Genomic DNA, 57671 nt, shown 5'->3' on the forward strand with positions numbered 1-57671 from the left:
CCCGCCGGGGTTCAGGGGGCGCAGCCCCCGCCGGGGTTCAGGGGGCGCAGCCCCCGCCGGGGTTCAGGGGGCGCAGCCCCCGCCGGGGTTCAGGGGGCGCAGCCCCCGCCGGGGTTCAGGGGCAGGGCCCCTGGCGGGGTCTGGGGCGGAGCCCCAGGTATGGGACGGGTAGGGGCGGAGGGGGCGAAACAACCCGCCCCAGGCCCCCCGGGCTCAGGGTGACGCCGGGGCCGAGTTCTTGGTGTCCGGTGGGGTCGCGCCCGCGTCGTCGCTCGATGTGGCGAGCCATGTGCCGATGCCGACGGCGGCGACAAGGGCGACGGCAGCCGCGCCGAGGGTGATGCGCCGGCGCCGGGCGGAGGCGCGATGGCGGGCCGAGCCCGGGCGGGGAGCACCCGCGGCGCGCGGCGCGCGGGCGGTACCGCGCGCGCCCCCCGCCAGCTCATCCGGCCCCGGCACCCGCATCGACGTATGCGTATCCCGGTTCGAGTCGGGCGCAGCCCCCGGCACCAGCGGCACAGCCCCCCGCCGCACCCGGGACACGGGCGCGGCGGACGGCTCCGCCACCTCCTCGTACCCCGACTCCGCGTCGTCCCCCTCCGCGTCCGGCGAGTCCACGTCCAACGGCGGCATCCCCGCCAGCAACGGCAACTGCTCCCGCAGCCGCGCCCCGAGCTCCGAAGCCCGCAGCCGCGACGCCGGCGCCTTCGCCAGGCACTGCACGATCAGCTGCCACAGTTCGTCCGGGATACCGGGAAGCGGTACGACGGTCTCCGTGACGTGGCGGCGCAGGACCGCCCCAGGGTGCCCGCCCCCGAAGGGCGTGAACCCGGCAAGGAGCTCGTACAGGACAGTCGCCAAGGCATAGATGTCGACGGCGGCCCGCGGCGGCAGCCCCTCGATGATCTCGGGCGCGAGATAGTCCGGCGTACCGATGATCTTCGTGGCCCGGGTCCGCCGCGGCGAGTCGATGAGTTTGGCCACACCGAAGTCGGTCAGCAGCGCGGGGTGGGATCCGCCGGGGCCGAGCGGGCCCTGCATGTCGAGCAGGACGTTCTCGGGCTTCACGTCCCGGTGGACGACCCCGGCCGCGTGCGCCGCCGCCAGCCCGTCCGCGACGTCCGCGACGATCGCGACCGCGGCCTCGGGGGCGAGCCGCCGCTCCCGGTCGAGCCGGGTACGCAGGTCCGTCCCCCGGACGAGGTCCATGACGAGCGCGAGGTCGTTGCCGTCCACCACCAGGTCGCGCACCGCGACCACGTGCGGATGGTCGAGGCCGAGCAGCGCCGTGCGCTCCTGCACGAAGCGCCCCACGAGTTCCTGGTCGGACGCGAGGTCCTCGCGCAGCAGCTTGATGGCGACGGGCCCCTCGGGCCCCTCACCCAGCCACACCGTGCCGGCGCTGCCCCGCCCCAGAATCTGGTTCGCGGTGTACCGGCTCCCGATCTTGCGTGCCAAGACTGCTCCTACCGAGACGCGTGTTGTCGCTGCTGCGCCACCCCGGGGGGCCAACCCCCGGACCCTCAGCCGACAAAACTACGCGCCCGACGAACCAATCTTCACCGCGGAGACAGAAATCACCCGCCAGATGTCGACAAATCCCCAGAGTTACTGACCGGATCCGCCACCCAGGTCCTCGATCCACCCGCTGACCGTGTCGAACCAGTCGCCCAGCTGCTGCCAGTACCCCTTCGTCGTCCCGATCCAGCCCTGAAGGGGACTGAACTCCCAGATCAGCCAACCGGCGACGAACAGGATGACGAGGGTGAACAGGCACCCCTTGAGGCAGCCGAGCCCCGGGATCTTCATCGGGTTGGCGCTGCGCTGCCGCGGCTCGCGAGGCTGGCGCGGCGCGGGCTGCTGGGGCTGCTGCGGCGCGGGCGCGTACCGCTGCGGCTGCTGGTGCTGCGGCTGCTGAGGCTGCTGAGGCGCGTACTGCTGCGGCTGTTGCTGCTGCGGATACCCGTACCCGGGCGGCTGCTGCCCCCGCTGCGGCCGCTGCTGCGGGCGCTGCTGGGGCCGTGCGACCTGCCGCTGGGGGCGGCGGCGCAGCGGGTCCTCGTTCGGGTCGAGGTACTGGACCTGCGTCTGTTCGTTGCGGTCGCGGGCCGCGCGCAGCTGGTTCTGCCAGGGGTGCGGGTCCTCGGACTGGCCGCCCTGCCCCTGCTGCCCGCCTGGCTGGTTCTGCGGCACCGGCGGCATGACGGCGGTCGGATCGGCCGCGCCGCGGTTCGGCAGGACGGACGTGGGGTCGGCGTCGCCGGTGTGCGACATCACGCTGGTCGCCGCGTTCGGGTCGTACGCGCCCGCCGACGCGCCGTGCGGCAGCACCTGCGTGGGGTCGGCCGCGCCGGGCACGCCCGGAACGGTCGCCGGGGCCGGGTCGGGGGCGAGCAGCGCGCCCACGCCCTCCGCGGCGGCGATCTGCGCGGCGTTCGCGTGCACACCGACGCCCGCGGCGACGGCGCGCAGCCCGCGCGCGAGGTTCTCGGCGCTGGGCCGTTCGTCCGGGTTCTTGCGCAGGCAGCGCTCTATGACGGTCCACAGCGGGTCCGGGACGGTCGAGGGGCGGCGCGGCTCGGCGCTCAGGTGCTGGTGCAGCACCTCCAGCGCGGACCCGCCGCCGAACGGCGGACGCCCGGTGACCAGCTCGTACAGCAGAATGCCCGCCCCGTAGATGTCGACGGCGGACGTCTGCGGACGCCCCTCGGCCGACTCGGGCGCGACGTACGCGGGCGTGCCCACGAACTCGTGGGTGCGGGTGAGGCCCGGGGAGTCCGCGAGCCGGGCGATGCCGAAGTCCGTCAGCATCGGGTGCATCTGGCCGCCGTCCTGCTTGAGCAGGACGTTCGCGGGCTTCAGGTCGCGGTGGACGACGCCGTCGGCGTGGCTGGCGGCGAGCGCGTCGGCGACCTGGGCGGTGAGGAGGGAGGCGGCGACGGGGGTGAAGGGCCCGTTCTCGCGCAGGTAGCGGTGCAGGTCGGGGCCATCGACCAGATCCATGACGAGCGCGAGCAGATCGCCTTCGACGACGAGGTCGCGTACGCGCACGATGTTCGGGTGGGTCAGCCGGAGCAGCACGGAGCGCTCCCGCAGGAACCGCATCACGATGTCGGGGTCGCTGGCGAGCTCTTCCTTCAGGACCTTGATGGCCACGGTCTCGCCGGGCTGCCCGGCCACGGCCGCCTCGGCGCCCGCGGTCTCCCTCTGGCGGGCTCGCCAGACGGTGCCTGTGGCGCCGCGCCCCAGCGGCTCCTCAAGGAGGTACTTGCTCCCTACCGGCCGCACGTCATGCGCTCCCTGTTGCTTGCTTGCCTGGTCCGTCCACCGTGATCACCGTGGTACAGGTGTTCCGACCCACTCTAGTGCCGCCGTACATGACACTGGGCTGTCGTCTTCCTGTGCTTCCCATGCTTTCTCCAGGCGCTTACGTACGCCTTCCCGGACATGTTCGATGGAAAGACGCTCGCTCCGGTCACTTGGTTGCCGAATGGTGGGCGTGACCGATCTCAAGCGGGCACCGGTCGGGCACTGGTCAGGCACTTTTGCGGGCAGAGCCGACCAATCAAGATCACTTGCCGGTAGGCGGCGGGCGTGTTGTCAGTGGCAGGTGCGAGGATGCCTTCAGTACTGGCCGACGTGCCCGTGTGCGGTGGGGGAATCTGCGGAGGGGGACCGCAGCGCAGCCTCGTCCTCGTCGCGGACACCTGCGCGGAAGGGATCGCTGACGGCGATGCAGATCCGGCTGACCGTCGTAGACCCGCTGGGCCCGCCCTCGGAGCCGCGGGGGCGAGCCGCGGCCTGCGATGTGCTGGTCACCGCGCCCGCCGGGACGGCGCTGGCCGCGGTCGCGTCGGGGCTTGCCTCGGCAGTCGGCGGGGAGGGGGGTTCGTCCCCCGTCGAGCGCAGCCGAGAGCCCGGCGGAAGCCAGGTCGTGCTGTACGCGGGCGCGGAGCGGCTCGACGCGCAGCGCTGCACGCTGGGCGAGCCGCCCCTGACGGACGGCGCCGTGCTGTCCCTGGGCGCGCCCGCGGAGCCCGGTCCCGACGTGGCCGACGGCGCGGCCCAGCTCCATGTGGTCGCGGGCCCCGACGCGGGCGGCGTCCACCTCCTGCACGGCGGCCAGATCCGCATCGGCCGCTCCGCCGACGCGGACGTGCCCCTGGACGACCCCGACGTCTCCCGCCTGCACTGCGCGGTCACGGTCACCCCCGAGGGCCGCGTCACGGTCGCCGACCTCGGCTCCACGAACGGCACGGCGCTCGACGGCCATCGCGTCGGCACCCGCCCCGTCCGCCTCGCCCCGGGGGCACTCCTCCGCGTCGGCGAGTCCGCCCTGCGGCTGGCTCCGGCCGGGGGTACGGGGGCCTTGGGGACCACGCCGGACGGGGAAGGGCATGTACGGGTGACCGCCGGCGCCGGGCCGGACACCGGTGCCCCGGGAGGCGGCGGCCCCGGACGCCCGGGGCCGGCATCACCGGCCGCGACCGTGCCCCCCGCGCGCGTGGAGGGCACCACCCGGATCCCCGCGGCCGGGAAACCCGACGGCACCCCGGTCCCGCCGCCCACCGGCGACGCACATCACGCCTACGGATCGGCGGAGTGGGGGGCCTCCGAAGGAGTCCCGGGCGCGCTGGATCACGGTCCGGCCGTGCCGCACACGGGGGCGCACGCCGCGCCGTCCGGCGGGCCGTCTCCCGCACCGTCTCCCTCGCCGTCCGTCGTGCCGGAACAGGGCGGGGCGCCCCGCATCGAGAACCCGCCGCGCGGCGCCGCCGAACGTGGTGGCGCCCCCGCGCCAGGCGGCCACGGCCAGCCCCCGGCCGGGACCGCGGACGCTTCCCCCGCCGGAACCGCGGGCAACCGGAAAGGCACTCCCCTGCGCGGCACGGACGTCCCGCCGGGCGTTCGCAAGCGCGGCGGCATCGGCGCCTGGGCTCGGCGGCTGACCGGTGGGCGCGGCGGACCGACGGGAGCCGGACAGGACCCGTACGACGGCACGGAAGCCGCGACGGAGGAGCCCCTCCCCGCCGTGGCGCAGTCGCCCGAGGCCTGGCCCGACCCCGCGACGCTGCTGCTCACCGCGCTGGGGCCCGGCCCCCGGCTGTGGGAGCGCGGCCCCGGGCATCCGGAGGCGCTCACCGTGCGGCTGGGCACGGCCGACCGGGCGGCGCCCGACGGCTCGGGCCTGCTGCCCGCGGTGCCGGTGACCGCCGGCCTGCGGCAGGTCGGCGCGCTGGGCCTGGCCGGGCCGCGCCCGCGCCTCGCGGGCCTGGCCCGCGCGGTCGTGGCGCAGCTCGCCGCGCTGCACTCCCCCGACGCTCTCGAAATCGTCCTGATCAGCACAGACCGTTCCCGCACGGTGGAGGAGCGCACCGCCGAGTGGTCCTGGCTCGGCTGGCTCCCCCACCTCCGCCCCACCCACGGCCAGGACTGCCGCCTCCTCCTCGCCTACGACCGCGAACAGGCGACGGCCCGCACCGACGAACTCCTCCGCCGCCTGGAGGACCACCTGGCGGAAGCGGGCCGAGGGTCCGTCACCCGGCCGAGGCCGTACGACGACGCCGACCGCATCCCCCAGGAGGCCGGCGGCAGCGTCCGGGGCGCGGCCCGGCGGCCCTCCTGGGCGCGGGACGACGACCCGGCGGACGGCTGCTTCGAAGGGCCGTACACCGTGGTGGTCGTGGACGGCGACCCCGGCGGCGCCGACGTACGCGAGGCCGTGGTGCGGCTGACGCACGAGGGGGCACGCGCCGGAATACATGTCGTATGCCTCGCCGAGACCGCGGCGGCGTCGCCCGCGTCGCCGGTGACGGAGACGTACGAGGCGGCGTGCGAGGCATCACCGGCGTTCCGCGAGTGCGGAGCGGTCGCGCTGCTCAGCGGCGATGTGGCGACGGCGCTGCGGCTGATGCGGGTCGCGGTGGGCGGGCCTGGCAGCTCCGCACCGAGCGCAGCCACGCAGCATGTGCGGGGCGATGCGGTGGGGGCCGAGCGGGGCGACGCCGCGGGCACTGGGCGGGGCGGGCGCACGGGGTCTGTGCGAGACGGGCGCGGGGAGTCTGCGCAAGACGGTCGCTGGGGATCTGCGCAAACGGGGCGCGGAGGGTCCTTGCGAGGCGACGCCGCGGAACGCGCACGCGGCAGCGGCGTCGAGTCCACCGGCCTTGAGCCCTCGGGCGGACGGGCACACGGTGGGCCCACCCACGACGGGCCGACGCGCACCGGTGCCACCCACGGCGGGCCGACGCACTCCGACGCCACCCACGGAGGCTCCCCGCGGGGTGGCCCCGCGCGCGGAGGCTCCCCGCACGCCGGGTCGTCGACGGACGCCGGTGCGACGCACGGCGGCCGGGCGTACCCCCGCGCCACCGCCGCCGGGCACCTGCCGCGCGGCCCCGTGGGCCACGGCACGGTCGCCGCGCTCGACGCCGTGTCGGTCGCGTGGGCCGAGCGCTTCGCGCGGGCGCTCGCACCGTTGCGGACGGACGGCACGCACGGCGACCGGCACGCGCGCGTGTCCGCGCCGCTGCCTCAAGCAGCACGCCTGCTCGACGAGTTGGGACTCGCACGGGCCACTCCGGCCTCGCTGATGGCACGCTGGGCGGACGCGGCGGACGACACGGAGGCGCTCGGTGGGCGTGGCCGGGTCGTGCTCGGCGCCGGACCGCGCGGGCCCGTCGCCGTGGATCTCCCCGCCGAGGGCCCGCATCTGCTGATCGAGGGCCCGTCGGGCAGCGGTCGTACGGAACTGCTGCGCTCCGTCGCCGCGTCCCTCGCCGCCGCGGAGCGGCCCGACCGGCTCGGGATCGTCCTGATAGACGGGCGGGACGGTACCGGGGGCAATGGCTCGGGACGGGGCGAGGGGCTCCAGGTCTGTACGGACCTCCCGCATGTCACGACCCATCTCGCCGCCAACGACCCCGTACGGATGCGGGAGTTCGCCCAGGCCCTCAGTGCCGAGCTGAAGCGGCGGGCCGAGCTGCTCGGGCGGCTCGACTTCGTGGAGTGGCACACCCGGCGGGAGGTGTCGGGGCGGATCGTGGCGCAGCGTTCGGCCACGTCGTCGCCCGGAATAGTGTCCGGTGCGGCGTCCGGCGCCGCGGATCTGGATGCGCCGCCCAGTTCGACGCTGCGGCTGCGGCCGGCCGCGGCACGGGAGCGGTCGGAGCCGGGGCCGCCGCTGGCCCGTCTGGTCGTGGTGGTCGATGACCTGGACGCGTTGCTCTCCCCGGCGTTGGGATCGCCGGGGCGGCCTGCGGCCGGGTCGGTCATACGGGCTCTGGAGGCCGTTGCCCGTGAGGGGGAGCGGCTTGGGGTGCATCTGGTGGTGGCGGCCGGTGTCGACGGGCGTGCGGCGGGGTCCGAGGTGGCTCGTTCCGCGGCGTTGCGCGTCACTCTCGATGCGGTGTCGCCGGGGCCGGACGAACCCGCTCCCGGGCGAGGGCGACTCCTCCGCCCGGACGGCCGGGAGACGCCCTTCCAGGGCGGTCGTGTCACGGGGCGCATTCCGCGTACGGCCACGCTCCGCCCCACGGTCGTTCCCTTGGAGTGGCGTCGCATGGGCGATCCGCCGGCGCGTCGGCCCGTCCGCGAGCTCGGCAACGGCCCCACGGACCTGGCCCTCCTGGCCAGTGCCCTGGAGCGGGCGGCTCGCTCGGTCTCGGCGACCGAGATGCCGTCGCTCCTTTAGCCTTCGGCACCGGGGGGCGGGGGTGCGGGTGAGTGGGTTTTTCGCCCCCTCCGCCCCTACCCTCCCCCAAGCTCTCGGCTTCGCTCGAGCAGGGGGGACCCCCATCGTCCCTGGGGGCTTCGCCCCCAGACCCCCGGGTGGTCTTTTGGCTGCGGGTGGGTGGGGGCTGGTCGCGCAGTTCCCCGCGCCCCCTGCAGGGGCTACACCACGTCACGACCCAGTCACGATCACTCATTTGACAGCGTTGGCGCTCTTGCCGCTCTCAAGGCACCAGGCGTAGACCAGACGCACGGGACAGCGCTCGGACGTTCGACGAGGAACGAAGAACGGGGCAGTGATGCGCAGCAATCTTCGTGTACGCAGGTCGCCCAATCACTCCACCAACTCCACGCACAGGTCACGCAGGGCCGCACAAGCCGCCGCAGCCGCCGTCATCGCCGGCGCGCTCACCCTCACCGCCTGCGGCAGCGACAACAAGGACAAGGGGAACGACAGCACCGGCAAGGAAAGCAGCAGCGGCGGCACCGTCAGCCTTCCCAAGCTCGACGGCGCCAGTCTGGAGGTCGCCGCCGTCTGGACCGGCCCCGAGCAGGCCAACTTCAAGAAGGTGCTGGCGGAGTTCGAGAAGCGCACCGGCGCGAAGGTCACCTTCGTACCCGCGCAGGACCCGATCATCAACTTCCTCGGCTCGAAGATCGCAGGTGGCCAGCCGCCGGACATCGCGATGCTGCCGCAGCCCGGGGCCATCAAGCAGGCCGTCGACAAGAAATGGGCCAAGCCCATCGGCCCCGAGGCGCAGGCGGAGCTCAGCAAGAACTACTCGCAGGGCTGGCAGGACATCGGCAAGGTCGACGGCAAGCAGTACGGCGTCTACTACAAGGCCGCCAACAAGTCGCTGATCTGGTACAACGCCAAGGTCTTCGAGAACGCGGGCGCGAAGGAGCCCAAGACCTGGCAGGACCTCCTGAGCACCGCGCAGACGATCTACGACTCCGGTGTCACCCCATTCTCCGTCGCCGGCGCCGACGGCTGGCCCCTCACCGACTGGTTCGAGAACGTCTATCTCTCCCAGGCGGGCCCGGAGAAGTACGACCAGCTCGCCCAGCACAAGATCAAGTGGACGGACCCGTCCGTCAAGCAGGCCCTCACCACCCTCGCCCAGATCTGGGGCAAGAAGGACTTCGTGGCGGGCGGCGCGGCCGGCGCGCTGCAGACCGAGTTCCCCGCCTCCGTGACGCAGACCTTCACCGGCGGCGACCAGCCGAAGTCCGCCATGGTCTACGAGGGCGACTTCGTGCAGGTCAACATCGCGGAGACGAAGGCCAAGGTGGGCACGGACGCGAAGGTGTTCCCGTTCCCGACCGTGGGCAGCACCGCGCCGGTGGTCTCCGGCGGTGACGCGGCGGTCATCCTGAAGGACTCGAAGGCGGCCCAGGCACTCGCCACCTTCCTGGCCTCGCCGGACGCGGCGACGATCCAGGCGAAGCTCGGCGGCTATCTCTCCCCCAACAAGAACGTGCCGAACTCGGCGTACCCGAACGCCGTGCAGCAGAAGATCGCCAAGGCGCTCATCGCGGCCGGCGACGACTTCCGCTTCGACATGTCCGACCAGACCCCGCAGGCCTTCGGCGGCACGCCCGGCAAGGGCGAGTGGAAGGATCTCCAGGACTTCCTGAAGAACCCGACCGACGTCGCGGGCGCCCAGGCGCAGCTGGAGAAGGACGCGGCGGCGGCGTACGGCAGCGGGAGCTGATCCAGCGATGACGTCGGCAGCGGCGGCGGGGGTCCCTCCGACCCCCGCCGCACCCCGCCCGCGCAAGAGCGTGACCGGCACCCGCAAGACCATGGCAGCCCTCTTCCTGCTGCCCGCCCTGGTGCTGCTCGGCGCGCTCGTGGTCTACCCGATCGGGTACTCGATCGTCCGCAGCTTCTACGACCAGTCCGGCGACGGGTTCGCGGGCATCGACAACTACAAGTCCCTGTTCACCGACGACGGGATCCGCACCGCGCTCAAGAACAACATCATCTGGGTGGTGTTCGCGCCGACGGTCGCGACCGCGCTCGGTCTGATTTTCGCGGTGCTCACCGAACGGGTGCGCTGGGGCACGGCGTTCAAGCTGGTCGTCTTCATGCCGATGGCGATCTCGATGCTCGCCGCGGGCATCATCTTCCGGCTGGTGTACGACCAGGACCCGGACAAGGGCGTCGCCAACGCGGTCTGGGTCGGCATCCACGACACGTTCGCCGAGTCGTCCGCGTTCCCGAAGGCCCACCCCGGACGGCAGTCACCGCTCGAACCCCAAAGCGGCGGCTTCATCACCAAGAGCCCTGTCCAGGCAGGTCAGTTCATCGCCCTTCCGCTCGTCGGGGTCGCCCCCGACCAGATGCCCGACAGCGCGAAGAAGGCCGTACAGGCCAAGACCGAGCCCGGCAAGGTCACCGGCACGGCCTGGCAGGACTTCACGCGCGGCAAGGGCGTCGGCAAGCTCGGCCAGGTCGACCCGAGTGAGCTCGGCTACGCGGGCATGAAGATCGAGGCCGTCAAGGGCGGCAAGGTGGTCGACTCCACGAAGGTCCGCGACGACGGCACCTTCACCCTCTCGGACAAGGCCGACGGGGCCCAACTCCGGCTTCCGGCAAGCAACTTCAAGGAGCCGTACAACGGTCTCGACTGGCTCGGCCCGTCCCTGGTCACGCCGGCCATCATCGGCTCGTACATCTGGATGTGGGCGGGCTTCGCGATGGTACTGATCGCGGCGGGGCTCGCGGGGGTGCCCCGCGAGCTCCTGGAAGCCGCCCGGGTCGACGGCGCCAATGAGTGGCAGGTGTTCCGGCGGATCACGGTGCCGCTGCTCGCGCCCGTGCTCGCGGTCGTCACGGTCACCCTGATGATCAACGTGCTGAAAGTCTTCGACCTGGTCTTCATCATCGCGCCGGGCTCGTCGCAGGACGACGCCAATGTGCTGGCCCTGGAGCTGTACCGCAAGGGCTTCTCCGAGGACCAGCCGGGCATCGCGAGCGCCATCGCGGTGTTCCTGCTGCTGCTCGTGATCCCGGTGATGCTGTTCAACATCCGGCGGCTGCGACGGGAGGTACGGCGATGACCGCCCATGCCGGCAGGCTGACGGAGTCCGCGCCCGTCACGGTCGTGAAGGACAAGCAGTCCCTCGGCGCACGGCTCGCCGGCGGCGTGAGCGGCGGGCTGCTGCGTGTCTTCCTGCTCCTTGTCGGGCTGTTCTGGCTGGTGCCGACCATCGGGCTGCTGCTGTCCTCGCTGCGCAAGCCGGAGGACATGAGCGCGAGCGGCTGGTGGAAGGTGCTCAGCGAGCCCTCGCAGCTCACCGTGGACAGCTACCAGAAGCTCCTGGAGAACAGCGACATCACCAACTCGCTGGTGAACACGGTGCTGATCACGGTCCCGGCGACGCTCCTCGTCGTGGTCATCGGTTCGCTCGCGGGGTACGCCTTCGCCTGGATGGAGTTCCCGGGCCGCGACTGGTGGTTCCTGGGCGTGGTCGGCCTGCTGGTCGTTCCCGTGCAGGTGGCGCTGATCCCGATCGCCGAACTCTTCGGCAAGATCGGCATCTTCGGGTCGATCATCGGCGTGGTCCTCTTCCACGTGGGCTTCGGTCTGCCCTTCGCGGTGTTCCTGCTGCGGAACTTCTTCGCGGAGATCCCGCGGGAGCTCCTGGAGGCGGCCCGGCTGGACGGCGCGGGTGAACTGCGCCTGTTCGTACGCGTCGTGATGCCGCTCGGCGGTCCCGCGATCGCCTCGCTCGGCATCTTCCAGTTCCTGTGGGTGTGGAACGACATGCTGGTCGCGCTGGTCTTCTCCGACTCGGGCAGCCAGCCGATCACGGTCGCACTGCAGACGCAGGTACGCCAGTTCGGCAACAACATCGACGTACTGGCGCCGGGCGCCTTCATCTCGATGGTGATCCCGCTGGCCGTGTTCTTCGCGTTCCAGCGGCAGTTCGTGTCCGGGGTGATGGCGGGCGCGGTGAAGTAACCGCTGTTCAGCAGCGATTGAGGGGCGGGCCGACCACGGCCCGCCCCTCCGTGCTGTCACCGGCCCGTCCCTCTGGCCGGGGTCCGAGGGTTGCCCCCCGGGTGGACACAGCGCCAAAGTTCCCCCGTATGCCACATCTGGCGTAACCAAGTCACCCCATCGGCCGTTCCCGGGCAGGTATGCCCGCGCCGACCCATGGATGTGCCGTGCCCAGGTTCAGTGTCATCGTCCCCGCGTACAAGGTTCAGGCGTACCTGCACGAGTGCCTGGAATCCGTTCTCGAGCAGTCCTACCCGGACCTCGAACTGATCGCGGTGGACGACTGCTCGCCCGACGCCAGTGGCGCGATCATCGACGAGTTCGCGGCCCGCGACGCTCGCGTACGCGCCGTACACCTCCCGGAGAACGTGGGTCTGGGCCGCGCCCGCAACGCCGGCCTCGAACACGCCACCGGCGACTACCTGATCTTCCTCGACAGCGACGACAGCCTCACCCCGGATGCGCTGCGCGCCATCGCCGACCGGCTGAAGGAGACCTCCGAACCGGACGTCCTGGTCTACGACTACGCGCGCACGTATTGGTCGGGCGAGGCCGTACGCAACCAGTTCGCGGCCCAGCTGACGGAGCAGGGCCCGGCGCCGTTCCGGCTCGACGACCGGCCGGGGCTGCTGAGGGTCCTGATGGTCGTGTGGAACAAGGCCTATCGCCGGGAGTTCGTCGAGCGCGAGGGCTTCACCTTCCCGCCCGGCTACTACGAGGACACGCCCTGGACCTATCCGGTGCTGATGTCCGCGGAGACGATCGCCACCCTCGACCGGGTCTGCGTCCACTACCGCCAGCGGCGCCACGGCAGCATCCTCGGCACCAGCAGCCGGCGGCACTTCGACATCTTCGAGCAGTACGACCGTGTCTTCGCGCACATCGACGCGCACCCGGAGCTGGCCCACTGGCGCCCGGTCCTGTTCCGCCGCATGATCGACCACTTCTCGACGGTGTTCGTCAAGCGCGGCCGGCTGCCGCGCGGCTCGCGGGCCGAGTTCCTGCGCAAGTCCCGTGCTCACTACCGCCTTTACCGCACCCCGGGCGCCCCCGTCCGGCTCCGCACCCGCATGCGGCACGCGCTGGTCAAGCTGGGCGCCCACCGCGCCTACCGTCTGCTGTCCCTGACCTCCCGCGCCTGCCGACGGACCCTGCGGCTGACCTCCGCCCTGCTGCGCACGGCCCGCGGCGCCGCGCTGCAACTCCACTACCGCGTCCAGCTCCGCCTGCCGCTGCGCGCCGACCGCGCCGTCTTCTCCAGCTACTGGGGCCGCGGCTACGGCTGCAACCCGGGCGCCCTGGAGTCCGCGTTCCGTAATTTCGCGCCGCACATCCGTACCGCGTGGATCGCGCACCCCGAGCACCACCACACGATCCCGCCGTCGACGCGCAGGCTGCGGCCCGGCACGGCCGGGTACTGGACGGCCCTCGCCCGCTCCAAGTACCTCGTGAACAACGTCAACTTCGACCGGCGGCTGGTCAAGCGCCCCGGCCAGATCATGATCCAGACGCAGCACGGGACGCCGCTCAAATACATGGGCCTCGACCTGCAGGACCGCCCGGCGGCCGCGCGCGGCACCGACTTCGCCGAGCTGCTGCGCAGCGTCGACAAGTGGGACTACTGCCTGTCCGCCAACCGGCACTCCACCCTGGTGTGGGAGCGCGTCTTCCCCTCCTCGTACACGACGCTGGAGTACGGCCTCCCCCGCAACGACGTGTTCCAGCAGGCGACGTCGACGGACGTGTCCCGGCTGCGCGCGTCGCTCGGCATCCCCGAGGGCGCGGTCGCCCTCCTGTACGCGCCGACGTACCGCGACTACCGCCGCGCTCAGCGCCGCGCCCTCGACCTGGAGCGCGTGCTGCGTCAACTCGGCCCGCGTTTCGTCGTGTTGACCCGCGCCCACCACTCGTACGCGGGCCCGCTCGCGAGCACCTCGGGCGGGCGGCTGATCGACGTGTCCGACCACCCGAGCATCGAGTCGCTGTGCCTCGCCTCGGACGCGCTGATCACCGACTACTCGTCCCTGATGTTCGACTACGCGGGCCTGGACCGGCCGATCGTGATCCACGCGGACGACTGGGAGGCGTACGAGGCGGCCCGTGGCACCTACTTCGACCTGCGCGCCTTCCCGCCGGGCGCGGTCGCGCGCAGCGAGGACGAGCTGATCGACATCTTCGCGACCGGGCACTGGCACGGCTCGCGCTCCACGCAGCTGCGGGCCGCGTTCCGCGAGCGCTTCTGCCCGTACGACGACGGGCGCGCCGCCGAGCGTGTCGTACGGCGTGTGGTCCTCGGCGAGACGGCCTGGCGGCCGGCGTTCACCCCGCTCGCCAAGCGGCACCCCGTCCCGTCGGCCGCGGCCGCCCGACCGACCGCTCCCCTGACGACCGTGCCGCCCCCCGGTGGTGCCGCCCCCGTCCCCGTCACCGAGAACCTCTGAACCGGAGTCCGCGTGCCCTCCAGCCTTTCGCGGCCCACCCCCACCCGGCCCGCCACCTGGCGGCCCTCCGGGCGACCGGGGCGATGAAAGCCGGCCATGCGTCCCGTGAGAGAACGCTCCTCGAGAGAAAGAGCAGAATGCCCCGCTTCAGCGTCATCGTGCCCACCCATGGAGTCACCGGGCGACTGGCCCAAGCGCTGGACTCGGTCCTCACCCAGTCCTTCGGCGGCCTCGAGCTGATCCCGGTCTGCGACGCGCCCGATTCGCCGGCCGGGACGATCGCCGCCGCGTACGCCGCACGGGACTCCCGGGTCACTCCGGTCCACTCGCCTCCTTCAGGCGGACTGAGCGCGGCGCGCAATGCCGGGATGGCGGCGGCGCACGGTACGTATCTGATCTTCCTCGACGGCGACGACGTCCTGGTGCCGGGCGCGCTGGGAGCCCTGGACGCCAAGCTGCGGACCGAGGTGGACGTCCTCTACTTCGGGCACGAGCGGGTGCAGTGGTGGGAGGGCGAGTCGAGCACGCCCCCGCTCGACAAGGACCCGGAGGTCCTCGGCCTGCACGTGCCCGCGTGGAGCGCCGCCTACCGTCGCGCCTTCCTCACCGAACGCCACCTCACCTTTCCCGCCGGGCACTTCACGGATGCCGGCTGGGGCGGCCTGGTGACCCTCGCGGCCGGACGCGCGGCGGTGCTGCACTCGGTCTGCGTACGTCATCACCTGCGCCGCCAGGGCAGCCGGCTCAACACGCCGGGTGAGCACCAATTCGAGCTCCTCGACCAAGTCGAGTTGGTGCTCACCCGTGCTTCCGAACAGTCCCTGTCCAAGGCCACGTCGCAGGCGCTGTTCGGGCAGCTCTTCGCCCTCGTCCTGAAGACGGCGGCCCATCCGACGCGGGTGCCCGCGCGCCACCGCCGGGCCTTCTTCCGCCGCGCGGGCAGGCTCTACCGGCGTCACCGCCCGGCCGGGTTCCGGCCGCCGCCGGGCAGTCTCGGGGTGCAACACCGCCTGCTCGCGACCGGCGCCCACAGCGCGTTCCGGGCGCTGCGCGGCGCCAACCAGGCGGCGGTGAAGGCGGTCCAGCGCGTGCCACGCCCGAGGGGGCTGCGCACCCGCGCGCTGTATGCGGCTCAGCTGCGCCGCGCCCTCGACGAGAACCTCGCCGTGTACTGCGCGTACTGGGGCCGCGGCTACACCTGCAACCCGGCCGCCATCCACGCCAAGGCCCGCGAACTCGCCCCGCACATCCGCTCGGTGTTCCTGGTCGAGCCCGACGCGGTGGACGCGCTGCCGAACGGCATCGACTACGCGGTGATCGGCAGCCGCCGCTACTGGGAGGTACTGGCCCGCGCCAAGTACCTGATCAACAACGCCAACTTCGCGGACGGCGTCGTCAAACGCCCCGGCAGCGTCCACGTCCAGACGCAGCACGGGACCCCGCTGAAGAAGATGGGCGTCGACCAGTCCACGTACCCGGTGGTGGCCGCCGCGACAGGCAGCTTCACCAAGCTGCTGTCCCGCGTGGACCGCTGGGACTACAACCTCTCCTCCAACCGGCACTCCACCCAGATGTGGGAGCGGGCCTTCCCGGGCTCGTACGAGGCCCTGGAGTACGGCTATCCGCGCAACGACGTCTACTACACGGCGACCGCCGACGACGTGGCGCGGATGCGCGAGCGGCTGGGTGTCCCGGAGGGCCGGACCGCCCTCCTGTACGCGCCCACGCACCGTGACTACAGCACCGGCTTCGAGGCGCGGCTCGACCTGGAGGCGTTCTGCGAGGAGATCGGCGAGGACTTCGTCGTCCTGCTGCGCGCCCACTACTTCTACGACGAGGGCGCCGCGCGCAGGAGCAGCGGCCGGATCATCGACGTCACCGGGCACCGCTCCTCGGAGGACGTCTGCCTGGCGGCCGACGCGCTGATCACGGACTACTCGTCGATCATGTTCGACTACGCCAACCTCGACCGGCCGATCGTCGTATACGCGGACGACTGGGAGGTCTACCGGGAGACGCGGGGCGTCTACTTCGACGTGATGGAGGCGCCGCCGGGTCCGGTGGCGCGCACCCCGCACGAGCTGGCCCGGGTCTTCACCGAGGGCTCCTACGCGGACCCGGCCTCGCGGGCCCTGCGTGCCCAATTCCGCGAGCGGTTCTGTCAGTTCGACGACGGAAGGGCCGCCGAACGGGTCGTCCGAAGAGTGCTCCTGGGCGAGCCGCCCGAGGCCGTCCCGCCCGTGGTGCCGCTCGCCGAGCGTCTTCCGGCCCCCGCCGCGTCCACCCTCGTGAGGAGCTGACGTGCCCCGCTTCAGCATCATCGTCCCCGTCTTCAAGGTGCAGGGCTTTCTGGCCGAGTGCCTCGACTCGGTCCTGGAGCAGTCGTACACGGACCTCGAAGTCATCGCCGTCGACGACTGCTCACCGGACGGCTGCGGCGCGATCCTCGACGACTACGCGGCCCGCGACCCGCGCGTACGGGTGCTGCACCTGCCCGAGAACGTCGGACTCGGCCGGGCCCGCAACGCCGGAATGCCCCACGCCACCGGGGACTTCCTCTTCTTCCTCGACAGCGACGACACGCTCACGCCGGGCGCCCTGCGCGCCGTCGCCGACCGCCTGGACGAGACCGCCGACCCGGATGTGCTGGTCTTCGACTACGCGCGCACCTATTGGTGGGGCGGGACGCGCAGGAACGTCCTCGCCCGGGTGCTGGCGGGTGGGGGTCCCCCCTGTTCGAGCGAAGCCGAGAACTCGGGGGAGGGCGACGACACGTTCACGGCCGCCGAACACCCGGAGATCCTCGATCTGTTGATGGTGGTGTGGAACAAGGTCTACCGCCGCGACTTCGTCGAGCGCGAGGGCTTCACCTTCCCGCCCGGCTACTACGAGGACACGCCCTGGACATTCCCGGTGATGCTCAGCGCGGAGCGGATCGCCACGCTGGACCGGATCTGTCTGGCCTACCGCCAGCGCCGCCAGGGCAACATCCTGTCCACCACCAGCCGCAAGCACTTCGACATCCACGACCAGTACGAGCGGGTCTTCGCCTTCGTCGACTCCCGCCCCCGGCTGGCGAGTTGGCGCCCGTATCTGCACCGCAAGATGGGCGAGCACTGTCTGGACATCCTCTCCAAGCCGGACCGGCTGCCCGAGTCCGACAAGGGCGAGTTCTTCCGGCTGACGGCCGCGCTCTTCCGCAAGCACAAGACCGCCGAGCCGGTGCCGCGCGAACTGCGTGTCCTGGAAGGCGGGTTCACGCGCTACCGGGCCCGGCGGCAGGCGGGCCGCCTCGGCAGGGAGCTCGGCCGACGCGGGCAGCAGGCGCGCAGGGCGGCCGCCACCCGGGTCCTGCGCGGCTGGTCCGCGGTGCACGGACTCAGGCCGCTGGACCCGGACCTGGCGGTGTACTCGGCGTTCTCGCACCGGGGGGTGCTGGGCGACCCGGCGGCCGTTTACCACAAGGCGCGGGAGATCGCCCCGCACATCCGCGGGGTGTGGGTGGTGCGCGACGAGGAGCAGGCGGCGCTGCTGCCGGAGGGAGTCGAGCACGTGCTCCTCGACTCCCCGCGCTACCGCCAGGTCACCGCGCGGGCCACGTACTTCGTCAACAACGTCAACTGGCCCGGCACGCTGGTCAAGCGCCCCGGCAGCGTCCACGTCCACACCCATCAGGGCACCCCGCTGAAGTACATGGCGGCCGACCTGCTGGACAAGCCGGGCGCCCGGCACGGCTTCGACGTGCCGCAGATGCTGCGCCGCGCCGACCGCTGGGACTACAGCCTGGTCGCCAACCGTCACTCCGAGCTGGTCTGGGACCGCGCCTACCCCTGCCACTTCACCTCGCTGCGCACCGGCAGCCCGCGCAACGACGTCCTCGTCCGCGCACGCCCCGAGGACGGGGCGGCCGTCCGCGCCCGCCTCGGCATCCCGGCCGACCACCGGGTGGTGCTGTACGCGCCGACGCGCCGCGACTACATCCGGGGCGGCCACATCGACCGCATCGACCTCGCCCGCTTCGCCGACGATCTCGGCGCGGGCCACACCCTCGTCGTACGGCTGCATCCGTCGCTCGCGGACGGTCCGGCGCGCGGGATGGGCCTGTCCGAGCTGCACCGCCGCAAGGTCGTGGTCGACGCGACCGACGAACCGCACGTCGAGGACCTGATGCTCGCCTCCGACGTCCTGGTCACGGACTACTCGGCCCTCATGTTCGACTACGCCAACCTCAACCGGCCGATCGTGCTCCACACCGACGACTGGGGCGCGTACGCGGCGAGCCGGGGCGCCTACTTCGACATCACGGCGGACGCCCCCGGCCATGTGGTGGGCTCCTACCGGGAGTTGGCGTGGCTGTTCGCGTCCGGGGCGTGGCAGGACGCGGACGCGGCACGGCTGCGGGCGGGATTCCGGGCGCGGTTCTGCGAGTTCGACGACGGGCGGGCGGCCGAGCGGGTGGTGCGGACGCTGATGCTCGGCGAGAAGGTCGAGGAGCCCTTCCCGGTCGTCCCGGTGCCGACGCAGGCGGGGCACGACGTCCTCGCGTCGTCGTGAGCGTGCTCGTCAGCATGCTCGTGCGCTATCTCGTCGGGCCCCGGTCGCCGCGCTCCCCGTGGTCCTGGGTGATCGTCCTGTCCGCCGTGTTCGCCGTCCTCCAGCTCGCGAACGTCACCGGCCGGGACACTCCCGACACCAAGAACTACCTGTCGTACGCGCTGAGCCTGCGCGGCGAGAGCAAGCACGACGCCGCCGCGCTCACGATCGACTACGCCTGCGCGGGCAAGGCATCCATCGCGCGCCGCAACCAGAGCGTCCACGTGGTGCGCTTCCACGCGCCGAGCCCCACCGGGCGGGTCATGGAGGAGTGCCGCCGCGACCAGTGGCGGGGGGTGTCGAAGCGGCTGGCGGCCGGGGAGACGGCGGGGCACACCGTGCCGTTCATGCCGCCCCGCTTCATGCGGATCTTCGAGGTACGGCCGGGATATCCGGCGCTGCTGGTCCCCTTCATCACGGCCTTCGGCGTGACGTGGGGCCTGTGGGCGTCGAGCGTCGTCATCACGGTCACCGGAGGCGTCCTCGCCTTCCTCGTGCTGCGCACCCTGCGCGCCTCCACCGGCGTGGCCCTGACCGGGCAGGCCCTCTTCTACGTGCTGCCGTGCGGCACGACGGCCATGCGCCCGATGACCGAGGGCCTGCTGCTGACGCTGACCCTGGCGGCGCTGTGGGGCTGCGCGCTGGTACTGGAGGGCCGCGCGCGGGCCGGGACCTGGCTGGTCGTCGGGTCCCTGGCGGCGCTCTTCACGGTGAAGCACTCGCAGGCGCTGTTCCTCGGGCTGTGCCTGGCGGGGGCGTGCGCGGTGACGGGCGTACGGCGCAGGCAGTGGGAGGGGCCCCTTCGCGTGCTCGCGGCGGTGGCGGGCGGCGGGGCCGTGGCCACGGTCCTCCTCGCGAAGGCGCTGCACTACCCGTCCGAGTCCGAGAGTCTGCAGGACCTGCTCACGGCCCACTTCTCGCGTCCCGACCGCACCCGCCTGTGGCCGGAGTTCCTCCACCTGGAGTTCAACTTCTGGGTGGAGTGGCTGCGCCGACAGCTCTGGGAGCCACTGTTCCTGACGGCCCTGGTCGCCGCCGCCTGGGGTGCGCTCCGCCGCCGCCCGGCCTTCGCCGGCTTCCTGCTCGCGGCCGCGCTCACCGGCGTCCTCAACCAGGCCGGGCACCCCGACATCAACATCTGGGGCGACCGGCTGATCGTGCTGGCGTGGCTGCTGCCGGTGGTGGGACTTCCGCTGCTGCTGGAGGAGGCCGTACGGCCACGGGTGCGGGCCTCGGGCGCTATGGTGCCGGGTCCGCTGCGGAGGGACACCGAGGTCGCCCGATGAGGTGACGCCCGGCTACTCCGTTGACCCTGGCGGGCATATACGGCAAATGCCGCGAACTGCCGCCCCGTCCTCCCCTTCCGCCCGGTGAGCGCCGACGTCCTCGTCCGGCGGGCCGTGCGCGGCGCCACCGCGCTGCGCGGCGGTGCCACCTGGCGTCCGACCCCGTACCAGTGCTTCGGCGCCCTGTTCTGGCTGGTGATGTCGCTCGCCTACTGGCGTGTCCCGCTGTGCTGCGACGCCGGCCAGCACGCGGCGGTCGTCGAACGCCTCAAGGCGCATCTTCTCCACCCGCTCCACCCGATGGCGGATCTGCCCGGCGCGGGCAGCCCGTACTACTCGCCGTACACGGTGGCCCAGGGAGCCTTCGCCCGGCTGACGGGGCTGGGCGGCTGGGAGGTCGTACGGCTCTCCGGCCCCTTCAACCTGCTGGTCCTGCTGACCGGCATCGGCCGCTTCGTCCGCGTACTGACGCCTCGTCAGTGGGCGCCGGTCCTCGGCCTGTTCGCCATGGTGCTGCTGTGGGGCACCGAGCGGGCCTGGTGGAGCGGCTATCTCGGGCTGATGTCGATGACGGGCAACCTCGGCTATCCGTCGACGTGCGCCATCGGACTGGCCTTCTGGGCCTGGGCGTTGACGGGCACGCGCGCGGGAGCCATCGCCGGCCCCGTCCGGTACGTCGGCCCGAGCGGCCTCAGGAGCTTCTCCGGGTACGTGGGGCTCGGCGCGCTGTACGGGCTGATCCTGCTCATGCATCCGATCACGTCGATCGCGGCGGCGCTCGGGGCGGTGGCCTTCGTGGCCGGGTGGCAGCGGGGGTGGCGAGCGGCCATCGTGGGCCGCTGGACGCTGGCGGGCGCGGCGGCGCTGCTGGTCGCGTACGACTGGCCGTACTTCGACGTCTTCGCGCTCAGCGGGGACCGCAGCGTGGACGCGATGCACGAGCGGCTGTACGAGGGGATGCCCGGGCACTTCTGGCTGGCGCTGATCGGGCTGCCCGCGCTGTGGCTGCGGGCGCGGCGGGCCCAACGGAGCGAAGGGCACTGGTGGCGGGATCCGCTGGTGCTGATGTTCGCGCTGGAGTGCCTGACGGTGGCGTACGGCCGGGTCAGCGGGCACTACACGTACGGCAGGATCCTGGGGCTCACGCTCGTACCGCTGCAGTTCGCGCTCGGGGTGGAGCTGGCGGCGTCGCGGCCGTGGCCGCGGTGGCGGTACGGGCTCGGGCTGGCGGCGGCCGTCGGGGCCTGCGTCGGGTTCCTCACCGTGCAGGCCGGGGCGGTGGTGCCGCGCGCGCTCGACCCGGTCGGCTTCGACCAGCCGCCGCGCTGGCCGACGTACGCGTGGGCGGCGCGGCACATCGAGCCCGGCGAGGCGGTCATCACGGACGGGTACTACTCCGTCCACCTGATCGCGGGCTACGGGCCGGACCTCGCCGCGCCCGCCTGGCCCGACCTCGCCCTCGACGAGGGGGAACGGCTACGGCGGCTGGCCGCGGTCCGGGCGTACCTCGACCCGGCGTCGACCCGCGCCGAACGCACCGCCGTCGCCCGCCGGTACCACGTCCGCTGGCTGCTGCTGACGCGCTGGCGCAAGGTGCCGGAGGAGGCGACGGTGGTGGCGTGGAGCCGGGAGACGGGGGAGGTGCTGGCGCGGGTCGGGTCGTGAGCCGCCGTCCGGAGACCGCGGGCCGGTAGCGCAGTGCCCCGTACCCCTGAAGGGGCACGGGGCACCTGCTGACGACATCCGGGATTACTCGACCACGAGCTCGACGGGGATGTTGCCGCGGGTGGCGTTGGAGTAGGGGCAGACCTGGTGGGCCTGCTCGACCAGCTTGCGGCCGGTGGCCTCGTCGACGGAGTCGGGCAGCTCGATGCGGAGGGTCACCTTGAGGCCGAAGCCCTCGCCCTGCTTGCCGATGCCGACCTCGCCGGTCACGGCGGCCTCGGAGACGTCGACCTTCGCCGCGCGGCCGACAAGACCGAGGGCGCTGGCGAAACAGGCGGCGTAACCGGCGGCGAACAGCTGCTCGGGGTTGGTGCCCTGACCGTTGCCGCCCAGCTCCACCGGCACGGCCAGCTGCAGGTCGAGCTTGCCGTCGGAGCTGACGGCGCGGCCCTCGCGGCCGTGGGTGGCGGTGGCGACAGCGGTGTAGATCGCGTCCATGGAGACCGTCCCTCTCAAGTCAAAGTCTTGCCGGGGCGGCCGTTCCGACCGCCTCACGGGCTCCATTAGAGCACGCAATTTAATTGCGCACAACTTAATGGCGAGAAAGAGCTACCCTGGTCCCATGACCGCCACGCCGACCACCCCGCGCCCCGAGGCCCCGTCCGACGAGGACTACCTCCGTCTCGACCAGCAGATCTGCTTCTCGCTGAACGCCGCCTCGCGCGCCTTCGGCAGCGTCTACCGCGTGATCCTCAAGGATCTCGGGCTCACCTACCCCCAGTACCTGGTGATGCTGGTGCTGTGGGAGCACGGCGAGCTGCCCGTGAAGAAGGTCGGCGAACATCTGCGACTCGACTCCGGGACGCTGTCACCGCTGCTCAAGCGCCTGGAGGCGGCCGGTCTCGTACGACGGGAGCGCAGCGCCCGCGACGAGCGCTCCGTGCACGTCCATCTCACCGAGGAGGGCATCGCCCTGCGCGAGCGCGCGCGGCAGGTACCGCGCCGGATCGGCGCGGCGACGGGCGCCGACCTCGAGGAGATCCGCGAGCTCCGTGCGCGGCTGGACCGCCTGACGGCGGCGCTGGACGCTGCGGCGCTGGAGGAGACGCCGGGCTGCGTCTAGCTCCGCGTGTGCGCTCCGCCGGCTGGAAGGGCGGTTCGTCGGCTGCGGGCCGGCGGGGGCTGGTCGCGCCCGCGAGGCGGAGCCCCTTATTCAGCAGAGCCCCGCGCCCCTAAAGGGGCGCCGCCCTGCGGACGTACAGCGTGAGCGTCACTCCCCTCCGTACCACCTCCTGCCGGGGTACGAACTCCTCGTCGACCACGGTGAGTTTGACCCGTTCGGTCGGGCTGGCCGGGTACCAGGCCGGCCGCAGGGCGAAGGGCTCGGCGACCACCCACACGCGGTCGAGCCGGGCCAGGCGGCGGCGCAACTCCCCCGGGTCCGCCTCCAGCCCGTAGAGCGTCCCGGACGCCGGGCCCGGCACCCTCAGCGCGACATCCCGGACGCCCCGGAAGCCCTTCGGATACGCCAGCGCCGACCGCCGCACGATCGACGGCAGGAACAACACCGGGTCGCCGGGGCGCAGTTCGCGGCGGGCAGCGGCGGAGACGGCAGCGAGGTTGTCGGCACCGTGGTCGGGGGTGCGGTCCTGGCGGAGGAGCGGGAGCTGGACGGCGAAGGCGAGGCTGACGGCCAAGATGCCGATGAGGGCAGCGCGGGGAAACCGTGGCCGGGGGCCAGTTGCCATCGAGCCGCCGCTCTGCAGGCAGCCGCTCCGCAGGCGGGAACTGACGACCACACCGCCATCGCGTGGGCAATCGCTCCGCAGAGCGGAACGGACAGCCACTCCGTCGTCGTGTGGGCGGTCGTTCCGCAGAGCGATGGGGGTCCCCCCTGCTCGAGCGAAGCCGAGAGCTTGGGGGAGGGTGGGCACACGACGACCACCGGCCCGCAGACGAACCACAACGCCGGCCAGCCACTCACCTCCGGCCGCAGCAAGCAACGGCGCCCCCGCCAACGCGTACAGCACATACCGCTCGTCGTACAGCGGCCAGAACCGCGAGACAGACATCAGCACCGCCGGCGGGACCACCATCAGAGGCAGGGCAACCGCCGGGAGCGACAGCTCGCCCCGCCGCGCGAGCGGCGGCCGCAGCGCAAGGGCGATGAGGGCCACGTAGGGCACGACCATCAGCGGCGCCGGACCCGTGAACGCCCCCAGCAGCCGCCCCACGCTCCAGAAGCCGGGCGGTGACAGCCAAGCGACCTGCGCGGACTGCCCCCGCGAGACGAGGATGAGCGGCACCAGCACCAGCACCGCGGCCCCCGCCGCGCACCCCCACCCCCGCCACACCCGCGCCGGCACCCGCGCGAGTGCCAGCGTCCCGGCGTGCGCGAGCAGCAGGAGCACCGCCAGCTCGTGCAGCAGACACGTGACGGCGACCGTCCCTCCGTACGCCCACCAGCCACCCGCCCTCCCCCAAGTTCTCGGCTTCGCTCGAACAGGGGGGACCCCCGTGGCCCGCACCAGCAGCACGGTCGCCCCCGCCGCCCCGGCGGCGACGAGCGCGTACGACCGGCCCTCCTGCGCGAAGTGCCCGGCCATGGGCGTGACGGCGTACAGCAGCCCCGCCCACAGGCCCACCCGCGGGCGGCTCAGCCGGACGCCGAGGGCCGCGACGAGGCCCGCGGTCGCGGCGGCGGCGCAGACCGAGGGGAGCCGGAGGGCGACCTCGCCGGGGTGCGCGGCGAGGGCGACGTGCGTCAGGACGTAGTAGCCGTGCATCAGGAGGTAGTACAGGCCGTGCACCGCGTCGACGCTGTGCAGCAGCTGCCAGATCTGCGGAAACGAGCGCCGCGCGACCTGGAACGTCACCCCCTCGTCGCGCCACATGCCGCCGCGGTCGAGCCCCCAGAGCCCGATCGCCAGCATGGCGAACACGGGCAGCAGAACGGCCACCGCCGCCTCCGGACGCCCGGCCCCGGACCGCCTCACCCAAGCCCTCACCATAGGACCGATTTTTTGCTATTAACCAATGTTTGAAAGGTATTGACGGCGTATCAACCCTCGTGAGGCATCCATGCGGCTTACGATCCGGGCTTGATGAGCGCCTCGAAGAAACCCCTCTACCTGCTCGCCGTCGCCTGGTTGGCCACCCGTTCCCTGATGCTGTGGCTGCTCGCCCACGACGAGCTCGCCCCGCTCGGCCGGGGCGCCGTCTCGCGCGAGGTGGGCCACCTATACTTCCGCTGGTACGGCGTCCTGTCGCAGGGCGCGTTTCCGGCGGGCGACCGCCTGTGGCAGTACCCGCCGGGCGCGGGCCCGGTGCTGCTCGCGCCCGCGCTGCTGCCGACGCTGACGTACTTCACGGCCTTCGTGACGCTCACGCTCGCCGCGGACGCCGTGATCGCACTCGTCCTCACGCGCGCGGGCCGACGCCCGGGCCGCAGCCTGCGCGGCGCCGCCCTGTGGACGATGGCTCTCCCCCTCCTCCTGCACATCCCGCTCGCCCGGTACGACGTGCAGGTCACCGCCTTCGCCGTCATCTCCCTGTTGACGTTTTCGCGCTCCACGCGCGCGTGCGGCGCGTTCGCCGCACTGGGGGCCCTGGTGAAGGTCTGGCCCGCGCTGACGCTGATCGGCACCCCCCGGGGCCGTACAACCCGGGAGGCCTGGACCTCGGCGGCGGTCACGGCCGCGGCTCTGCTCGCCCTTGTGGCGGCCGTCTTCAGCAACCCCTTCGATTTCCTGCGCCAGCAGGGCGGCCGGGGCGTGCAGATCGAGTCGCTCGGTGGCACGGTGCTGGGCCTCGCGCGCCGGGCCGGATGGCCGGGCCAGGTGCGCTATCAGTACGGCGCGATGGAGTTCGTCGGCCCGTACGTCTCCGCGATCGCCGTGGTCTCGCTCGCCCTCACGGTCGCCGCGTTCGGGCTTCTGCTGCTGTGGCGGGTGCGGGCGCGGCGCTGGACGGCGGCGACCCCGTACGACGCGGCGCTCACCGCCGTGCTGCTGTTCACGGTGACGAGCCGGGTGATCAGCCCCCAGTACATGGTGTGGCTGATCGGCCTGTCCGCCGTGTGCCTGACCTCGCGGCACACCACGCAGCGCCCGGTGGCCGCGCTGATCGTGGCGGCGTCGGCGGTCAGCTCGGCCGCGTACCCCGGCCTGTACGGGGAAGTCGTCCACAGCACGTGGACGGGCTGTCTGCTGATGCTCGTGCGCAACGGTCTGCTGGCGACGGCCGCGGGGCTGTCGTTCGCGCGGCTGTGGCAGTCCGGCGGCTCCACGAACAGCCCCACGAACAGCTCCATGAGCAGCACCATGATCGCGACAGACCAGGTGAAATCCGACGAGCTCGCACGGAACCCGCATCCGATTACTGCCGTCTTCCGCACGAGACACTAAGTGGCTCTTAACGGAAAATTACTCGCAAGACCTACCGTTCCGGCCCGTGGATCCCATGAACCCTCAGCACTCGCAGGTCAGTGTCATCGTCATCGGGTATGACGACGCCACCCATGTGGCCGACGCGGTGCGCTCGGCGCTCGCGCAGGGCCCGGCCGTAGGCGAGGTGATCGCCGTGGACGACTGCTCGGCGGACGGCAGCGCGGCCCTCCTCGACGGCCTCGCCGCCGACGAGCCGCGCCTGAGAGTGATCCACCGCGCGGTCAACAGCGGCGGCTGCGGCAGCCCCCGCAACGACGGCATCGACGCCGCGACGGCCCCGTACGTGATGTTCCTGGACAGCGACGACGTGCTGCCGCCCGGCGCGGTGGACGCGCTGCTCGCCGCGGCGGACGGGCAGCGCACGCAGGTCGCGGCCGGTCTGTGCGTGCGCCGCGAGCTGCCCTCGGGCCGTGAGGTCCCCTGGGAGCGGGCGCTCTACGCGGAGCCCGCCCTGATCCCGCACCCCTCCAGCCGCCCGCGCCTGGTGCACGACACGCTCTGCGTCAACAAGCTGTACCGCACCGACTTCCTGCGCGAGCGCGGGATCCGCTTCCCCGAGGGCCGCTTCCGCTACGAGGACTTCGTGTTCACCGCGCGCGTGCTGGCGGCGGGGCCGCGCATCGCGCTCATCCCCCACACGGTGTACGTCTGGCACGTACGGCGTACCGCCGCCCACCTCTCCCTCTCGCTCGACCGCGCGGACGTCGACACCTGGCGGGCCAGGACCGAGGCGAACCGGGCCGCGTACGAGATCCTGCTCGGCGCCGGTGAGAAGCGGCTCGCGCGGGCGGTGCACGCCAAGTTCCTCGACCACGAGCTGCGGATGTACACGCGCGAACTGGAGCTGCGCGACCCCGCGTACCGGCGCGCGTGGTGGGACCACACGCGCGCGTACCTCTCGTCCTTCGACGCGACCGACTTCACCGTCAACCCGACCGCCCCCGGCCGCCTCGTCGCCCGCGTCGTGCTGGCCTCCCCCGCACCCCTCGACCTGCCCCGCCTCAAGGAGCTCGCGGCCCGCCCGGCCCGGCTGCTCCCGCCGTACGCCCGCGCCTCCGACGCCACGCCCATCTGGTCGGACGACCTTCCCCAGGTCACGCTGGACCACTTCCTGGTGCGCCCCGCGCATCTGCTGCCGGCCGCCGTCGACGCCGAACTGCGGCCACGCGCGCGTGGCACCCGACTACGGCTGCGCCTGCACGAGCTGTACGGGCGGATGGCGGAGGCGGGTCCAACGTCGGTGGACGTGGAGTTCGTGCACCGCGAGGAGGGCCGCGTGGGCCTGCGCCGCAAGGCGGCTCTGCTCCCCGACCGGTACGGCGACGTCTGGACGGCCGAGACGCCGGTGGACCTGTCGGCGCTGGGCGCGGGCACGTGGGACCTCCGGCTGACGCTGCGTTTCCGCGACGGCACGAGCCGGGAGGCCACGGCGCACGCGCTCGCGGGCCCCGGCCTGCTGCGCCGCCGCGCGGTCCCCGACGCCCGCCACGGCGTCCTGCTGGCGCAGCCGTACCGCACGCACGCGGGGGCGCTGGCGCTGCGTACGGCGTCCGGATGGCGAGGTATGACCGATGTGGTACTCCGCCGCCTCAAACGCCTGGTTCACTGATACGCGACCGCACGACACACGCACCACCACAGGCTCACTGACGAGGGGACGGTCGCACATGACCTGGCTGATCACCGGCGGGGCCGGCTACATCGGGGCGCACGTCGTCCGCGCGATGCTCGACGCGGGCGAACAGGCTGTGGTCTACGACGACTTGTCCACGGGGATCAGGGAGCGGGTGCCCGCCGATGTCCCGCTGGTGGTCGGCTCGATCCTGGACGGCGAGCTGGTGTCCCGGACGCTCGCCGAGCACTCCGTCACCGGTGTCGTCCATCTGGCGGCGAAGAAGCAGGTCGGCGAGTCGGTGGACCTCCCGCTGCTCTACTACCGGGAGAACGTCGAGGGCCTGCGGGTCCTGCTGGAAGCGGTGACGGCGGCGCAGGTCCGCTCCTTCGTCTTCTCGTCCTCCGCCGCGGTGTACGGCATGCCGGACGTGGACCTGGTGACGGAGGAGACGCCGTGCGTGCCGATGAGCCCGTACGGCGAGACGAAGCTGGTGGGCGAGTGGCTGGTCCGCGCGACGGGCCGCGCCACGGGCCTGTCCACCGCCTCCCTCCGCTACTTCAACGTGGCCGGAGCGGCGTCCCCGGAACTGGCCGACGTGGGCGTCTTCAACCTCATCCCCATGGTCTTCGAAAAACTCACCGAGAACGCACCCCCACGCATCTTCGGCGACGACTACCCCACCCCCGACGGAACCTGCGTCCGCGACTACATCCACGTCGTCGACCTGGCCGAGGCCCACGTCGTCGCCGCCCGCGCTCTGGAAGCCTCCCCCGGCAGCGACTTCACCCTCAACATCGGCCGCGGCGAAGGCGTTTCCGTCCGCGAGATGATCGACCGCATCAACGCCCTCACCGGCTACGACCGACCCCCGGTGACCACCCCCCGCCGCCCCGGCGACCCGGCCCGCGTCGTCGCCTCCGCCGACCGCATCGCCACCGAACTCGACTGGAAAGCCAAGTACGACGTCCAGGACATGATCACCTCAGCCTGGTCAGGCTGGACCCGCCTGCACCCGGGAGCAAGCCGCACCTAGCCCCCGAACCCCCCGGGCCGGCCAACGTCCCCGAACCCCCGGGCCGGCCAACACCCCCGTACGCTCGCTCAATGACCGCCATCGGCACCATCCTCGGCTCCGCGGTGGGCGATGCCCTCGGCGCCCCCTTCGAGTTCGGTCCCGAAGGGGCGTTCACCGCCCGCTTTCCCGCGCCCGGGTACGGCGGCGAGATGTGCGGGGGCGGTGGCTGGGACCCGGGGGAGGCCACCGACGACACGCAGATGGCTGTGCTGGTCGGTGAGTCGCTGCTGGAGCACGGCGGTCTCGAACTGCCCGACATCTTCCGCAGATTCCAGCAGTGGGCGGCGTCCGAGCCCAAGGACATGGGCCTGCAGACCGAGGCCGTCCTCACCAGCGGAGATCCCTGGGACCTGGCCGCGGCCATCCACTACCAGGAGAGCCAACGAGCCGCCGGGAACGGCTCGTTGATGCGCGCGGCGACCTCCGCCGTGTGCTTCGCCCCGCACGGCCGGGATGCCACCGTGGCCGCCGCCCGCCGCATCGCCGCACTCACCCACGGCGACCGGGCGGCCTGGGAGGGCACGGCGCTCTTCCACGAACTGGTCCGGGTCGCACTGCAGGGCGGGGATCCCCTCACCGCGATCCCGGAAGCGCTCGACGCCGTCCACCCGGACCATCGCGCCCGCTACACCACCGTCCTCGCCCCGGACTGGCACCCCGACCAGGCCACAGAGTTCAATGGCGCCGTATGGCCCTGCCTCGGCTCCGCCGCATGGGCCCTGCGGACCACCGACTCGTACGAGGACGCCGTGCGCGCCGCGATCGACCTCGGCGGCGACACGGACACCGTCGCGGCCGTGACGGGCGGCCTGGCAGGCGCCGTATACGGGGCGAGCGCCATCCCGGGACGGTGGACCGAGCTCCTGCACGTCCCCCTGCCGGGCTCCGGCGGACGGGTCCTGCGGACGGCGGAGCTCACGGACCTCGCCCGCCGGTTGGCCAACCAACCGCAGGACACCATGCCCTGAGCGAACAGTCCCCCATGGCTTCGAAGGCCATTCGTAAGCTCGGTGGCATGAGCGCCGGGCGGACGACAGCGACGTACGACGAACACGCCGACTGGTACAACGACTTCATGTCGCCCACCACGGGCGGCGAGTACATCCAACGGGTGCACGCCACGCTTCAGGATCTTCTGGGCCCCGGCGAAGGCACCTGCCTGGACGTCTGTTGCGGTACGGGAGCCCATGCGCCCGCCTTGGCCGGGACGGGGTGGACGCCCGTCGGGGTGGATCTGTCAGGTGGTCAACTGCTGCATGCGATACGGCGGTTGCCCGTGGTCGTCGGCGATGCGACGGCGCTTCCGTTCGGGGACGGTTCCGTGCCGGCCGTCGTGTGTGTGCTGGCCCATACCGATGTGCCCGATTACGCGGCTGTGTTGAGGGAGGTCGCCCGGGTGCTGCGGCCCGGTGGGCGGTTCGTGCACCTGGGGGTGCATCCGTGCTTCATCGGGGCGTTCGCGGACTGGAGCGAGGGGCCGAGGGTGCTGCTCGACGAGCGGTACGCCGACCGGTCGCGCAGTTTCGACGCGTGGAACCCGGCGGGTGTGCGGGCCCGCGTCGGCGCCTGGCACCTCCCGCTCGCCGACCTCCTGAACGCCACCGTCGCGGCAGGACTGCAGTTGGTGCGCACCGCCGAGGCGGGGCCGGGCGGCGTCCCCGACCTGTTCGGCTTCCTCGCCGTGAAGAGCCCGGCCGACCGCTGATCTCACAAGTCCCTGTTGAGGTACGCCAGTACGGCCAGCACTCTCTGGTCTCCGCTGTCCGTCGACGGCAGGCCCAGTTTCAGGAACACATTGCCGATGTGTTTGCTGACCGCGCTGTCGGAGAGGACCAGCGTCTTGCCGATGGTCGTGTTGTCGAGGCCCTCGGCCTTCAGCTTGAGGACCTCGCGTTCGTCTCCCTGGGAGCGGGCGTCAGCCTGCTCAAGGGCCGCCGGGCAGCCGCGTGAACGGCCTCCTCGAAAGCCGCCGCGTGATCACAACGCCTTGAGCGCCGCCGCCGTGGCCCGGGCCAGACTCGCCAGGTACCCCTTGGCCAGCTTGGGCCCGCGGACCACCACCGCCCGCCAGTACAGGGGGCCCGACATCAAGTCGAGCGCGAGCTCGAGATCGATGCCTTCGCGTACCTCACCCCGCGCGGCCGCCGCCGCGACGATCCCGCTCGCGACCCCCTGCTGACCCTCGCGCAGCGCCTTCTGCATGGCGTCCGCGATGTCGGGGTTGCGGGCCGCCTCGGCCTGCAGGTCGGGGATGATCTGCCCGGCGACGGGGTGGCGCAGGGCACGCGAGGTGACCTCGTACAGCAGCCGCAGATCGCCCTCCAGGGAGCCCGTGTCAGGGGCGGGCAGCCCCTGGACCGCGACCGCCGAGACCAAGTCGAGCACCAGGTGCAGCTTGGACCGCCAGCGCCGGTACACCGCGGTCTTGCCGACGCCCGCGCGGCGCGCGATGCCCTCGATGGACATCCGGGCGTAGCCCACGGCCGCGAGTTCCTCGAAGACGGCGGCGCGGATGGCCTCGGTCACGTCCTCTCGGAGGACGGCCGCCCCGGCGGGGGCCCGTCGGCGCGGCGCCTTCCCATCGGCAGGCGCGGGGGCATCGGCGTTCGTCGTCATACGGACCAGCATAGGCCGTTACGACGAAACGGTTGCGTTCCGACGTCGGAAAGCCCTACGCTCGCGTTGCGACGATACGGTCCCGTCCCGACGTAAGAAGACGGCAAGGACGACGTAGGAAACGGTAAGGACGGACCCCGCGCACTCCACCCCCCGAGCGAAAGCAGCGGATGTGAGCCAGGTCCTCCACACACCGCCCCCGACAGCGACACCGGGTCCCCCCGCCGACGACGCCGCGGCGCTCGCCGCCCGGTACGGCCTCACCGTCAGCGGCGCCCGCCCGTCCCTGCCCGCGTACGTCCGCCAGCTGTGGGCGCGGCGCCACTTCATCACCGCCTTCGCCACCGCCAAGCTCACCGCCCAGTACAGCCAGGCGAAGCTCGGCCAGGTCTGGCAGGTGATGACCCCGCTGCTGAACGCGGCGGTCTACTACTTCATCTTCGGCATCCTGATGGGCACCAAGCACGGCGTGCCCGACTACGTGCCATTCCTGGTCACCGGCGTTTTCGTGTGGACCTTCACGCAGAGCTCGATCATGGCGGGGACGCGCGCCATCTCCGGCAGCCTCGGGCTGGTACGCGCCCTGCACTTTCCGCGCGCCTCGCTCCCGGTCTCGTACTGTCTGCAACAGCTCCAGCAGCTGCTGTTCTCGATGTGCGCGCTGGTCGTGATCCTGCTCTGCTTCGGCGTCCCGGTCTCCGCGTCCTGGCTGCTCGTGATCCCCGCGCTGACGCTCCAGTTCGTCTTCAACGCGGGCGTGGCGATGGTCATGGCGCGCATGGGCGCCAAGACGCCGGACATCGCGCAGCTCATGCCGTTCCTGCTGCGCACCTGGATGTACGTCTCCGGTGTCATGTGGAGCATCGACCGACTGCTCAGCAACCGGGACATGCCCCACTGGGTCCTGATCGCGCTCCAGAGCAACCCGGCCGCCGTGTACATCGACCTCATGCGGTTCGCCCTCATCGACAGCTTCCACGCACACCAGCTGCCGCCGCATGTGTGGGCGCTGGCCACCGGCTGGGCGCTCGTCGCCGGGGTCGGCGGCTTCATCTACTTCTGGAAGGCCGAGGAGACGTACGGACGTGGCTGACACCATCACCAAGAGCGCCATCCAGGACACCCCGCGCGGCACCTCCGACCCCCGTGTCCCGACCGTCATCGCCGACCGCGTCGACATCGTCTACCGCGTCAACGGCACCGGCGCGGGCAAGGGCAGCGCCACCGCCGCCCTCAACCGCATCCTGCGCCGCAAGCAGGCGGAGAAGGCGGCGGGTGTGCGCAAGGTGCACGCGGTCAAGAGCGTCTCCTTCACGGCGTACAAGGGCGAGGCCATCGGCCTGATCGGCACCAACGGCTCGGGCAAGTCCACCCTGCTCAAGGCGGTCGCGGGCCTGCTCCCCGTGGAGAACGGCAAGATCTACACCGATGGCCAGCCCTCGCTGCTCGGCGTCAACGCGGCCCTGATGAACGACCTCACCGGCGAGCGCAACGTCTACCTCGGCGGGCTCGCGATGGGCATGTCCAGGGAACAGGTCCACGAGCGCTACCAGGAGATCGTCGACTTCTCCGGCATCAACGAGAAGGGCGACTTCATCACGCTCCCCATGCGGACGTACTCCTCCGGGATGGCGGCGCGACTGCGTTTCTCCATCGCCGCCGCCAAGGACCACGACGTGCTCATGATCGACGAGGCCCTGGCGACGGGGGATCGCTCCTTCCAGAAGCGCTCCGAGGCTCGGATCCGGGAGCTGCGGAAGCACGCCGGCACCGTTTTCCTGGTCAGCCACAACAACAAGTCGATCCGCGATACGTGTGACCGGGTGCTGTGGCTTGAGCGGGGGGAGTTGCGGATGGATGGGCCTACGGAGGATGTGCTGAAGGAGTACGAGAAGTTCACGGGCAAGTAAGGCCGGTACGGGGGCCTCACCTCTCCAAGAACGCGAACAGCTCCTCCCAGCGCCGTACGATCTCGCCCTCCGTATAGCGCTGGATGCTCGCCCGGGCCGCCTCCCCCATCCTGTCCCGCAGCTCCTTGTCGGACATCAACGTGTTGAGGTGGCGGGCGAGTTCGCCGGTGTTGCCGAGGGCGGCCAGGAGGCCGTCCTCGCCGTCGTGGATGATCTCGTGGACGCCGGGCGCGCAGTCGAAGGCGGCGCAGGCGAGGCCGGTCGCCATGGCCTCCATGAGGGCGAGGGGGAAGCCCTCGCCGCGTGACGGCAGGACGAAGACGGAGCCGCCGTGCAGGGCGCCCGGGACGTCGCCGGTACGGCCCATCCACTCCACACAGTCGTCGAGGCCGAGCGTCGTGCACTGCTTCTTGAGGATCTCCTCGTCCTCCTCGTCGCCGGAGCCGTAGATCCGCAGGCGCCAGTCGGGGTGGCCCGGCGCGAGCTCGGCCCAGGTGTCGAGGAGCAGGTCGATGCCCTTCTCGTCGTGCAGTCGGCCGATGCTGACGACGACGTTCGCGGTGCGCGGCGAGGGCTTCTCGGGCATGAACGGGATGGGGTTCGGCATGAACGAGGCGTTGTTCATGCCCTGCCCGATCCACAGGTCGGCGTCCTCGCGGGTGAGCGCCAGCATCCGGTCGACGTCCTTGTAGTACCTGCGCACCCGCTGGAAGCGCGAGGTCGCCCGCGCGCACGCGAAGGACTCGTGGCTCATGCCGATGACGGTCAGCCCGGTCGTGTCGGCGAGCGCCACCCACTCCATGGCCCACACCTGCGTGACGATCACGACGGCGCCGGGCCGCGCGGCCCGGAACAGCGCGGTCAGCTGGGCGGCCCGCTCCCGCATCCCCGCCGCGCGTTCGGCGCGCAGCTTGCGCTCGGCGAGGTTGAGCCGCCCCTTGATGCCGCGCGCGGAGCCGACGCGCGGCGGGTGGAGGTCGTACAACGTCGTGGTGGGGTACGGGAGTTCGCCCAGCTCCTGGACGACCGCTGGCTCGGTGATGCCGACGACGTGGACGCGGTGGCCACGCTCGGTGAACAGACGGGCCATCTGGTGCGACCAACTGGTCACCCCGCCGAGCTCGTCGACACTGTTGGAGACGAAGAAGATGTCCCGCTCTGGATACTCGGTCATCCACGCCTCCACTGCGCGAAGAACTGGTCGACGATGCTCCGGGCGGCGGTCCCCTGGTCGTACTCCCCGAATTCGGCGACGAACTGTTCCCGCCTGGGCCCGTACTTGGTCGCCTGTTCCTCCAGCGAGCCGAGGGCCGCGTGCAGTTCGTCCTCGGTGCGTACGACGGGACCGGGCGCCCGGTCCAACAGGTCGAAGTAGGTTCCGCGACCCTCGTGCACGTACTCCTCGTAGTCGTAGGCGAAGAAGAACATCGGCCGGTCGAGGAGGGCGTAGTCGAACATCACCGAGGAGTAGTCGGTGATCAGTCCGTCGGCGAGCGCCAGCAGCGGGGTCACGTCGTGGTGCGCGGTGACGTCGATGACGCGGCCGCGCACGGACGGCGGGAGCACCACGTGGTTGAGATAGTGCGAGCGGACGAGGAGGACGTACCGGTCGCCGAAGGTGTCGGCGAAACGCTCCACGTCGAAGGGCAGCTCGAACCGCCGCTGCCCGCCGCCGCGTTGGCGGAAGGTCGGGGCATACAGCAGGATCTGCTTGTCCTCCGGGATACCCAACTCGGCCGCGAGGGGGCCGCGCTCACGGCGTCCGGAGGCCTCCTCCCGCTCCCTGGCCCGCACGAGCTCGTCGTTGCGCGGGTAGCCCACCCGCAACAGCGTCCGCTCCTGGAGCCGGAACGCCCGCGCGAGGGTGCGCACATCGTGCTCGGAGCGGATCAGGAACCGGTCGAAGCGGTCGAGGGTGCGCTGCTGCTCGGCTTGCTGCTCGCGGGACTTGAGCTTCCACTCGGCTTCGTCGAAGCCCATTCGCTTGAGCGCGGAGCCGTGCCAGGTCTGGATGTAGGTGGTCTGCGGCCGCTTGGCGAGCTTGAGCGGGTAGCTCTGGTTGTCCACCCAGAACTCCGCCTGCGCGAGGGCCTTAAGATAGGGCAGGGACCAGCGGCGCACGAGGGTGGCGTCGGCGGGGAATCCGTCCGGACTGCCCGCGTACGACCACACCGCCTCGAACTCCAGGCCCTGGCGGCGCATCTCCTCGTAGATCGCCTTGGGGCTGTCGCTGTACTGCCGGCCCAGGTGGCTCTCGAAGACGACGAGGCCCTTCCGTACGGGCAAGCGGGTGAACACCTCGTGGTAGAGCCGGAGTTTGGTGTCGCCGGAGGTGAGTTGCTTGCGCAGCGCCCTGGCCTTGCGGTAGCCGGACTTGGCGAGCGTGCCGGCCCGGCCGTGCACGCCCCGCTGGACGACCGCGTTCGCCTTCTTGTCGGGGACGAGCCGGAAGGAAAGATGACCGCGCGAGGAGACCATCGGCTCGATACGGTCGGCGACCAGCCGGGTGAGGCGCGGCCGGACCGGCAACTGACCCGTGACCAGGTCGGGTTCGGCGACGGTGAGCCGCGTCGTGGTGCGTACGCCGTCGACGTCAAGGCGCAGCCGTACGTCCCACACGGCGTCCACGATGCCCAGCGGCCGGACCGCCGTGAGGTCCGCCGAGGCCTCCCAGGCGATGGTCTCGCCCTCGTGGCGCAGGCTCGGCACGGGGAAGCGGAAGGTCTGGAAGCGCACGCCCTGGCGCCGGGCGTAGAACTCCAGCTCTCCGGCGAGCCGGGCGCCGGGCGGGACGATCCCGAGCGGGTTGGTGATCCGCCCGGCCAGTCGGACGGTCCCGCCGGCCTGCTCTTCGTAGTGGGCCAGTACGTTGCGCAGGAACATCTTCTCGACCGGCTTGGTGTGATGGCCGAGTTCGGTGACGTCCAGGACGTGCCGGCCGAAGGGGTCGTCGAGGTGCTCGACGCACCAGTACACGCGCCCGTCGCGCTCGACGAGCGGCGAGGAGATCTTGTCGCGGTTGGTGAGCGTGTCCACGGCGGGCAGCAGATTGTCCCAGTCGCCCTTCTGCAGCAGATAGCCGCAGATGGCGTGGATCGGCTCGGTCTCGTCGAAGGCGGCGCGGTCGATCGACTCCAGATACTGCCGGGCGATCGCGGCGAACTCCTGCCGGTAGGACGCGTCCCGGAACGGCAGCTCGCGCAGATGCAGCACGAGGTCGTGCTTGAGCCACTTGACGTCCTTGGCGAACTTCAGGTCCAACAGGCCGTTGTCCGCGAGGAGTTGGTCGACCCGGCGGTGGATTTCCATCCGGTGCGTGAAGTTGGCGATCTCATCGCGCCGGTTGCTGATCGACTTCGCCGCCGACTCCGCCGGTTTCTCCACGACCCGCCAGTCGTAGACCCGGTTGGGGATGAGGGTGATACGGCGGGCGGCCACATACGCCTGCGCGGAGAACAGCAGGTCCTCGTAATGGATCCCGACGGGGAACTCCAGCCGCTCATCGAGCAGGAACCGCCTGCGATAGCACTTGTTCGTGGAGAGGGTGTCGAAGACGAGCAGGTCAGGGAGCTCGGAGATCGACTCCAGCGTGCGGGTGCGCTCGTACAGCCAGGGATACCACTTGACCTCCTTGCCCGTGCGCGAGTCGACGTGCACCCGGACGCACAGGCCGGAGACGAGGTCGGCGCCGGTGGTCTCGGCGGCCTCCAGCATGTTGCGGCAGGCGTTGCGCTCCAGTACGTCGTCGCTGTCGAGGAAGAGGACGTAGTCGCCGCGGGCCTGGCGGACGCCGTGGTTGCGGGGGGCTCCGCAGCCGCCGCTGTTCTCGGGCAGCTGGAAGGCGCGTACGCGGTCGGGATGCTCGGCGGCCAGCCGCCGCGCCACCTCGTACGAACCGTCCGTGCTCCGGTCGTCGACGACGACGACCTCGACGCTCCGCAGCGTCTGGTCGAGCACGGAGCGCACGGCCGTGGGCAGCCGGGCGGCGTCGTCGTAGACGATGACGACCACGGATACGGCAGGGATGACCTCGGATACTTCCGGGACGACCTCGGATGCGACGGGGACGACCTCGGATGCGACGGGCGCGCGGCGGTGATCCACATTCATCCTATTAATCCTAGACATTCCTCCCGGCCGCGCCGCGTTATCGACCGCGTTGCGCGTGTTGGAACACCCATGTCCGGTACACCAGGAAGCGGAAGGCCGAGGCCAGCACGATGGACAGCGCCTTGGCGATGTTCGAGCCGAACGGGCCGCTCATGCCCAGCCCGAGATAGCCGACATAGAAGAGTCCGCTCTCCATGACGACGCCGAGCCCGCTGAACGCGAAGAAGAGGACGATCTGCCGCCTGGTGCGCGAGGCTCGGTCCCGGTAGGCGAAGAAGCGGAAGCCCAGGTAGTTGGTGCCCATGGCGATGGAGCTGGCGATCGCCGTGGCGGTCATCGGGGCCCACTTCAGGCCGTGCAGAAGGAGATTGAAGACCAGGAAGTTGACCGCGACTCCGCTGCCACCGACGACCGCGAACTTGGCCACTTCGAGCGCGATCCGCCGCGTTCGCCGGACGGCACCGGAGCGGGTGGCGGACGGGGCCGCCACGCGCGCCCGTCCCTCGTAGATGTTCACTGCCACGGGTCCGAGTCCTCCACACGTCCGTCCGACGACCGAGCCAACCATAGCCCAAATGTCCTATTTAGCAGGAATAGGTAAGTTGCGAGTCTGATTTTCCCCAGAGATCGGAAAGAAGGGATCGGCGGGGAAGGGGCCGGGGAGGCAGCCGGGAATGCGGGGAGTGCGAGCAGTAGGACCCCGCCGTACGCGAACGGGGGCGCCCCGAGCCGAAACAAGCTCGGGGCGCCCCCATCGACGTACGGGACGTACCAGACGTACGGGCTACGAACGCGACATACGACCTACGAATGCGTCCGCAGCAGCGTCCTCATCGTCCGCATCGCCACCGACAGGTTGGCGAGGTCGAACGAGTCCGAGCCCTGGATCTCCTCCAGGGTCGTGCGGGCCCGGCCGAGGATCGCCGCGTTCTTCTCCTGCCACGCCTTGAAGCGCTGCTCGGGAGTCGAGGTGCCGTTGCCCACCGCCAGGACGTCGGCGGTGAGTGCCGCGTGGGCCGCGTACAGGTCCTCGCGGATCGACGCGCGGGCCATGGACTGCCAGCGGTCTGCGCGCGGCAGCTCGATGATGCGGTCCATGAGCTGGGTGATGCCGAGGCGGTCGGCGAGGTCGTAGTAGACCTCGGCGACGGCCATCGGGTCCCTGCCCATGCGGTCGGCCACCGCGACGATGTCCAGCGTCGGGAAGGCGGAGGAGAACCCGGCCACGCGGGTGGCGAGTTCGTCCGGGACGCCGGCGCCCGACAGCTCGTCGTAGATCTGCTGGTACCACTCCAGGTCCGCGCCGCGCAGCAGCTTGGGCAGCTCGGACCAGACCTGCTCGACTCCGTCGCCGAAGAAGCCGATCGTCTCGGCGAGCTGGAGCGGCTGCGGCCGGTTGTTGAGCAGCCAGCGGGTGCCGCGCTCGACGAGGCGGCGCGAGTGCAGCCGGATCCGGGTCTGGACGTCGGCGGCGACGACATTGTCGAGCGCCTCCACCGCGTCCCACACCTTGCTCGACTCGAAGATCGCGCGGGCCGCGGTCTGCGCCCGGACGATCTCCTCCAGCGAGGCACCGGTCTCCTCACGGAGACGGTGCAGGAAGCTCGTACCGCCCGTGTTGACCGTGTCGTTGACCAGGACGGTCGTCACGATCTCGCGGCGCAGCGCGTGCCCGTCGATCTGCTCGCGGAAGTTCTCGCGCAGTGCCGTCGGGAAGTACGCGTGCAACAGGCTCTGCAGGTACGGGTCGTCGGGCAGCGAGGTGGAGAGCAGCTCGTCGGAGACCGTGATCTTCGTGTACGCGAGGAGGACGGCCGTCTCAGGCCCGGTCAGGCCCTGCCCGGTGTTGAGTCGCTCGCGGATCTGGCGCTCGGTGGGCAGGAACTCCAGGGCCCGGTCGAGGTGGCCCTCACGCACCAGGTGGCGGAGGAACCGCTGCTGAGCGTGGAGCATGCTCCCGGACTGGGCCAGCGCGTTGGCGATCGCCACGTTCTGCGCGTAGTTGTTGCGCAGGACCAGGGCGCCGACCTCGTCCGTCATCTCGGCGAGCACCTTGTTGCGCTGCTTGACGGTCAGGTCGCCGTTGGCCACCACCGCGTTGAGCAGGATCTTGATGTTCACCTCGTGGTCGGAGGTGTCCACGCCCGCGCTGTTGTCGATGGCATCGGTGTTGATCTTGCCGCCGTGCTGGGCGAACTCGATGCGGCCGAGCTGGGTCAGCCCCAGGTTGCCGCCCTCGCCGACGACCTTCACGCGCAGGTCGCCGCCGTCGACACGGATCGCGTCGTTGGCCTTGTCGCCGACGTCCGCGTGCGACTCGACGGCCGACTTCACGTACGTACCGATGCCGCCGTTCCACAGCAGGTCGACCGGCGCCTTGAGGATCGCCTTCATCAGATCGGCCGGGGTCATCTTGGCGACGCCGGACTCGATGCCGAGGGCCTCGCGGATGTGCGCGTTGATCGGGATGGCCTTGGCGGTACGCGGGAAGACACCGCCGCCGGACGAGATCAGCTCGCTGTTGTAGTCGGCCCACGACGAGCGCGGCAGCTCGAACAGACGGCGGCGCTCGGCGTACGACGACTCCGCGTCCGGGTGCGGGTCGATGAAGATGTGCCGGTGGTCGAAGGCCGCGACCAGCCGGATGTGCTCGCTGAGCAGCATGCCGTTGCCGAACACGTCACCGGACATGTCGCCGACGCCGACCACGGTGAAGTCCTGCGTCTGGGTGTTCACACCCAGCTCCCGGAAGTGCCGCTTCACGGACTCCCAGGCGCCGCGGGCGGTGATGCCCATCTTCTTGTGGTCGTAGCCCGCGGAGCCGCCGGAGGCGAAGGCGTCGCCGAGCCAGAAGTTGTACGACTGGGCGACCTCGTTGGCGATGTCCGAGAACGTCGCGGTGCCCTTGTCGGCGGCGACGACGAGGTACGTGTCGTCCACGTCGTGCCGGACGACGTCGGCCGGCGGCACGACTTCCCCGGCGACCATGTTGTCGGTGATGTCGAGCAGTGCGGAGATGAAGGTCCGGTAGCTGCGGATGCCCTCGGCGAGCCAGGCGTCGCGGTCCACGGACGGGTCGGGCAGCTGCTTGGCGACGAAGCCGCCCTTGGCGCCGACCGGCACGATGACGGTGTTCTTCACCATCTGCGCCTTGACCAGCCCGAGGATCTCCGTACGGAAGTCCTCACGCCGGTCGGACCAGCGCAGACCGCCTCGCGCGACCTTGCCGAACCGCAGGTGCACGCCCTCGACACGCGGCGAGTACACCCAGATCTCGTACGCGGGCCGCGGCGCCGGAAGGTCCGGAATGGCCGTCGGGTCGAACTTCATGGAGACGTATTCGTGCCACCTGGCACCCAGCGCCTCCTGGAAGAAGTTCGTCCGCAGCGTCGCCTTGATGAGGTTGAGGAAGGACCGCAGGATCCGGTCCTCGTCCAGCGAGGCGACCTGGTCGAGGGCGGCGTCCAGCTCCTCCATCAGGGCGTCCGTCAGCTCGACACCAGCGCGCTGGCGGTCCGGCGACATCCGCGCCTCGAACAGCGACACGAGGAGCCGGGTGGTGTGGACGTTGTTGCGGAGGGTGTCCTCCATGTAGTCCTGGCTGAAGGTGGAACCGGCCTGGCGCAGGTACTTCGCGTACGCGCGCAGCACCATCGCCTGCCGCCAGTTCAGCCCGGCGCTCAGGACGAGGGCGTTGAAGCCGTCGTTCTCGGCCTGGCCGGTCCAGGTGGCGGTGAAGGCGTCCTGGAATCGCTCGCGGCCGTCGTCGCCGAGGTAGTCGCCATTGCCGGTCATGGACTTGGGCAGCCGCAGCCCGAAGTCGTAGATCCAGGCGGTCGTGCGGTCCGAGCAGCGCAGCTCGTACGGCCGCTCGTCGGTGACCTCGACGCCCATGCGGTTGAGCGCGGGCAGAACCGCGGAGAGCGAGACCTGCTCACCGGTGCGGTAGATCTTGAAACGGCGCTCGCTGGGCGCCGCGCCCACCGGCTCGTACAGGCTGAGCGCGAAGTCCTTGTTCGGGTCGTGCGTGAGCGCTTCGAGGTGGACGAGGTCGGCGACGGCGGCGCGCGGGGTGTGGTCGGCCTTGTAGCCCTCGGGGAAGGCGTTGGCGTACCGGCGCAGCAGTTCCGCGGCGCGCTCCTCGCCGCACTCGGCGGTCAGCGCCTCCGCGAAGCCGTCGGCCCAGGAGCGGGCGGCCTCGACGAGCCGCGCCTCGATGTGCTCCTTGTCGGAGTCGGACAGCTGCGGCAGCTCGGTGCCCGGCGGGACCCGGACCACGAAGTGCAGCCGGGACAGGATCGACTCGGTGTTCCAGGCCGTGAAGTCGACGCTGGTGCCGTTCAGCTCTTCCTTGAGGATGTCGATGATCCGCAGGCGTACGCCGGTGGTGTAGCGGTCGCGCGGCAGGTAGACGAGGGCGGAGTAGTAGCGCCCGTACTCGTCCTGGCGCAGGTAGAGCCGCAGCCGACGCCGCTCCTGCAGGTACAGGACGGAGGTGACGATGGAGCGCAGCTCGTCGACGGGGGTCTGGAAGAGCTCGTCGCGCGGGTAGGTCTCCAGGATCTGGAGCAGGTCGCGCCCGTCGTGGCTGTTGGGCGAGAAGCCCGCGCCCTTGAGGACTTCCTCCACCTTGCGGCGGATGACGGGCACACGGCGCACGGACTCGGTGTACGCGGCGGACGAGAAGAGTCCCAGGAAGCGCCGCTCCCCGATGACGTTGCCGTGCTCGTCGAACTTCTTCACGCCGACGTAGTCGAGGTACGACGGCCGGTGCACGGTCGCGCGGCTGTTGGCCTTGGTGAGGACGAGGAGCTTGTGCTCGCGGGCCTTGGCGCGGGCGTCGGCGGGCAGCCGCTCGAAGGACGGGCTGACCGGGTGGCTCTCGTCACCGGAGTGGTGCGGGTCGGACCGCAGTATGCCGAGCCCGGTGCCGGGAACGGCGGCCAGCGAGTCATCGTCGCGCAGCTCGTACTCCCGGTACCCCAGGAAGGTGAAGTGGTCGTCCGAGAGCCAGCGCAGCAGCTCACGGGCCTCCTCGACCTCCTGGTCGCGCAGGTCGTCGGCGGTCGGCTCCTTGGGCAGCTCCTCCGCGAAGCGCAGCGCGGCGTCGCGCATCTTCTCCCAGTCCTCGACGGCCTCACGGACGTCGGACAGGATGCGCAGCAGATCGGCGGTGATCTGCTTCAGATCGGCGCGGTCGGTCTCGCGGTCGATCTCGACATGGATCCAGGACTCGATGTGGGCGTCGTGCGGAAGCTCCTCGACGGTGGGCCGGCCGGGCAGCACCTCGATGAGCTTGCCGGTCAGATCACGCCGTACGACGAACTGCGGGTGGATGACGACATGAATGCCGCGCCCCTGCCGGGACAGCTCATTGGTGACCGAGTCGACCAGGAACGGCATGTCATCGGTGACGACCTCGACGACGGAGTGGCTGCAGGTCCAGCCGTTCTCCTCGACGGTCGGGGTGTGGACCCGCACGTTGGCCGTGCCCTGAGGGCGGTTCTCGGCCAGTCGGTAGTGCGAGAAGGCGGCTCCGAGAACATCGACCGGGTCGCGGTCGGTGAGGTCCTCCGGGGCGGTGTGCAGGTAGTAGCGCTGGAGGAACGCGAGCACGGTGTCCCTGTCAGGGGTGCCCTCGCCCGTCGTCCCAGTCGGTAGGTGCCCCCCGACCGGGCTGTTCTCAGCTACCCGGGCGGCCCGTTCGAGCAGCTCGGCCTTGGCTTCGTCCAGCTTGGTCTGCATTGTCCTCTGGCTCCTGTCGCGCGCCGTTGCGTGACGTTGAAGGAAGTACGGTCTCTTCTCTTCCGACGTAACGCCGTGACGCGGGGTGTCCGGTCTGCTTCGACGCTATGCCGCAAGGTGAGATGAGCGGTGGGTTATCGGCCATTTTCAGCGCCCCTGAAGACTGTGACGCTGCTCTCGGCGACGTTTGTTCCCAGGGTGTCCTCGACGTACGGAGGGCGCTTGCCACGTTCGCCGTCATCCCGTCCCGCCCGCGAAGATCAGCGACCGCCGCCCGGTCACGGATGTCGTCCGTGCTCTCCGGGCGCAGGGCAGGGGCGACGATGCCCCCGCGAGATATCGCGCTGATCACGCCACAAGGCTATCGCCCCCTACCCCGGACCCGTCATGAGCCGTATGTGTACAAAACCGGGGGTGGAACTTTGACAGTATGCACAGGGACGAATGGGACGGGGACGTGCAGTCCACGCAGCTGCTAGCAGTCCGTCCGCAGAACTGCGGGCAGTCAGTCCGCACAACTGCGGGCAATCGTGCCTCCCCCACTGCCTTAACGGCGTGGGGGACCCCAGGCGGCACGGGTGGGCGCTGCGGGTACCCCCTGCTCGAAGAGCTTGGGGGAGGCACCACCCTGCACGCGCCGGTAAGCGCACCACCCGACGGCAACCCCCGCGGCCGGGTGCCTAAGGAACGCACGCCCCCTTGGCAAGGCCCCCGCCCCGAGGCACGTTGCCCAGGACGGCCAAACCAGCCGGAAGCACAATTGAGACATGCCCGAGGAACAGCTGACGCAAGGCTGAGGGGAGCGGCACCGACATGACAACGAAGATCCTCATGGTCACCGGCGACGCAGCGGAATCACTGGAAGTCCTGTACCCCTACCAGCGCCTGCGCGAGGAAGGCTACGAGGTCCACATCGCAGCCCCCACCCGCAAGCAACTCCAATTCGTCGTCCACGACTTCGAACCCGGCTTCGACACCTACACGGAGAAGCCCGGCTACACCTGGCCCGCCGACCTCGCCTTCTCCGAAGTCGACCCCGGCCAGTACGCCGCCCTCGTCATCCCCGGCGGCCGAGCCCCGGAGTACCTCCGCAACGACCTCGAACTCCGCAAGATCCTCAAGTCCTTCTTCGACACGGACAAGCCCGTGGCCCAGATCTGCCACGGCCCCCTCCTGACGGCCGCCGTCGACGCCCTGCGCGGCCGCCGCGTCACGGCGTACCCCGCCCTGGAACTCGACATGCAGGCCGCCGGCGCGACCTTCCACGACGCGGAGGCGGTGGTCGACGGCACGCTGGTCTCCGCCCGCGCCTGGCCGGACCACTCCGGCTGGATGCGCGAGTTCCTCACGGTGCTCCGCGCAAAGGCACCACTGACCTGAACAACCCGAACCGAACCGACCTGGACCGGCCCGAACCGAACCGACCTGGATCACCCGGACCACCCGGACCCAGCTGAACAGGCCGAGCCGAGCTGAGCCGAACTGAACCACCCGAGCGGCGGCTGTCCCCTTGGTCAGGGCCCCCTGGTCAGGACCCCCTGGTCAGGGGGCCCCTGGCGACGGGGCCCTGGTCAGGCCGCCAGCCGCTCGGCCTCCTCGACCGCCTCCGCCAGGCTGTCCACCACGGGCACGCCCACCTCCTCCAGGCTGGCGCGGCCGTGGGAACCCCCGGTGTAGAGAACCGCCCGCGCCCCCACGTGCCGCGCGGCAACCGCGTCGTCGGCCGCGTCGCCGATCACCACCACACGGGACGGCTCCACACCGGCGAGCGCACCCACGTGCCGCACCATGTGCTCGGCCTTGCTGCCACCGGACGGCCCGGTCCGCCCCTCGACCCGTATGAAGTGCGACTCGATCCCGAACCCCCGTACCAACGGGACCAGTTCGTCATGCCCGTACATGCTGAGGATCGACTGGCTGCGCCCCACCGACACCCACTCGGCGAGCAGCGTCGGCACACCCTCGGTGAGCTCGCACGCTATCCGGTGCTCCGCGTAGTACCGATGGAAGGTCTCGTCCATGACCTGCCACTCGGCATCCGTAGGCAGCCGCCCCATCAGCCGCTCATAGAACTTCGGCACCGGCACGCAGTACAACGCCCTGTACCGCTCCAGCGTGATCGGCTCCAGCCCCAGCTCGGCGAACGCCGCGTTCGTCGCCCCGATGATCGCCGCATTGTCGTGGAACAGCGTGCCGTTCCAGTCCCACACAATGTGCGCAGCTCTGTTCTTCCCCATGACAAGAACGTACCCGCCGCCACTGACAAAGCCCCGCGGGCGTACACACCTGTGGGCATGTGTGCCGCTAGGGGCGAAGGGAATCCCCCTGCTCGAGCGAAGCCGAGAACTTGAGGGACGGTGGGCACAGCGGCACCCGTACCGCGCCGGGCTGCGCGACCCACCCCAAGCTCAGCCACGCCCCGGGATCGGTGCGGCAAGCGCTCAGTCCCCCAACCCCACCAGGTTGGGAATCTCCTGTGTGGCGAACCACAGCAGCTCGTGGTCCTCGGCCCCGTCGACGATGAACTGCGCGTCGTCGTCCCCGACGTCCGCCGCACCCAGTGCCTCCGCCGCCGCGGCGACATCCGCCTCGGCGTCGGCCGAGTCGACGTGCACGGCGGCCGCCTTGGCCAGGAGCACGGCCTGGGAGACCCGCACCTCACCGAGGGCGGCCGGGTCGAGCCCCCGGTCGGGATCAGCGGCCGCGGCCCGGTCGGGTACGTCGACCGCGACGACGACCCGCCGCCGCACCGCCCCCGGATCGACCGCGAGCAGCCGCAGCGAGGCCAGCGCGGCACGGTTCAGCGCCGCGTACTCGAGCTCCTCGATGTCGTCGGAGAGGTACCACTCACGCAGCGCGGGCGTGACGGCGTACGCGACGAACGGTCCCGCCTCCAGCTCCCCCGTCTTGTACGCCTCGGCGAGACCGGAGAGGGTCAGGGGGACGTAGACGCGCATGGCTGGCCGCTTTCGTAGTCGGAAGGCTCCGATTTTCGTAGTCGGAGGGCTCCTGGGAGGGCGGTCCCGCGCCTCCCCGGAGGGCCTTCAGGATACGTGCGGGCGTCCCCTTTCGAGTCCCCGGCCGCACCCTCCGCGGCGTCCACCCCGGGCCACGAATTCACCCGGTGCACCCCGCTCCCACCAAGGCCGCCGCACCTCCCGGCCACCCTGATAGGTGAACCTCCCGGCCGCTCCGGCGCGCGTCCCGTGTCCTTGCGGAGGCCCGCTCCCGCCTCGTACAAGATCCCCAACGCCAAAGTTACCGCCCGGTATCAACCGGGCCCCAGCGAGCGGGGACCACGCATGAACAAGGTGATGACCAGGACCAAGCGCCACCCGGGCACCCGCCCACCCGGCCGCCAGGACACCCGCCGCCCGGGCAGCACACCACCCCGCACCCCGGGAGCCGGCGCACCCCGCAGGACACCGGACGGCAGCCCACCGTCGACCCCACCCGGAGAAGGCGCATCCCGCCCCGCGACACGGACAGAATCCCTCCCGTCCACGACTTCAGCCACCGCACTCCCACGGACGACGCCGCCGCAAAGCCGCCCGCCGACGACGAGTGGAGGTCGCCCGTCGGCGGCACCGGGTGCAGGCCGTCCGCAGGCGGCACCGGGTGCAGGCCGCCCACAGCGGGCACCGGGTGAAGGCCGCCCTCTGACGGCGCCGAGGGGAGGTCGCCCGTCGGCGGCACCGGGCGGCGGTCGCCCACCGGCAGTACCGGGTGGCGGTCGCCTACAGGCGGTACCGGGTGGCGGTCGCCCACAGGCAGTACCGGGCGGCGGTCGCCCACAGGCAGTACCGGGCGGAGACCGCCCACAGGCAGTACCGGGCGGAGACCGCCCACAGGCGGTACCGGGCGGAGGCCGCCCGTCAGGGGCGCTGCCCGAAAGCGCCGCTCGGACGACGCCCACCCGCAGCCCGCTGCGCCCGGCGCCGGGCGACATCGCCCTCTCACCCTTGCCGGCCCGAGGCAGCGGGGGAGCCCGGCCCCTCACCGTCTCCGCTGAAGCCCCCTGCGGGCCCGTTCTCCAACCCCGCCCCACCGACCTCTTCGCCGACCGCCTGCTCGCCGTACTGAGCGGCCAGCGCCCCGTCCACTGCATGCTGCGCCACACCGCGGGCCGCGCCTACGACGAACTGGCCTGGCTCGCCGAACGCGGTCCCCTGCGCGCCCGCGGCACCCGCCCCGTCGTCCGCGACATCGGCTACTACGTGCCGCGCCCCGGTGCGATCGAGGTCTTCGCCCGCATCGGCGCGGGCGACCAGCTCCGCGCCATGGCCTTCCGCCTGGAGCAGGGCCCCGATCTCCGCTGGCGCTGCACGGCGGTCGAGCTGGGCGGGCCCCGCATGCCCCGCGCGGACGACGACTGAGCCCCCGGCCCCGGCGTAACGCAAAGGGCCGGGCACCCAAAGGTGCCCGGCCCGACCTGCGCGTTACTGCTCGCGCGCGGCGCCCGTCACTTCTTGCGGCGACGCGCGCCCTTCTGCTGCTTGCGGCGCTCCGCGCGCGTGAGGCCGTCCGCCTCGGAGCGCACGGGCTCGTCGCCATCGACGAAGTCGCCCTCGACGATGTCGCCCTCGCCGTCCACCTTCGGCGCGGAGAAGTGCAGCCGGTCGGGACGCCGTGGGGCGTCGAGCCCCTTGGCGCGGATCTCCGGACGCGCACCCGCGGGGACGACGTCCGCCTTGTCGAGGGAGGGCGCGGCGTCCTCGACCGGGACTTCCTCGACCTGCTGCTCGACCTGGACCTCCAGGTTGAACAGGTAGCCGACCGACTCCTCCTTGATGCCGTCCATCATGGCGGAGAACATGTCGAAGCCCTCGCGCTGGTACTCGACCAGCGGGTCCTTCTGCGCCATGGCGCGCAGGCCGATGCCCTCCTGGAGGTAGTCCATCTCGTAGAGGTGCTCGCGCCACTTGCGGTCCAGGACCGACAGCACGACCCGGCGCTCCAGCTCCCGCATGATCTCGGAGCCGAGCTGCGCCTCACGGGCCTCGTACTGCTCGTGGATGTCGTCCTTGATGGACTCGGAGATGAACTCGGCGGTCAGACCGGCACGGTCACCGGCCGCCTCCTCCAGCTCGTCGATGGTGACCTTCACCGGGTAGAGCTGCTTGAAGGCGCCCCACAGCCGGTCCAGGTCCCACTCCTCAGCGAAGCCCTCGGCGGTCTCGGCCTCGATATAGGCGTCGATCGTGTCGTCCATGAAGTGGTGGATCTGCTCCTGCAGGTCCTCGCCCTCCAGGACGCGGCGGCGCTCTCCGTAGATGACCTCGCGCTGCCGGTTGAGGACCTCGTCGTACTTCAGGACGTTCTTACGGGTCTCGAAGTTCTGCTGCTCGACCTGCGACTGGGCGGACGCGATCGCGCGCGTGACCATCTTGTTCTCGATCGGCACGTCGTCGGGGACGTTCGCCATCGACATCACGCGCTCGACCATCTGCGCCTTGAAGAGCCTCATCAGGTCGTCGCCCAGCGACAGGTAGAAGCGGGACTCACCCGGGTCGCCCTGACGGCCGGAACGACCGCGCAGCTGGTTGTCGATACGACGCGACTCGTGCCGCTCAGTGCCGAGGACGTAGAGCCCGCCGAGCTCCCTGACCTCCTCGAACTCCGCCTTGACCGCCTTTTCGGCCCTCTCCAGGGCGGCGGGCAGCGCGGCGGCCCACTCCTCGATGTGCTCCTCGGGGTCGAGGCCGCGCTGGCGCAGCTCCGCCTCGGCGAGGTCGTCGGGGTTGCCGCCGAGCTTGATGTCCGTACCACGGCCGGCCATGTTCGTGGCCACGGTCACGGCGCCCTTGCGGCCGGCCTGGGCCACGATCGTCGCCTCCCGGTCGTGCTGCTTGGCGTTCAGCACTTCGTGCTGAATACCGCGCTTGGAGAGCTGCTGCGACAGGTATTCGGACTTCTCGACCGACGTCGTACCGACGAGGATCGGCTGGCCCTTCTCGTGCTTCTCGGCGATGTCGTCGACCACCGCGTCGAACTTGGCTACCTCGGTGCGGTAGATCAGGTCCGACTGGTCCTTGCGGACCATCGGCTTGTTGGTCGGGATCGGGACGACACCGAGCTTGTAGATCTGGTGGAACTCGGCGGCCTCGGTCATCGCCGTACCGGTCATGCCGGAGAGCTTGCCGTAGAGGCGGAAGAAGTTCTGCAGGGTGATCGTGGCGAGGGTCTGGTTCTCGTCCTTGATGTCGACCCCTTCCTTCGCCTCGATCGCCTGGTGCATGCCCTCGTTGTAGCGGCGGCCGGCGAGGATACGGCCGGTGTGCTCGTCGACGATCATGACTTCGCCGTCGATGACGACGTAGTCCTTGTCCTTCTTGAAGAGTTCCTTGGCCTTGATGGCGTTGTTCAGGTACCCGACGAGCGGCGTGTTGACCGACTCGTAGAGGTTGTCGATGCCCAGCCAGTCCTCGACCTTGGAGACGCCGGACTCGTGGATGGCGACGGTGCGCTTCTTCTCGTCGACCTCGTAGTCCCCGGTCTCCTCGATGCCCTTGAGGGGGTTGCCTGCCTCGCCCTTCTTCAGGCGGGTGACCAGCTTGGCGAAGTCGCCGTACCACTTGGTGGCCTGGTCGGCCGGGCCGGAGATGATCAGCGGCGTACGGGCCTCGTCGACGAGGATGGAGTCGACCTCGTCGACGATCGCGAAGTTGTGGCCGCGCTGCACCAGTTCGTCCTGCGACCACGCCATGTTGTCGCGCAGGTAGTCGAAGCCGAACTCGTTGTTCGTGCCGTACGTGATGTCGCACGCGTACTGCTCGCGGCGCTGGGCCGGCGTCATGTTGGCGAGGATGCAGCCGACGTTCAGCCCGAGGAACTTGTGGACGCGACCCATCATTTCGGAGTCGCGCTCGGCCAGGTAGTCGTTGACCGTGATGAGGTGAACGCCGTCTCCGGAGAGGGCGTTCAGATACGCGGGCAGGGTGCCGACGAGCGTCTTGCCCTCACCGGTCTTCATCTCGGCGACATAGCCGAGGTGCAGGGCGGCGCCCCCCATCATCTGCACGTCGTAGTGACGCTGGCCCAGCACGCGCTTGGCCGCCTCACGGACGGTCGCGAACGCCTCGGGCAGCAGGTCGTCGAGGCTTTCGCCGTCGGCGTACCGCTGCTTGTACTCATCGGTGAGGGCCCGCAGCTCGGCGTCGGAGAGGTCGACGAAGTCCTCTTCGATGGAGTTGACCTGGTCCGCGATGCGGTGCAGCTTGCGCAGGATCTTGCCTTCGCCTGCACGCATGATCTTCGAGAGGACGGACACGGGGGTTTGTCTCCTTGCCGGTCGGGCCTGGGACGGTCGGTTTCAATGACAGTTACAAATCACAGCTTGAGCAACGGCCATCGTAAGCGAGGACCACACCGCGCCGGGAGGTCTGCCAGTGACAGCCACTAGGACAACGGACAGGGGTTGCGGAAGGTGCCGCGTCCGCGTCGCAAAAAGTAACGACGCTCTCACCCACAGCAAACGAATGGCGCCCTTCCGGTAGCCCGAGCAGAATCGGCCGATGGACCCCGTCACCCTGACCACCGATCGTCTCGTCCTGCGCGCCGTCGGCCCGGACGATACCGACGCCGTGTACGACGCCGTCCAGGACCCTGACATCCAGCGCTGGACCACGATCCCCTCGCCGTATCTCCGCGACCACGCGACGAGCTTCACGCATCAGATGGTGCCCGACGGCTGGGCGGACGGCTCCATGTTCACCTTCGGCGTCTTCCTCCCCTCCGGGGAGCTGGTGGGCATGCTCGGCATCACCATGCGCTCCCTCGGTGTCGGCGAGATCGGCTTCTGGGCGACGAAGGAACACCGCGGCAACGGCTACGTCACCGAAGCCGCCCTCGCCGCCTCCCGCTGGGCCTTCACGGACCTGTCCATCGACCGCGTCGAATGGCGCGCCGAGGTCGGCAACACCAACTCCCGCGCGGTCGCCGAACGAGCCGGTTTCACCCTCGAAGGCACCCTTCGCTCCGCCATCAACAACAAGGGAGTACGCCGAGACTGCTGGGTGGGCTCCCTCCTCCCCTCGGACCTGTCCCTGCCCTCGACAGCCCCGTATCTACCGACAGCTTCACAACTGCCCTAACTACGGGCATGCGCACCGCGAGCGGCGACAACCCACCCTCAGCAGACGCAGCTGTGGGCACTCAGCCGACGTAGCTGTGGGCATGCGTACCGCTAGGGGCGATGGGGGTCCCCTGTTCAAGCGAAGTCGAGAACTTGGGGGAGGGTGGGCACCCAGAAGCGAGCGCGCACCCCGGTGCGGCCCCCAATCCCCAGGCCGGCCCCCATTGTCAGTGGCACCGCCTACCGTGTGGGCATGACGAGCCTGCCGCGTCCCACCACCGACCTCTCCGCCGCCGAAGCCCGCCGCATAGCCCTCCGGGCCCAGGGCTTCCTGGGCGCCCCGGAGCGCAAGTCCGGCGTCCGCGGAGTCCTGCGACACCTGGGCGCGGTCCAACTCGACACCATCTCCGTCCTCGCCCGCTCCCACGAACTCATCCCGTACGCCCGCCTCGGCGCCGTAGGCCGCAAAACGGTCGATCAGGCGTACTGGACGCCAAGTTCCGACGGAGCGCCCCACGCCTTCGAGTACTGGTCCCACGCGGCCTGCATCCTCCCCGTGGAGGAGTGGCCCCACTTCGCCTTCCGCCGCCGCGCCTACAGAGCCCGCCCGCACTGGAACCACCCCCTGCCGGACGGCACCTACGACCAGGTCATCAAACAGCTCCGCGCCGAAGGCCCCCTCACCGCCACGGAGTTGGGCGGCGCGAAGAAGACCAGCGAGTGGTGGGACTGGTCGGGCACCAAGGTCGCCGTCGAGCGCGCGCTGATGTACGGCGAAGTGGTGTGCACGGAGCGCCGCGGCTGGAAGCGGGTGTACGACCTCGCCGAGCGCGCCATCCCCGCCGCACTGCTCCACGACGAGCTGGACGACACGGAGTGCCTGCGCCGCCTCGTCCGTCTCGCGGGCCAGTCCCTCGGCGTCGGCACCCGCGCGGACATCGCCGACTACCACCGCGTCAAGGGCGAGCAGGTCGACGCGGTGATCGCGGAATCGGGTCTGGTCCCGGTGACGGTCGAAGGCTGGGGCAAGCCGGCATGGGCCGACCCGGCAGCGCTGGAAACACCACCGCGAGGCCGCCACCGCACCACACTCCTGTCCCCCTTCGACTCCCTGATCTGGGAACGGGCGCGCACGGAGCGGATCTTCGGCTTCACTCACCGCCTGGAGGCGTACACGCCCAAGCCGAAGCGGATCTACGGCTATTTCGCGATGCCGGTCCTGGCCGGCGGCCATCTCGTCGGCCGCGTGGACCCCGCCCGCGAGGGGAGCACACTGGTCGCCAAACAGGTCACCCTGGACGGCGCGAAGGCGGTCCCGGCCGTGGCCCAGGCCTTGCTCGAGGCGGCAAGCTGGGTGGACTGCACGGACGTACGCGTGGAACGGGTGGACGCTCCGGAACTGCGCGCCCCGCTCACCGCGGAACTGGCTCGGGCGCTCGCGTGACCAAGGGCCACGCAACTCGCGTGACCACGGGCCAGGTAAACCGAGCGACTAGCGGATCTCGAGGATCTTCTCCCGCATCGCGTACACCACGGCCTCCATCCTGGAGTGCAGCTGCAGCTTCTCCAGGATGTTGCGCACATGGTTCTTCACCGTGTTCTCGGAGATGAACAACTCCTTGGCGATATCCCGGTTGTTCATCCCCGTGGCGACGAGCTTGAGGACCTCGAGCTCGCGATCGGTGAGCCGCGGTGCGGGCACCAGCCGGCGCTCGTCCGTCCGCTGGATCATCGACTTGAACTCGGTGAGGAGTTTCGACGCCATCGAGGGGCTGATCTGCGACTGCCCGTCGGCCACCGCGCGAATGGCCGTGGCCACTTCGTCCGTGGAGATCTCCTTGAGGAGATATCCGGTCGCCCCCGCCTTGATCGCGTCGTAGAGGTCGGCCTCCTCGTCGCTGATCGTCAGCATGATGATCTTCGCGCTGGGGGCCACCTCCTTGATGGAGGTGCACGCCTCGATGCCGCCCCGCTTCGGCATGCGTACGTCCATCAGCACGATGTCGGGCAGCAGATCGGCTGCCTTGTCGACCGCCTCCGCCCCGTCACCCGCCTCTCCGACGACCTGGATGTCCTCCTCGGCCGCGAGCACGATCTCCAGACCGCGGCGGAAGAGGGCGTGATCGTCCACGACAAGGACCCTGATGGGCTCCTTGCCTGGAGAGCCCGCGTCCGGGCCCATGCCGACGACGCCGTCGTCGGCATCCTCGTCACGCATCGGTCCGAAGCTGTCCGCCATCGTTCCTCCCCCTGAAGGCCGTGGCCTGTATTCCTGTGCCATCGCCAACCCAAGGCAACGGCCCACCGGTTGGAGCCGGTGCGGCCATGATTCCATGCCTGGACGACAGTGCGGTGACAGAGCGGGGCGCGAAGTGGTCGCACACCGGTGCCCCTGGGGGCGCACACGCGCCCCCAGGGGCACCGGCTAAGCCGTCACCGGGGAGGGTCAGCCGCCGAGCGCACCGCCCGGCGCATCCGCTGCGGCCTGGGCGACCATCGGGTCCGTGCTGAGGTGGATGACGCCGTAGTCGTACGCGTGCCGCCGGTAGACGACACTGGGTTCCTTCGTCTCGGAGTCGACGAACAGATAGAAGTCGTGCCCGACCAGCTCCATCTCGTAGAGCGCCTGGTCGAGCGTCATCGGGGCAGCCACGTGGGTCTTCTCGCGGACGACGAGGGGGCCTTCGCCCATGACCTCGAGGGAGCCGATCTTCTTGGTCGGCACGCTGTCGGGTTCCTCGTCGCGGACGACGCTCCCGTTGCCGTTCAGCGTCGCGGCACCCGGGACGTGGTCGGCGACCTCGGCGGCCGAGAGCCTGCCGTTGCCACGGCGGGTATAGCGCTTGTCGTGCTGCTTGCGCAGCCGGGCTTCGAGTTTGTCCGCGGCCAGGTCGAGTGCTGCATACGGATCACTTGCCGCTGCTTCCGCCCGGATCACCGGACCGCGGGAGCGGAGCGTGATCTCCACTCGGTCACAACGGTCGGCCTGTCGGGGGTTGGGCTCCTTGGACACCTCGACGTCGAGGCTGATCACCTTGCCATCGAGCTTCTGGATCTTCTCCAGCTTCAGCTTCTCGGCCACGTGCTTGCGGAACCGCTCGGGCACCTCGGTCTTGCGGCCCTTGACGACGATGTCCACGCAGAACTCCGTTCCCGGATAGCTCCGCTCCACTGGCGGAGCATCTCCCTTTTGCACCAGGCTCCGGTGTGTCCCGGAACCTCGGACTCGGTGACTTTCACCTCCTCCTCCCCCATGGACAAGATCTCCACCCCACCGATGCGGGTGATTGCGGAAAACCCGCAGCACAGCATTCGGATTTGCAAGGTACGGCCTGCGCCATTGCCTCACAACTGAACATATCTCGCCCGGACGGATGTCGTCACCCTCTACTGCGGCGTACCTCCGTTCAGGTGAATTGACCCTCTCATTACCTGCAACGATGCAAGTTCTCAGTCAGTTCCGGTTTATTTCGAAAGAGTCTGGCGACGCTGCGACCACAGCCGCGCAGATCATGTCGCAGTCTGTGTCCACAACTTCGTCCGTACCCGCCCATCGAGGGACCACTTCTGTCAGCTCCACCCCCTCTGCCCTTGTCTTCGCGGCCCGCACGGCCCGCCCCGCCTCGGTCAACGAGGCACCCGTCGTCATCAGGTCGTCCACGAGCACGACCCGGCCGCCGTCCGCCAGCAGCCGGGCACTCCCGGTGGCCACCTCGAGGGCGCCTGTGAGATTGTCCAGCCGCTGCCGGGAATTGAGCCCCGACTGGTCGGCCACGGCGCGCCGCTGCCGCAACACGCTCAGCACCCGGGTCGGCATCCCCGTACGCCGCAGCTCGCCCGCCGCCGCGAGCGCGATCCGCCGCGCCGGGTCATGCCCCCGCGCCCGCACCGCCCGCCGCGACGACGGCACGGGAACCAGCAGCACTGGTCCTCGGCCGATTCCGCCGACAGCCCCCGGCCGCTCGCCCGGAAGCCGTGGCTGCCCACTACCGGCCCCCGGCCGACCGCCCTCGCCCCACCGTTGCCCCATCCCGAGCCTCAGCCGCCCCTCCGGAGCCATGAGCCGCCCGTCCGGACCAGGACGTCGTACGTACCCCAGCCCCGCCCGCACAGCCCCCGCCAGGGCCACTCCGAGAGGCGCCGCGAGCGCCAGCGCGCCCCGCTCCTTGTGGGCGAGCAGCGCGGCCCGCACCTCGTCCTCGTAGGGAGCGGCCGCGTGCACCACAGGCAGCCCAGTCGGTTCCGGCACCGGTCGCACCCGGCACGGTGCGGCCCCACTCAGGGCGGCACGGCACTCAGGGCAGAGCACCGTGCGAGGCCTCCCGCAGCCTCCGCACTCGGCCGGCAGCACCAGATCGGTGAGGTCCTGCCACCACCCCCGCATGCCCACCACTGTGCCAACCCACGGACCGACCGGCCACCCCTGTGGATAACTACCTGTGGATAACCCGCACGTCCGTCACACGGCCGTCACCCTTATGGAGGCCTGCCCAGGTAAACGAGCAGGCCCGCCCGGGACAAGACGAGCAGACCTACCCGGGATAGACCGGCGCGGCCCCGTCCTTGACCACCTTCTGCCACTGCTCCCCGGACGACAGCCGCACGATCCCGTCCTCTTCCGAGTGCGCCACCAGTGGCAGCTGCTCGTCCTCGGACGCGGCGATCTCCTTGACGCCCGTCAGCGCGGAAGGCGCAGTGCCCACCGGAGTGGAGCCGTCGACCTGGACGTAGCGCATCTGCTGCACACCGCCCTGCTCGCGTCCGACCACCACGAGCCGGCTGTCCCCGGCCCACGACATGGCCGTGACCTCCTCCAGCTGAGGTGCTACGGAGCGCAGTTCGAGGATCGACACGACGGATCGCTCTCCGGACTCGGTCTCGCGGTCGATGCGCCCGATCTGCAGCGAGCTCTTGCCGTCCTTCTCGACGATCAGCGCGATCCGCACCCCGTCGGCGGCCACCCGCACGGCCTCGACGCGCCCGTCGAGGCTCGGCGTCTCGACCACCAGCGGATCGCCCGCGCCTTGCTGCAGCAGAAGCAGCCGGGGTTTCTTCGGGTCGCGGTCAGCCACCCACAGGTCGCCCTGCCCGTCCCAGCTGGGCGTCGTCAGCCGGTCGTCCGCCGTCTTGCCCTGGCTGTGCAGCACCGCTTCGCCGAGCGAGCCGCCCGACACCAGCGACCCGACGTACAGCGACGTACCGTCGGCCGACACCCCGGCCGCGCTGCTCTCGTCCCGCGACACCGCGGCCGCCCTCAGCTTCTTCTCGCCCTCACCCAGCGCACCGGGCACTGGCTCGGACTTCTTGTCGCTGCCGCCACTGGGCATCCGCACGAGCCGCTGCTTGCCGTCGATGAAGTACTGGTAGTCGGCATGGTGCCCCGTACCGTGCGAGGCGATCCCCTCGGCCTGGCCCTCGGTGAGCACGCACAGTTGCGAACCGTCCGACTTCTGCAACTCCACCTCGACCACACCTGTGGGCGTCAGGTCCTGGAAGGTGAAGAGGAGTTGGGCCGCCATCTTGGCGCACTGGGCCCGGCCGACGTGGTCCGCCTTCCTGTTCAGCGGCACCGTGACCCTGTTCCGGTCGTCGGGCGACAACGACTTGATGCCCTTCTTCAGCTCCGTCCCCGAGGGAAAACTCGACGTCACCACCGGGTCCAGCCAACGCGTGGGGCCCTTCAGAAGCGCGCGGACCATCTGCGTCATCGGGTCCACCTGCTCACGCACATAGACCGGATCGGCAACGGTTCCCAGCGGTCCGCCCGTCCTGGAGGTCACGTTCGACGCGTAGTAGTACTTGTTGACAGACACGTAGTTGCGTTGGAAGTCGGACTTGCCCATCACAACGCCCTGCGGCAGCCCGTCGATGCGCCACTGCTTGCTGTCCTTCAGCTGTGTGAGATGCACCGTCCTGGTGTACGAGCCGGAGTCCGGCGCGTACGCATGCTGCGAGTCGACCGTGGCGACCTTGCTGCCGCTCAGCCTGTACAAGGAATCGTCGTCGGAGCCTTCTCTGGTCCCGGCGGGCACCGACTCGGGGTCAGGCGCGTCCGCGAGGACGGTCGTGGACCGGTACGGATCCCACGCCTTGCGGGCACTCTCCGTCAGGTACTTGCGCGCCGTCTCGTACCGCGGGTCATCACTCGTCAGCGCCTCCAGGAAACCCTGCACAATCTCCGCAGGGGCGGCGTCATCACGCGGCGGCATGGCGAACACGCGGACCTGCGAGTCCTGCCTCGGCGTCGACTCGACCCCGCTCAGCCCCCCGCTGTCGGGCATCGAGGCGCACCCCGCCAGCAGCAGCGCACAGCAGCCGACGTACACCCCCACACGCACCGGACGCCCACGGC

37 protein-coding genes and 1 pseudogene (1 of these 38 running past the window's edge) are annotated in these 57671 nt (G+C 70.8%); 21 read left to right on the plus strand and 17 right to left on the minus strand.

The genetic code is table 11. The annotated features are described in order from the left end of the window. Positions 1 to 213 precede the first annotated feature (213 nt). Positions 214 to 1458: a serine/threonine-protein kinase gene (locus ACFY0T_RS17065; protein WP_388870380.1), complete on the minus strand. Its 1245-nt coding sequence runs from the start codon at positions 1456 to 1458 to the stop codon at positions 214 to 216. 150 nt (positions 1459 to 1608) lie between these two features. Next, positions 1609 to 3288: a serine/threonine-protein kinase gene (locus tag ACFY0T_RS17070; RefSeq protein ID WP_388870383.1), complete on the minus strand. Its 1680-nt coding sequence runs from the start codon at positions 3286 to 3288 to the stop codon at positions 1609 to 1611. Positions 3289 to 3733: 445 nt separating this feature from the next. On the opposite strand from ACFY0T_RS17070, the gene ACFY0T_RS17075 reads away from it, so the two are divergent. The 9 genes from ACFY0T_RS17075 (at position 3734) to ACFY0T_RS17115 (ending at position 21726) form a co-directional block, all read left to right on the plus strand. Further along, positions 3734 to 7693 (plus strand): FHA domain-containing protein, encoded by a 3960-nt coding sequence (locus ACFY0T_RS17075; RefSeq protein ID WP_388870386.1) that lies wholly within the window; start codon positions 3734 to 3736, stop codon positions 7691 to 7693. A 337-nt stretch (positions 7694 to 8030) separates the two neighbouring features. Next, a complete protein-coding gene (locus ACFY0T_RS17080; RefSeq protein WP_388870388.1) occupies positions 8031 to 9446 on the plus strand; it encodes an ABC transporter substrate-binding protein in 1416 nt (471 codons plus the stop codon). Between the two features lie 70 nt (positions 9447 to 9516). Next, positions 9517 to 10797, plus strand: coding sequence for a carbohydrate ABC transporter permease (locus tag ACFY0T_RS17085; protein ID WP_388870534.1), 1281 nt, complete (start codon positions 9517 to 9519; stop codon positions 10795 to 10797). Continuing rightward, positions 10794 to 11702, plus strand: coding sequence for a carbohydrate ABC transporter permease (locus tag ACFY0T_RS17090; RefSeq protein ID WP_388870391.1), 909 nt, complete (start codon positions 10794 to 10796; stop codon positions 11700 to 11702). The genes ACFY0T_RS17085 and ACFY0T_RS17090 overlap by 4 nt, the downstream gene beginning before the upstream one ends. Before the next feature lie 206 nt (positions 11703 to 11908). Next, entirely contained in the window at positions 11909 to 14182 is a 2274-nt protein-coding gene (locus ACFY0T_RS17095; RefSeq protein WP_388870394.1) for a CDP-glycerol glycerophosphotransferase family protein, read from the plus strand. A gap of 137 nt (positions 14183 to 14319) precedes the next feature. After that, complete coding sequence (locus tag ACFY0T_RS17100) at positions 14320 to 16482, plus strand: CDP-glycerol glycerophosphotransferase family protein (protein WP_388870398.1); 2163 nt, start codon at positions 14320 to 14322, stop codon at positions 16480 to 16482. 1 nt (position 16483) lies between these two features. After that, positions 16484 to 18736 (plus strand): CDP-glycerol glycerophosphotransferase family protein, encoded by a 2253-nt coding sequence (locus ACFY0T_RS17105; RefSeq protein WP_388870401.1) that lies wholly within the window; start codon positions 16484 to 16486, stop codon positions 18734 to 18736. Positions 18737 to 18750: 14 nt separating this feature from the next. After that, entirely contained in the window at positions 18751 to 20061 is a 1311-nt protein-coding gene (locus tag ACFY0T_RS17110; protein WP_388870537.1) for a hypothetical protein, read from the plus strand. An 84-nt stretch (positions 20062 to 20145) separates the two neighbouring features. Continuing rightward, a complete protein-coding gene (locus ACFY0T_RS17115; protein WP_388870403.1) occupies positions 20146 to 21726 on the plus strand; it encodes a hypothetical protein in 1581 nt (526 codons plus the stop codon). An 84-nt stretch (positions 21727 to 21810) separates the two neighbouring features. Here the strand turns inward: ACFY0T_RS17115 and ACFY0T_RS17120 are convergent, their stop codons facing one another. Further along, entirely contained in the window at positions 21811 to 22224 is a 414-nt protein-coding gene (locus tag ACFY0T_RS17120; protein WP_388870405.1) for an organic hydroperoxide resistance protein, read from the minus strand. Positions 22225 to 22348: 124 nt separating this feature from the next. Between ACFY0T_RS17120 and ACFY0T_RS17125 the strand changes: the two genes are divergently transcribed. Next, on the plus strand, positions 22349 to 22849 hold the full coding sequence (locus ACFY0T_RS17125; RefSeq protein WP_388870407.1) for a MarR family winged helix-turn-helix transcriptional regulator: 501 nt from the start codon (positions 22349 to 22351) through the stop codon (positions 22847 to 22849). A gap of 109 nt (positions 22850 to 22958) precedes the next feature. On the opposite strand, the gene ACFY0T_RS17130 is transcribed toward ACFY0T_RS17125, so the two are convergent. Then, complete coding sequence (locus ACFY0T_RS17130) at positions 22959 to 24659, minus strand: hypothetical protein (protein ID WP_388870540.1); 1701 nt, start codon at positions 24657 to 24659, stop codon at positions 22959 to 22961. A 171-nt stretch (positions 24660 to 24830) separates the two neighbouring features. Between ACFY0T_RS17130 and ACFY0T_RS17135 the strand changes: the two genes are divergently transcribed. The 5 genes from ACFY0T_RS17135 (at position 24831) to ACFY0T_RS17155 (ending at position 30569) form a co-directional block, all read left to right on the plus strand. Beyond that, positions 24831 to 26132, plus strand: coding sequence for a glycosyltransferase 87 family protein (locus tag ACFY0T_RS17135; RefSeq protein WP_388870410.1), 1302 nt, complete (start codon positions 24831 to 24833; stop codon positions 26130 to 26132). A gap of 55 nt (positions 26133 to 26187) precedes the next feature. Further along, entirely contained in the window at positions 26188 to 27783 is a 1596-nt protein-coding gene (locus ACFY0T_RS17140) for a glycosyltransferase family 2 protein (protein ID WP_388870413.1), read from the plus strand. A gap of 58 nt (positions 27784 to 27841) precedes the next feature. Beyond that, positions 27842 to 28822 (plus strand): UDP-glucose 4-epimerase GalE, encoded by a 981-nt coding sequence (galE, locus tag ACFY0T_RS17145; protein WP_388870415.1) that lies wholly within the window; start codon positions 27842 to 27844, stop codon positions 28820 to 28822. A gap of 71 nt (positions 28823 to 28893) precedes the next feature. Next, positions 28894 to 29832 carry an ADP-ribosylglycohydrolase family protein gene (locus tag ACFY0T_RS17150; protein WP_388870418.1) on the plus strand — a complete coding sequence of 313 codons (939 nt, stop codon included), beginning with the start codon at positions 28894 to 28896 and terminating at the stop codon, positions 29830 to 29832. 47 nt (positions 29833 to 29879) lie between these two features. Next, positions 29880 to 30569 (plus strand): class I SAM-dependent methyltransferase, encoded by a 690-nt coding sequence (locus tag ACFY0T_RS17155; RefSeq protein WP_388870421.1) that lies wholly within the window; start codon positions 29880 to 29882, stop codon positions 30567 to 30569. A gap of 2 nt (positions 30570 to 30571) precedes the next feature. Here ACFY0T_RS17155 and ACFY0T_RS17160 read toward each other — a convergent pair. Continuing rightward, positions 30572 to 30760 (minus strand): annotated as a pseudogene (locus tag ACFY0T_RS17160) (LuxR C-terminal-related transcriptional regulator); the annotation flags it as partial. 81 nt (positions 30761 to 30841) lie between these two features. Continuing rightward, positions 30842 to 31492: a TetR/AcrR family transcriptional regulator gene (locus ACFY0T_RS17165; RefSeq protein ID WP_388870424.1), complete on the minus strand. Its 651-nt coding sequence runs from the start codon at positions 31490 to 31492 to the stop codon at positions 30842 to 30844. Positions 31493 to 31652: 160 nt separating this feature from the next. Here ACFY0T_RS17165 and ACFY0T_RS17170 point away from each other — a divergent pair, with 160 nt between their 5' ends. Both ACFY0T_RS17170 and ACFY0T_RS17175 read left to right on the plus strand, forming a co-directional pair. Further along, positions 31653 to 32573 carry an ABC transporter permease gene (locus ACFY0T_RS17170; RefSeq protein WP_388870427.1) on the plus strand — a complete coding sequence of 307 codons (921 nt, stop codon included), beginning with the start codon at positions 31653 to 31655 and terminating at the stop codon, positions 32571 to 32573. Continuing rightward, positions 32566 to 33390 (plus strand): ABC transporter ATP-binding protein, encoded by an 825-nt coding sequence (locus tag ACFY0T_RS17175; RefSeq protein WP_388870429.1) that lies wholly within the window; start codon positions 32566 to 32568, stop codon positions 33388 to 33390. Before ACFY0T_RS17170 ends, ACFY0T_RS17175 begins: the two co-directional genes overlap by 8 nt. 16 nt (positions 33391 to 33406) lie before the next feature. Here the strand turns inward: ACFY0T_RS17175 and ACFY0T_RS17180 are convergent, their stop codons facing one another. From ACFY0T_RS17180 to ACFY0T_RS17195, 4 genes are all read right to left on the minus strand, one after another. Next, positions 33407 to 34564 (minus strand): glycosyltransferase, encoded by a 1158-nt coding sequence (locus ACFY0T_RS17180; RefSeq protein WP_388870432.1) that lies wholly within the window; start codon positions 34562 to 34564, stop codon positions 33407 to 33409. Continuing rightward, entirely contained in the window at positions 34561 to 37500 is a 2940-nt protein-coding gene (locus ACFY0T_RS17185) for a CDP-glycerol glycerophosphotransferase family protein (RefSeq protein ID WP_388870435.1), read from the minus strand. The genes ACFY0T_RS17180 and ACFY0T_RS17185 overlap by 4 nt, the downstream gene beginning before the upstream one ends. A 37-nt stretch (positions 37501 to 37537) precedes the next feature. Continuing rightward, on the minus strand, positions 37538 to 38023 hold the full coding sequence (locus ACFY0T_RS17190) for a GtrA family protein (protein ID WP_388870437.1): 486 nt from the start codon (positions 38021 to 38023) through the stop codon (positions 37538 to 37540). A gap of 281 nt (positions 38024 to 38304) precedes the next feature. Further along, positions 38305 to 43245, minus strand: a complete 4941-nt coding sequence (locus tag ACFY0T_RS17195) for an NAD-glutamate dehydrogenase (RefSeq protein WP_388870440.1) — start codon at positions 43243 to 43245, stop codon at positions 38305 to 38307. Positions 43246 to 44058: 813 nt separating this feature from the next. On the opposite strand from ACFY0T_RS17195, the gene ACFY0T_RS17200 reads away from it, so the two are divergent. Beyond that, a complete protein-coding gene (locus ACFY0T_RS17200; protein ID WP_388870444.1) occupies positions 44059 to 44625 on the plus strand; it encodes a DJ-1/PfpI family protein in 567 nt (188 codons plus the stop codon). Positions 44626 to 44816: 191 nt separating this feature from the next. Here the strand turns inward: ACFY0T_RS17200 and ACFY0T_RS17205 are convergent, their stop codons facing one another. Next, positions 44817 to 45482, minus strand: coding sequence for an HAD family hydrolase (locus ACFY0T_RS17205; RefSeq protein ID WP_388870447.1), 666 nt, complete (start codon positions 45480 to 45482; stop codon positions 44817 to 44819). 204 nt (positions 45483 to 45686) lie between these two features. Further along, a complete protein-coding gene (locus ACFY0T_RS17210) occupies positions 45687 to 46202 on the minus strand; it encodes a DUF6912 family protein (RefSeq protein WP_388870449.1) in 516 nt (171 codons plus the stop codon). A gap of 1005 nt (positions 46203 to 47207) precedes the next feature. On the opposite strand from ACFY0T_RS17210, the gene ACFY0T_RS17215 reads away from it, so the two are divergent. Next, complete coding sequence (locus ACFY0T_RS17215; RefSeq protein ID WP_388870452.1) at positions 47208 to 47621, plus strand: Rv3235 family protein; 414 nt, start codon at positions 47208 to 47210, stop codon at positions 47619 to 47621. A gap of 86 nt (positions 47622 to 47707) precedes the next feature. Here the strand turns inward: ACFY0T_RS17215 and secA are convergent, their stop codons facing one another. Continuing rightward, on the minus strand, positions 47708 to 50515 hold the full coding sequence (gene secA / locus ACFY0T_RS17220) for a preprotein translocase subunit SecA (RefSeq protein ID WP_388870455.1): 2808 nt from the start codon (positions 50513 to 50515) through the stop codon (positions 47708 to 47710). Between the two features lie 244 nt (positions 50516 to 50759). On the opposite strand from secA, the gene ACFY0T_RS17225 reads away from it, so the two are divergent. Then, a complete protein-coding gene (locus ACFY0T_RS17225) occupies positions 50760 to 51338 on the plus strand; it encodes a GNAT family N-acetyltransferase (protein WP_388870458.1) in 579 nt (192 codons plus the stop codon). A gap of 234 nt (positions 51339 to 51572) precedes the next feature. Next, positions 51573 to 52763 (plus strand): winged helix-turn-helix domain-containing protein, encoded by a 1191-nt coding sequence (locus ACFY0T_RS17230; protein WP_388870460.1) that lies wholly within the window; start codon positions 51573 to 51575, stop codon positions 52761 to 52763. A gap of 48 nt (positions 52764 to 52811) precedes the next feature. Here the strand turns inward: ACFY0T_RS17230 and ACFY0T_RS17235 are convergent, their stop codons facing one another. From ACFY0T_RS17235 to ACFY0T_RS17250, 4 genes are all read right to left on the minus strand, one after another. After that, positions 52812 to 53558 carry a response regulator transcription factor gene (locus ACFY0T_RS17235; protein ID WP_107015873.1) on the minus strand — a complete coding sequence of 249 codons (747 nt, stop codon included), beginning with the start codon at positions 53556 to 53558 and terminating at the stop codon, positions 52812 to 52814. Positions 53559 to 53765: 207 nt separating this feature from the next. After that, on the minus strand, positions 53766 to 54458 hold the full coding sequence (gene hpf, locus ACFY0T_RS17240) for a ribosome hibernation-promoting factor, HPF/YfiA family (protein WP_388870463.1): 693 nt from the start codon (positions 54456 to 54458) through the stop codon (positions 53766 to 53768). Between the two features lie 315 nt (positions 54459 to 54773). Beyond that, complete coding sequence (locus ACFY0T_RS17245; RefSeq protein WP_388870465.1) at positions 54774 to 55703, minus strand: ComF family protein; 930 nt, start codon at positions 55701 to 55703, stop codon at positions 54774 to 54776. 148 nt (positions 55704 to 55851) lie between these two features. Then, positions 55852 to 57671 carry the 3' portion of an LpqB family beta-propeller domain-containing protein gene (locus ACFY0T_RS17250; RefSeq protein ID WP_388870467.1) on the minus strand. Its footprint extends 28 nt past the window's final position, so only the last 1820 of its 1848 coding nucleotides appear in the window; its start codon lies beyond the right edge, outside the window; it ends in the stop codon at positions 55852 to 55854.

The organism is Streptomyces sp. NPDC001530 (assembly GCF_042894545.1).
Taxonomy (GTDB): Bacteria; Actinomycetota; Actinomycetes; order Streptomycetales; family Streptomycetaceae; genus Streptomyces.

Coding starts and splice junctions, on each gene's coding strand:
- ACFY0T_RS17230 (WP_388870460.1), top strand. CDS start 51,573: ATGACGAGCCTGCCGCGTCCCACCACCGACCTCTCCGCCGCCGAAGCC.
- ACFY0T_RS17080 (WP_388870388.1), top strand. CDS start 8,031: ATGCGCAGCAATCTTCGTGTACGCAGGTCGCCCAATCACTCCACCAAC.
- ACFY0T_RS17100 (WP_388870398.1), top strand. CDS start 14,320: ATGCCCCGCTTCAGCGTCATCGTGCCCACCCATGGAGTCACCGGGCGA.
- ACFY0T_RS17150 (WP_388870418.1), top strand. CDS start 28,894: ATGACCGCCATCGGCACCATCCTCGGCTCCGCGGTGGGCGATGCCCTC.
- ACFY0T_RS17225 (WP_388870458.1), top strand. CDS start 50,760: ATGGACCCCGTCACCCTGACCACCGATCGTCTCGTCCTGCGCGCCGTC.
- ACFY0T_RS17090 (WP_388870391.1), top strand. CDS start 10,794: ATGACCGCCCATGCCGGCAGGCTGACGGAGTCCGCGCCCGTCACGGTC.
- ACFY0T_RS17195 (WP_388870440.1), bottom strand. CDS start 43,245: ATGCAGACCAAGCTGGACGAAGCCAAGGCCGAGCTGCTCGAACGGGCC.
- ACFY0T_RS17165 (WP_388870424.1), bottom strand. CDS start 31,492: ATGCTGGTCCGTATGACGACGAACGCCGATGCCCCCGCGCCTGCCGAT.
- ACFY0T_RS17180 (WP_388870432.1), bottom strand. CDS start 34,564: ATGACCGAGTATCCAGAGCGGGACATCTTCTTCGTCTCCAACAGTGTC.
- ACFY0T_RS17125 (WP_388870407.1), top strand. CDS start 22,349: ATGACCGCCACGCCGACCACCCCGCGCCCCGAGGCCCCGTCCGACGAG.
- ACFY0T_RS17155 (WP_388870421.1), top strand. CDS start 29,880: ATGAGCGCCGGGCGGACGACAGCGACGTACGACGAACACGCCGACTGG.
- ACFY0T_RS17235 (WP_107015873.1), bottom strand. CDS start 53,558: ATGGCGGACAGCTTCGGACCGATGCGTGACGAGGATGCCGACGACGGC.
- ACFY0T_RS17130 (WP_388870540.1), bottom strand. CDS start 24,659: ATGCTGGCGATCGGGCTCTGGGGGCTCGACCGCGGCGGCATGTGGCGC.
- ACFY0T_RS17205 (WP_388870447.1), bottom strand. CDS start 45,482: ATGGGGAAGAACAGAGCTGCGCACATTGTGTGGGACTGGAACGGCACG.
- ACFY0T_RS17245 (WP_388870465.1), bottom strand. CDS start 55,703: ATGCGGGGGTGGTGGCAGGACCTCACCGATCTGGTGCTGCCGGCCGAG.
- ACFY0T_RS17135 (WP_388870410.1), top strand. CDS start 24,831: ATGAGCGCCTCGAAGAAACCCCTCTACCTGCTCGCCGTCGCCTGGTTG.
- ACFY0T_RS17075 (WP_388870386.1), top strand. CDS start 3,734: ATGCAGATCCGGCTGACCGTCGTAGACCCGCTGGGCCCGCCCTCGGAG.
- ACFY0T_RS17210 (WP_388870449.1), bottom strand. CDS start 46,202: ATGCGCGTCTACGTCCCCCTGACCCTCTCCGGTCTCGCCGAGGCGTAC.
- ACFY0T_RS17110 (WP_388870537.1), top strand. CDS start 18,751: ATGCTCGTGCGCTATCTCGTCGGGCCCCGGTCGCCGCGCTCCCCGTGG.
- ACFY0T_RS17140 (WP_388870413.1), top strand. CDS start 26,188: ATGAACCCTCAGCACTCGCAGGTCAGTGTCATCGTCATCGGGTATGAC.
- ACFY0T_RS17200 (WP_388870444.1), top strand. CDS start 44,059: ATGACAACGAAGATCCTCATGGTCACCGGCGACGCAGCGGAATCACTG.
- ACFY0T_RS17185 (WP_388870435.1), bottom strand. CDS start 37,500: ATGAATGTGGATCACCGCCGCGCGCCCGTCGCATCCGAGGTCGTCCCC.
- galE (WP_388870415.1), top strand. CDS start 27,842: ATGACCTGGCTGATCACCGGCGGGGCCGGCTACATCGGGGCGCACGTC.
- ACFY0T_RS17120 (WP_388870405.1), bottom strand. CDS start 22,224: ATGGACGCGATCTACACCGCTGTCGCCACCGCCACCCACGGCCGCGAG.